This is a genomic window from Nesterenkonia sp. HG001 (assembly GCF_034438835.1).
Classification (GTDB): domain Bacteria; phylum Actinomycetota; class Actinomycetes; order Actinomycetales; family Micrococcaceae; genus Nesterenkonia; species Nesterenkonia xinjiangensis.
On the sequence record NZ_JAOSZD010000011.1, the window covers coordinates 1 to 56,430 of the forward strand.

Annotated in this window: 52 protein-coding genes and 1 pseudogene (1 of these 53 only partly in view); 32 read left to right on the forward strand and 21 right to left on the reverse strand. The window is 69.7% G+C overall.

Going from position 1 to position 56,430, the window contains the following annotated elements:
* Positions 1-350: 350 nt before the first annotated feature.
* Both menD and ODE13_RS15430 read right to left on the reverse strand, forming a co-directional pair.
* Positions 351-2,207: a 2-succinyl-5-enolpyruvyl-6-hydroxy-3-cyclohexene-1-carboxylic-acid synthase gene (gene menD / locus ODE13_RS15425; protein WP_322480057.1), complete on the reverse strand. Its 1,857-nt coding sequence runs from the start codon at positions 2,205-2,207 to the stop codon at positions 351-353.
* Between the two features lie 9 nt (positions 2,208-2,216).
* On the reverse strand, positions 2,217-3,254 hold the full coding sequence (locus ODE13_RS15430) for an o-succinylbenzoate synthase (protein ID WP_322480058.1): 1,038 nt from the start codon (positions 3,252-3,254) through the stop codon (positions 2,217-2,219).
* A 49-nt stretch (positions 3,255-3,303) separates the two neighbouring features.
* Here ODE13_RS15430 and ODE13_RS15435 point away from each other — a divergent pair, with 49 nt between their 5' ends.
* Positions 3,304-4,299 (forward strand): phosphatase PAP2 family protein, encoded by a 996-nt coding sequence (locus tag ODE13_RS15435; RefSeq protein WP_322480059.1) that lies wholly within the window; start codon positions 3,304-3,306, stop codon positions 4,297-4,299.
* A gap of 16 nt (positions 4,300-4,315) precedes the next feature.
* On the opposite strand, the gene ODE13_RS15440 is transcribed toward ODE13_RS15435, so the two are convergent.
* The 3 genes from ODE13_RS15440 to ODE13_RS15450 form a co-directional block, all read right to left on the reverse strand.
* Positions 4,316-4,459 (reverse strand): hypothetical protein, encoded by a 144-nt coding sequence (locus ODE13_RS15440; protein ID WP_179540970.1) that lies wholly within the window; start codon positions 4,457-4,459, stop codon positions 4,316-4,318.
* A 12-nt stretch (positions 4,460-4,471) separates the two neighbouring features.
* On the reverse strand, positions 4,472-5,227 hold the full coding sequence (locus ODE13_RS15445) for an MBL fold metallo-hydrolase (protein WP_322480060.1): 756 nt from the start codon (positions 5,225-5,227) through the stop codon (positions 4,472-4,474).
* A 94-nt stretch (positions 5,228-5,321) separates the two neighbouring features.
* Complete coding sequence (locus ODE13_RS15450) at positions 5,322-7,604, reverse strand: rhamnogalacturonan lyase (RefSeq protein WP_416210735.1); 2,283 nt, start codon at positions 7,602-7,604, stop codon at positions 5,322-5,324.
* 226 nt (positions 7,605-7,830) lie between these two features.
* Between ODE13_RS15450 and ODE13_RS15455 the strand changes: the two genes are divergently transcribed.
* A complete protein-coding gene (locus ODE13_RS15455) occupies positions 7,831-9,327 on the forward strand; it encodes an alanine/glycine:cation symporter family protein (RefSeq protein WP_322480061.1) in 1,497 nt (498 codons plus the stop codon).
* On the opposite strand, the gene ODE13_RS15460 is transcribed toward ODE13_RS15455, so the two are convergent.
* On the reverse strand, positions 9,275-9,967 hold the full coding sequence (locus ODE13_RS15460; RefSeq protein WP_322480062.1) for an alpha/beta hydrolase: 693 nt from the start codon (positions 9,965-9,967) through the stop codon (positions 9,275-9,277). The genes ODE13_RS15455 and ODE13_RS15460 overlap by 53 nt on opposite strands.
* A 129-nt stretch (positions 9,968-10,096) precedes the next feature.
* Here ODE13_RS15460 and ODE13_RS15465 point away from each other — a divergent pair, with 129 nt between their 5' ends.
* Positions 10,097-11,209: a fatty acid desaturase family protein gene (locus ODE13_RS15465; RefSeq protein WP_179540974.1), complete on the forward strand. Its 1,113-nt coding sequence runs from the start codon at positions 10,097-10,099 to the stop codon at positions 11,207-11,209.
* Positions 11,210-11,246: 37 nt separating this feature from the next.
* Here ODE13_RS15465 and ODE13_RS15470 read toward each other — a convergent pair whose 3' ends face one another.
* Positions 11,247-11,546 (reverse strand): VOC family protein, encoded by a 300-nt coding sequence (locus tag ODE13_RS15470; RefSeq protein ID WP_322480063.1) that lies wholly within the window; start codon positions 11,544-11,546, stop codon positions 11,247-11,249.
* 132 nt (positions 11,547-11,678) lie between these two features.
* Between ODE13_RS15470 and ODE13_RS15475 the strand changes: the two are divergent.
* A pseudogene (locus ODE13_RS15475) lies at positions 11,679-11,792 on the forward strand (HTH domain-containing protein); the annotation flags it as partial.
* A 382-nt stretch (positions 11,793-12,174) separates the two neighbouring features.
* Positions 12,175-12,534 (forward strand): WYL domain-containing protein, encoded by a 360-nt coding sequence (locus tag ODE13_RS15480; RefSeq protein WP_322480064.1) that lies wholly within the window; start codon positions 12,175-12,177, stop codon positions 12,532-12,534.
* Between the two features lie 7 nt (positions 12,535-12,541).
* On the opposite strand, the gene ODE13_RS15485 is transcribed toward ODE13_RS15480, so the two are convergent.
* Positions 12,542-14,386, reverse strand: coding sequence for a sensor histidine kinase (locus tag ODE13_RS15485; protein ID WP_179540976.1), 1,845 nt, complete (start codon positions 14,384-14,386; stop codon positions 12,542-12,544).
* Between the two features lie 87 nt (positions 14,387-14,473).
* On the opposite strand from ODE13_RS15485, the gene ODE13_RS15490 reads away from it, so the two are divergent.
* From ODE13_RS15490 to ODE13_RS15505, 4 genes are all read left to right on the forward strand, one after another.
* Entirely contained in the window at positions 14,474-15,151 is a 678-nt protein-coding gene (locus tag ODE13_RS15490) for a response regulator transcription factor (RefSeq protein ID WP_322480065.1), read from the forward strand.
* Positions 15,152-15,787: 636 nt separating this feature from the next.
* Complete coding sequence (locus ODE13_RS15495; RefSeq protein WP_416210738.1) at positions 15,788-18,037, forward strand: S9 family peptidase; 2,250 nt, start codon at positions 15,788-15,790, stop codon at positions 18,035-18,037.
* On the forward strand, positions 18,037-18,819 hold the full coding sequence (locus tag ODE13_RS15500; protein WP_322480067.1) for a class I SAM-dependent methyltransferase: 783 nt from the start codon (positions 18,037-18,039) through the stop codon (positions 18,817-18,819). The genes ODE13_RS15495 and ODE13_RS15500 overlap by 1 nt, the downstream gene beginning before the upstream one ends.
* A gap of 40 nt (positions 18,820-18,859) precedes the next feature.
* A complete protein-coding gene (locus ODE13_RS15505) occupies positions 18,860-19,189 on the forward strand; it encodes a LapA family protein (protein ID WP_322480068.1) in 330 nt (109 codons plus the stop codon).
* Here ODE13_RS15505 and ODE13_RS15510 read toward each other — a convergent pair.
* Positions 19,186-20,181, reverse strand: a complete 996-nt coding sequence (locus ODE13_RS15510; protein ID WP_322480069.1) for a DUF2332 domain-containing protein — start codon at positions 20,179-20,181, stop codon at positions 19,186-19,188. The two genes, ODE13_RS15505 and ODE13_RS15510, sit on opposite strands and share 4 nt — an antisense overlap.
* An 81-nt stretch (positions 20,182-20,262) precedes the next feature.
* Here ODE13_RS15510 and ODE13_RS15515 point away from each other — a divergent pair, with 81 nt between their 5' ends.
* A complete protein-coding gene (locus ODE13_RS15515) occupies positions 20,263-20,994 on the forward strand; it encodes a hypothetical protein (protein ID WP_322480070.1) in 732 nt (243 codons plus the stop codon).
* Here the strand turns inward: ODE13_RS15515 and ODE13_RS15520 are convergent.
* Entirely contained in the window at positions 20,958-21,683 is a 726-nt protein-coding gene (locus tag ODE13_RS15520) for a TIGR02206 family membrane protein (RefSeq protein ID WP_322480071.1), read from the reverse strand. The genes ODE13_RS15515 and ODE13_RS15520 overlap by 37 nt on opposite strands.
* A 391-nt stretch (positions 21,684-22,074) precedes the next feature.
* On the opposite strand from ODE13_RS15520, the gene ODE13_RS15525 reads away from it, so the two are divergent.
* The 10 genes from ODE13_RS15525 (at position 22,075) to ODE13_RS15570 (ending at position 31,853) form a co-directional block, all read left to right on the forward strand.
* A complete protein-coding gene (locus ODE13_RS15525) occupies positions 22,075-22,800 on the forward strand; it encodes a glycoside hydrolase family 11 protein (protein WP_322480072.1) in 726 nt (241 codons plus the stop codon).
* Positions 22,801-22,933: 133 nt separating this feature from the next.
* A complete protein-coding gene (locus ODE13_RS15530) occupies positions 22,934-23,467 on the forward strand; it encodes an N-acetyltransferase (protein WP_322480073.1) in 534 nt (177 codons plus the stop codon).
* Between the two features lie 45 nt (positions 23,468-23,512).
* Positions 23,513-24,676 (forward strand): PucR family transcriptional regulator, encoded by a 1,164-nt coding sequence (locus tag ODE13_RS15535; RefSeq protein WP_322480074.1) that lies wholly within the window; start codon positions 23,513-23,515, stop codon positions 24,674-24,676.
* Between the two features lie 126 nt (positions 24,677-24,802).
* Positions 24,803-26,215, forward strand: a complete 1,413-nt coding sequence (locus ODE13_RS15540) for a GntP family permease (protein ID WP_179540993.1) — start codon at positions 24,803-24,805, stop codon at positions 26,213-26,215.
* Positions 26,216-26,296: 81 nt separating this feature from the next.
* Complete coding sequence (locus ODE13_RS15545; RefSeq protein ID WP_322480075.1) at positions 26,297-27,094, forward strand: 3-hydroxybutyrate dehydrogenase; 798 nt, start codon at positions 26,297-26,299, stop codon at positions 27,092-27,094.
* A gap of 84 nt (positions 27,095-27,178) precedes the next feature.
* Positions 27,179-27,961: a CoA transferase subunit A gene (locus ODE13_RS15550; protein WP_322480076.1), complete on the forward strand. Its 783-nt coding sequence runs from the start codon at positions 27,179-27,181 to the stop codon at positions 27,959-27,961.
* A 7-nt stretch (positions 27,962-27,968) separates the two neighbouring features.
* Entirely contained in the window at positions 27,969-28,625 is a 657-nt protein-coding gene (locus ODE13_RS15555; RefSeq protein ID WP_322480077.1) for a CoA transferase subunit B, read from the forward strand.
* Between the two features lie 64 nt (positions 28,626-28,689).
* Positions 28,690-29,682 carry a 1,4-dihydroxy-2-naphthoyl-CoA synthase gene (locus ODE13_RS15560; RefSeq protein ID WP_322480078.1) on the forward strand — a complete coding sequence of 331 codons (993 nt, stop codon included), beginning with the start codon at positions 28,690-28,692 and terminating at the stop codon, positions 29,680-29,682.
* Between the two features lie 30 nt (positions 29,683-29,712).
* Entirely contained in the window at positions 29,713-30,903 is a 1,191-nt protein-coding gene (locus tag ODE13_RS15565) for an AMP-binding protein (protein WP_322480079.1), read from the forward strand.
* A 74-nt stretch (positions 30,904-30,977) separates the two neighbouring features.
* Positions 30,978-31,853: a 1,4-dihydroxy-2-naphthoate polyprenyltransferase gene (locus tag ODE13_RS15570; protein ID WP_322480080.1), complete on the forward strand. Its 876-nt coding sequence runs from the start codon at positions 30,978-30,980 to the stop codon at positions 31,851-31,853.
* 39 nt (positions 31,854-31,892) lie between these two features.
* On the opposite strand, the gene ODE13_RS15575 is transcribed toward ODE13_RS15570, so the two are convergent.
* The gene (locus ODE13_RS15575; protein ID WP_179541000.1) at positions 31,893-32,411 is read right to left on the reverse strand and encodes a PLD nuclease N-terminal domain-containing protein; all 519 of its coding nucleotides are present in this window, start codon (positions 32,409-32,411) and stop codon (positions 31,893-31,895) included.
* Between the two features lie 99 nt (positions 32,412-32,510).
* Between ODE13_RS15575 and ODE13_RS15580 the strand changes: the two genes are divergently transcribed.
* The gene (locus tag ODE13_RS15580; RefSeq protein ID WP_322480081.1) at positions 32,511-32,879 is read left to right on the forward strand and encodes a DUF4229 domain-containing protein; all 369 of its coding nucleotides are present in this window, start codon (positions 32,511-32,513) and stop codon (positions 32,877-32,879) included.
* A 105-nt stretch (positions 32,880-32,984) separates the two neighbouring features.
* On the opposite strand, the gene ODE13_RS15585 is transcribed toward ODE13_RS15580, so the two are convergent.
* From ODE13_RS15585 to ODE13_RS15610, 6 genes are all read right to left on the reverse strand, one after another.
* Positions 32,985-33,935, reverse strand: coding sequence for a hypothetical protein (locus ODE13_RS15585; RefSeq protein ID WP_322480082.1), 951 nt, complete (start codon positions 33,933-33,935; stop codon positions 32,985-32,987).
* Between the two features lie 214 nt (positions 33,936-34,149).
* Positions 34,150-35,265, reverse strand: a complete 1,116-nt coding sequence (ccsB, locus tag ODE13_RS15590; RefSeq protein WP_322480083.1) for a c-type cytochrome biogenesis protein CcsB — start codon at positions 35,263-35,265, stop codon at positions 34,150-34,152.
* Complete coding sequence (gene resB / locus ODE13_RS15595; RefSeq protein ID WP_322480084.1) at positions 35,265-36,989, reverse strand: cytochrome c biogenesis protein ResB; 1,725 nt, start codon at positions 36,987-36,989, stop codon at positions 35,265-35,267. The genes ccsB and resB overlap by 1 nt, the downstream gene beginning before the upstream one ends.
* Entirely contained in the window at positions 36,989-37,795 is an 807-nt protein-coding gene (locus tag ODE13_RS15600) for a cytochrome c biogenesis CcdA family protein (RefSeq protein WP_322480085.1), read from the reverse strand. The genes resB and ODE13_RS15600 overlap by 1 nt, the downstream gene beginning before the upstream one ends.
* Positions 37,792-38,442: a TlpA family protein disulfide reductase gene (locus tag ODE13_RS15605; RefSeq protein WP_416210741.1), complete on the reverse strand. Its 651-nt coding sequence runs from the start codon at positions 38,440-38,442 to the stop codon at positions 37,792-37,794. Before ODE13_RS15605 ends, ODE13_RS15600 begins: the two co-directional genes overlap by 4 nt.
* A gap of 216 nt (positions 38,443-38,658) precedes the next feature.
* On the reverse strand, positions 38,659-39,342 hold the full coding sequence (locus tag ODE13_RS15610; protein WP_322480086.1) for a histidine phosphatase family protein: 684 nt from the start codon (positions 39,340-39,342) through the stop codon (positions 38,659-38,661).
* 150 nt (positions 39,343-39,492) lie between these two features.
* Here ODE13_RS15610 and ODE13_RS15615 point away from each other — a divergent pair, with 150 nt between their 5' ends.
* Positions 39,493-40,383, forward strand: coding sequence for a hypothetical protein (locus ODE13_RS15615; RefSeq protein WP_322480087.1), 891 nt, complete (start codon positions 39,493-39,495; stop codon positions 40,381-40,383).
* A 106-nt stretch (positions 40,384-40,489) separates the two neighbouring features.
* On the opposite strand, the gene ODE13_RS15620 is transcribed toward ODE13_RS15615, so the two are convergent.
* Positions 40,490-40,978 carry a hypothetical protein gene (locus tag ODE13_RS15620; protein WP_322480088.1) on the reverse strand — a complete coding sequence of 163 codons (489 nt, stop codon included), beginning with the start codon at positions 40,976-40,978 and terminating at the stop codon, positions 40,490-40,492.
* A gap of 53 nt (positions 40,979-41,031) precedes the next feature.
* On the opposite strand from ODE13_RS15620, the gene purN reads away from it, so the two are divergent.
* Positions 41,032-41,616, forward strand: coding sequence for a phosphoribosylglycinamide formyltransferase (gene purN, locus ODE13_RS15625; protein WP_322480089.1), 585 nt, complete (start codon positions 41,032-41,034; stop codon positions 41,614-41,616).
* Positions 41,617-41,629: 13 nt separating this feature from the next.
* Positions 41,630-42,526, forward strand: a complete 897-nt coding sequence (locus tag ODE13_RS15630) for a DUF4031 domain-containing protein (protein ID WP_322480090.1) — start codon at positions 41,630-41,632, stop codon at positions 42,524-42,526.
* Between the two features lie 19 nt (positions 42,527-42,545).
* Here the strand turns inward: ODE13_RS15630 and ODE13_RS15635 are convergent, their stop codons facing one another.
* Together ODE13_RS15635 and ODE13_RS15640 are read right to left on the reverse strand one after the other, a co-directional pair.
* Positions 42,546-43,946, reverse strand: coding sequence for a DUF6350 family protein (locus tag ODE13_RS15635; RefSeq protein WP_322480091.1), 1,401 nt, complete (start codon positions 43,944-43,946; stop codon positions 42,546-42,548).
* Positions 43,947-44,016: 70 nt separating this feature from the next.
* Positions 44,017-44,772 (reverse strand): sulfite exporter TauE/SafE family protein, encoded by a 756-nt coding sequence (locus tag ODE13_RS15640; protein ID WP_246348722.1) that lies wholly within the window; start codon positions 44,770-44,772, stop codon positions 44,017-44,019.
* A 193-nt stretch (positions 44,773-44,965) separates the two neighbouring features.
* Here ODE13_RS15640 and ODE13_RS15645 point away from each other — a divergent pair, with 193 nt between their 5' ends.
* Both ODE13_RS15645 and ODE13_RS15650 read left to right on the forward strand, forming a co-directional pair.
* Positions 44,966-46,180 carry a glycosyltransferase family 1 protein gene (locus ODE13_RS15645; RefSeq protein ID WP_322480092.1) on the forward strand — a complete coding sequence of 405 codons (1,215 nt, stop codon included), beginning with the start codon at positions 44,966-44,968 and terminating at the stop codon, positions 46,178-46,180.
* A gap of 83 nt (positions 46,181-46,263) precedes the next feature.
* Positions 46,264-49,593 (forward strand): S41 family peptidase, encoded by a 3,330-nt coding sequence (locus ODE13_RS15650; protein WP_322480093.1) that lies wholly within the window; start codon positions 46,264-46,266, stop codon positions 49,591-49,593.
* 17 nt (positions 49,594-49,610) lie between these two features.
* On the opposite strand, the gene ODE13_RS15655 is transcribed toward ODE13_RS15650, so the two are convergent.
* Positions 49,611-50,597 carry an ABC transporter substrate-binding protein gene (locus tag ODE13_RS15655; RefSeq protein ID WP_322480094.1) on the reverse strand — a complete coding sequence of 329 codons (987 nt, stop codon included), beginning with the start codon at positions 50,595-50,597 and terminating at the stop codon, positions 49,611-49,613.
* A gap of 688 nt (positions 50,598-51,285) precedes the next feature.
* Here ODE13_RS15655 and ODE13_RS15660 point away from each other — a divergent pair.
* The 6 genes from ODE13_RS15660 to ODE13_RS15685 form a co-directional block, all read left to right on the forward strand.
* Entirely contained in the window at positions 51,286-51,669 is a 384-nt protein-coding gene (locus tag ODE13_RS15660; RefSeq protein ID WP_322480095.1) for a helix-turn-helix transcriptional regulator, read from the forward strand.
* Positions 51,670-51,856: 187 nt separating this feature from the next.
* Positions 51,857-52,840 (forward strand): ABC transporter substrate-binding protein, encoded by a 984-nt coding sequence (locus ODE13_RS15665; protein ID WP_322480096.1) that lies wholly within the window; start codon positions 51,857-51,859, stop codon positions 52,838-52,840.
* Positions 52,837-53,688 (forward strand): siderophore-interacting protein, encoded by an 852-nt coding sequence (locus tag ODE13_RS15670; RefSeq protein WP_322480097.1) that lies wholly within the window; start codon positions 52,837-52,839, stop codon positions 53,686-53,688. Before ODE13_RS15665 ends, ODE13_RS15670 begins: the two co-directional genes overlap by 4 nt.
* Before the next feature lie 2 nt (positions 53,689-53,690).
* Complete coding sequence (locus ODE13_RS15675) at positions 53,691-54,824, forward strand: iron chelate uptake ABC transporter family permease subunit (protein WP_322480098.1); 1,134 nt, start codon at positions 53,691-53,693, stop codon at positions 54,822-54,824.
* Positions 54,825-54,847: 23 nt separating this feature from the next.
* Positions 54,848-55,885 carry a FecCD family ABC transporter permease gene (locus ODE13_RS15680; protein ID WP_322480099.1) on the forward strand — a complete coding sequence of 346 codons (1,038 nt, stop codon included), beginning with the start codon at positions 54,848-54,850 and terminating at the stop codon, positions 55,883-55,885.
* Positions 55,882-56,430 carry the 5' portion of an ABC transporter ATP-binding protein gene (locus ODE13_RS15685; RefSeq protein WP_322480100.1) on the forward strand. The gene runs 291 nt beyond the window's last position, so only the first 549 of its 840 coding nucleotides appear in the window; it begins with the start codon at positions 55,882-55,884; its stop codon lies off the right edge, out of view. Before ODE13_RS15680 ends, ODE13_RS15685 begins: the two co-directional genes overlap by 4 nt.

Below are 56,430 nucleotides of genomic sequence, written 5' to 3' on the forward strand. Positions count from 1 at the left end.
GCGATCTGGATCATCGACTCCCCTACCCGACAGGCCCTACCACTGGGGGAAACCTCCAGGCACTGTGCCGACGACATCATCGACTCAAATCCCACGGCCACCTCGAGATACCCGCACGTCCGGCCCCGGATCCAACCTCACCAGAACCAGCCCCACCTCGAGAACCATGTCGCCACCGCGCGCCTGCAGTCCGACTCACGCCTGACGTCCGTCCATCGGAGCGCCCCGTCGGGCTTTCCGCCCTGCCGCGCCGACGTCGTCCTTCACCGGTCCGTGGTCCGGTGGACCTCCTCCACTGCCCCACCCCGGTCCAGCTGCTGTCCTGAGGGCCGGCTGTACCGTTGCGCCCGTCACAGACCGGCCACGCCCTCCTTCATCCTGGCGTGCAGCTCGCGCAGCCCCCGGCGATCGGTGCGGACCTCGATGATCCGCAGCCCGAGCCTGTCGTCCGGGTGAGCGAGCGCCTGCCCCAGCTCGCCCAAAGTCTCGACCCTCCGATGCTCCACCGCGAACCCGGCCGCCACGGAGGCGAGATCCACCGCCTGCGGGGTCCCGAACAGCCGCTCCACGGCATCTGCCTGCCCGGGACGTCGCCCCACCTCGCCGTGCTCCAGCTGGTCGAAGATCGCCCCGCCGCCGTCGTTGACCACCACCACGTCCACGCTGGGCGCCTGCTCCCCGGAGGGCAGCAGCAGCGCGTTGAGGTCGTGCAGGAACGTCAGGTCCCCCACCAGCGCCGTCACCCGATGCCCGCGGGACAACGAGACGCCCGAGGCTGCCGAGACGTTGCCGTCGATCCCGGAGAGGCCCCGCAGCGCGAACAGCCGCGCGGGCCCTGGCTCGCCCAGCCGAGCTGACAGGTCGACGTCACGGATCACCGAGGAGGACCCCAGAAGCAGCGGGGTCCGGACGGTCTCCGCCACCGCCTGCGCCACCTGCACCGAGCTCAGTCCGCCGGCCGACGCCTCCGCCAGCTCCCGGTCGACGACCTGCTGCGCCCCTCGGCCCAGGGCCAGCCACTCCTCCAACCATCCTTGCGGCGGGGCGCCGGCGAACTCCCGGATCCGCTGCGGGTCTGCCTGCACCGGACGAGGCAGGCGCTCATCATGCCAGCCGACCCCTGCGGGTCGATACTGGACGACGTCAACCCCCTCGGCGGCCAGCAGCCGCTGCACGGGGCGGGACAGCGTCGGCCGCCCGGCCACCACCACCCGCTGCACGGAGGCGGTCAGCCGTCCGGCTGCGCTCGTCTCGGGCGCCTGCAGCAGCAGCCGGTAGGCAGGCACTGCCGCATCGGCGTGCCGCGAGCCGCTCGTCGGCTCGGCCAGCAGGGGGTGGCCCAGTTCCAGGGCCAGCTGTGCCACCTCCGCCGGAGCGTCGTGTCCCAGCACGAACACGGTGCGCACGTCCGGCTCGATGTCCTGCACAGCTCGCAGGCTGCGCCGAATCTGCTCCCGGGCCGCTTCCCGTTCCTGCGCGTCGAGCCCGTCCAGCAAGGTGCTGCTTCGCCCCTGCTCGGCCGGCCGGGCCGGCGAGTCCGGGAGCACGGGGCGACGGGCCCACCGCTGGGGAGGCGGCGGGGCCTCGCCGTCGGGTGAGCGCGGAACCAGAGGATCCCGGAAGCCGATGTTCAGATGCACCGGGCCCGGCCCTCTCCCACGGGACTCGGCGGCCTGCCGCATCAGCAGCGACACCTGAGTCTCCGCGGAGAGCAGGTCATCCCGGGAGACCGGCTCCATTCGGACCTCCCCCTGCTCCAGATGGATCTCGTCGCGCACTCGTGCCGCGAACATCCCCTGCTGCCAGGTGGTCTGGTTCGCCCCAGTGCCGTGGAGCTCTTCGGGCCGATCGGCGGTGATCGCCACCAGCGGGACCCCGGCCATGTCGGCCTCCATCATCGCCGGCATCAGGTTCCCGACCGCCGTCCCGGAGGTGGTCACCACCCCGGCGGGCCGCCCGGAGTCCAGCGCGATGCCCAACGCCGTATAGGCCGCCGAGCGCTCGTCGATGCGCACATGCAGGCGGATGGCCCCCAGCTGCTCGGCCTCGGCCAGCGCGTAGGCCAGCGGTGCGGACCGCGAGCCGGGTGCGATCACCACATGTCGCATGCTCAGACTCAGGCCACGTACCACCCGACGGGCAAGACGCAGGGCCTCGGCGTCCTCGGAGTCATCGAATTCGCGAAAGGGACGCCTACTGGAATGCATGCCCCAATCCTAAGACGCCGCTTCCTCCAGCACCGCGTGGGCGGCCCGCAGCCGCTCCTCCCACCAGGCTCGGCGCTCCCCCTCCACACGATGCTCGGCCAGCAGCCGTTCCGCCGGCTCCGGAGCCACCACCACGCCGTCGCGCAGCGGCACCGGCAGCGCCCCTTCCCAGGGGATCAGCGGGTGATCGACGACGTCGGCGGCCAAGAGCGCCGCAGTGCCCAAGCCGCAGGCGAAGGGCAGCGAGTCCAACCGGGCGGCCAGCGCCAGCCCGGCCGCCAGACCGATGGAGGTGTCCAGGGCGGAAGAGACGACGGCGTCCAGTCCGGAGGCACGGACCACCTCCGCCGCTCGACCCACACCGCCCAGCGGCGGAACCTTGACCACGATGAGATCAGCCGCACCCAGCCGGGCCACACGCAGAGGATCCTCGGCCTTGCGCACGGCCTCGTCGGCGGCCAGGAGAATCGGCACCCCCCGGCGGTGCAGCTCTTCGCGCAGCACGGCCAGCGGCTCCACCCCGGCCACCGGCTGCTCCGCATACTCCAGCCGGTCGCCGACGACGGCGGAGATCGTCTCGATCGCGTGAAGCGCCTCCGCGTGGCTCCAGCCGCCATTGGCGTCCACGCGCAGCCCGGCATGCGGCACCAGGCGAGCGACCTCACGGATGCGGGCGAGGTCGTCTGCGAGGTTCTGCCCCGGTTCTGCCACCTTGATCTTCACCGCGGGGATGGTCTCCGGTCGCCCGTAGCGCTCCAGCACCGCGGGGACCTCTCCGGCCGTGACGGCCGGCATGGTCGCGTTGATCGGCACGTGGGTGCGCCGCGGAGCCCCCAGGCCGCGCCAGCCGGCTTCCACGGCGGCGTCCAGCCATGCCGCGGACTCGGCGGCCGCGTATTCGGGGAACGGCGCGAACTCCGCCCAGCCGGCGGGACCGCGCAGCAGCATCGCCTCGCGGACGATCTGCCCGCGAAATCGAGTGCGCATGGGCAGCCTGACGACGACGGCGTCGTCGAGCAGCTCCTCGGGGTCCGGCAGGCGTGTCATGGCCACAGTGTAGGCACCTTGACGATGCCGGCCTGCGATACTGGTGCACATGTCCGCTGCCTCGTCCCGCCCCCGTCCGCCGGCACGCCGCACCTGGCTCTGGGTGCTGGGCATGCTGGTGTGCGCATTCACCCTGGTGGCGGTGCACGAGTTCTTCATCCGCTCGTCCACGGGCCAGTGGCTGGAGCAGGCCACCCTGGAGTCCCGGTACTGGAACATCACCCAGGGCCCGCTGCAGAACGACACCCTCCGGGAGGTGCTGGGGGCGGCTCCGACGGTCACGGCGATCATCGCCGGGGTGATCTTCCTCGCCATCACTCTGCTCCGCCAGCGTTTCGTGGGTGCCGGCATCGCAGTGGCCGTGTTCCTGGGGGCGAACATCACCACCCAGGCACTGAAGGGCGTGTGGATCCACCGGGTGGACCCGGACGTGCCGATGTCAGACCCCAACATGCAGCTGTGGTGGTGGGACGTCGCGTCGTTCCCCTCAGGTCACGCCACACTGGCCGCGGCCGCCGCCGTCGCCGTGTTCCTGGTCAGCGCCCCGCACCAGCGCCCTTTCATCGGGCTGTTCACCGGGCTGCTCGCTGTCTTCTCCGGGGCGGCGATCTTCATGACCGGGCACTTCGCCTCCGACATCATCGCCGCCTATCTGGTGGTCGCGCTCTGGGGGCTCCTCGGCGGCTGGCTGGTGATGCGCACCGGCGAGCGCTGGAACACCGTGACCCTGGAGGATGACACCGCCGTCGGGGCGGGCGCCGGCCTCGCCTGGTTCCTGGGGGTCGTGTTCTGCGTGGCCGCCGGGCTTGCGCTACTCTTCGCCGGCGGCTGGGAGGCGATCCGCACGGCGGCTCAGGACCCCAGCGGCTGGCACTGGCTGGCCGGCACCCTGCTGCCGGTGGGACCGGGCTTCCTGCTCTGCGCTGCCGGGATCACCTTCTTCGACGCCGAGGCCGGTCGCCGGCACCACGGGCAGCCCGTGCATGCGCCGCAGCAGTCCGACCATCCGGTCCCCCCGCAGTTCACCCACCTCTACGAGGTCTGATCCAGGGGCCTCGGGCTCAGGAACGCCAGTCGATGCTCGCCCAGATCGCCAGGCCGAAGATGACCATGGCCGCGAGGATCACGAAGAGCCAGTTCAGCTTCACCTGGAAGTCCGGCTCCCCGTGTCCCTCCCCTGAGGGGCGGCGATTGTTGATCAGCATGGGCGGATCGGATCAGTGGCCCGCACGCAGCCGGGTGATGAGTTCCCTGGACTCTTCCGGGCCGTAGGGCAGGATCGGGATCGCCTTGGTGGCGTCGTTCACCGCGTCCCGCAGCGCCTGCTGGGATACCGAGTGCCCCTGCTGCATGCGCCGTCGCATGGAGGCGACGAAGTCGGCGTCGACCGGTCTGCCGTGGCCCGGGATGATCCGGGAGAAGCTCCCGGCCATGGACCAGATCCGGCCCAGGGTACGCACCCACTCCATGGGATGGGAGTCGCGGAAGCTCGGATCCGTGCCCTCGCGGACCAGATCGCCGCAGAACATGATGCCGTCGTGACCCTCCCGGCGGACCACGACGACGACGTCGCCGTCGGTGTGGCCACGGCCCAGGTGCTCGACGACGACGTCGATGCCGCCGATGTCCAGAGACACCGGGCCCTCCTGCACCAGCTGCGTGGAGGTGGCGACCTCGGCATCGCGGTGAGCCAGGATGATCTCCACCCCCTGTTCACGCAGGAAGGCGTTCGCCCCGATGTGGTCACCATGGCCATGGGTGTTCACCACGACCAGCTCCACGTCGGTGACATCTCGGACGGCGGCCAGCAGGGCGCGATGGTCGCCCTCGGCCGGCCCGGGATCGATCAGCACGGCCTGCCGTGTGCCGACCACCAGGCCGATGTTCAGGGGTGTGACTCCGCCGTCGACGGTGGTCATCCAGACGTCGTCGTCCACGCGGGTGAATGGGGCGAGGCCAGGGGTCGCGGCCATCGTGATCACCTTCTCTGCCAAGCGGGTGCCCGTAGTGCTTCATTCTGCACCACGGACACCCCCTTGGCGAGGAACGACTCCGTCAGCTCCGACCTCAGTCGGCTGCCGGGTAGTGACCGTCCGGGATCGGCACCTGCTTCCAGTCGATCTGGTGGCCCAAGTAGAAGTCCGGGTAGGTCGGCTGGTTGTAGGCGGTCTGCTGGAAGGCGACGCCGACCCGGTACTGCGGGTCATGCATCAGCGTGTACAGGCGGCGGTCGGTCACCTCGGTGGAGGTGTGGATCCGCAGGGCCTCGCTGTCCGTGGTGCGCAGCACGAGCTCCTCGCGCCAGTCGCCGAAGACGTCTGCCACCAGGGAGGGGTTCCCCTTGGTGTAGTTGTTCGTCAGCGTCCCCTCAGCCTCCAGCAGGGTGCCGTTCTGCCAGTCCTCGATCCGCGGGGTGGCCTCCCGGTCGCCGCTGATCAGCTGGGTGGTCATGTCCGCCGCCCACCTGATGCTCATGTTCGTGCCGGGGACGGCGCCGTCGACCTGCTCGCCGTCGGCGGTCCACAGTCCGGTGGCGCCGTCGTCCTCTCCCGGCGGGATGGAGGCCCAGGCGTGGTAGCCGGCGGTGTCCGGGTCGATGTCGCCGACCATCCCGCGGCCCACATCGGTGCCCGTGTAGCCGCCCCACAGGGTCTCTCCCGTGGCGGCGTCGCGCATCACGTAGCCATACGGCGCCCAGGGTCCGGCCTCATGGACGGAGAAGATCTCCTGGCCGGGACGTGCGGGGTCGAAGTGCCCCACGTGCAGCGCATCGCCATGTCCCAGCGGAGCCTCCTGCCCGGCGATCGGGCTGTCGGGATGCCCAGTGTCGGTGGAGGAGTACAGCAGGCTGCCGTCGTGGTCCAGGGTGGCGGAGCCGTAGATGATCTCCTGGTTGCCGTCGCCGTCGACGTCGGCCACGCTCAGCGAATGGAAGCCCTGGCCGGCGAAGTCCCCCAGCTCGGGATCGGTGCCGGGGCTGCCGTGCGGCCTGGCGTCGAAGGGGTTGTCCATCGGCACATGCCCGGAGTCGGCCACCCACCGCTCGGTGATCTGCTCGCCGTCGAAGTCGTACGCCGCGGCCGCTGAGCGGGTGTAGTACCCACGGGCGAAGACGGCCGACGGCGCCTGGCCGTCCAGGTAGGCCACACCGGCCAGGAAACGGTCCACCCGGTTGCCCGGCTCGATGCGGGACATCGCATAGTCGCCCCACATCAGCCCGTCGTCGCCACGCTCGGGCGTGTACTCCACCGTGTCCAGCTCAGCACCCGACTCACCGTCGAAGACCGTCAGGTACTCGGGGCCGTGGACGATGAAGCCCTCGAAATTGCGCAGGTCGTTGCGATCGCTGCGCTCGGGCGCGTAGTCGTCGATGAAGTGGTCGGCCAGCTCGCGGGCATCCGCGTCGCTGAGCGGATACTCGTGGGAGGGCTCCTCGCCGAAGGCCTCCTCCAGGGTCTCCGGCCACTGGCCGGAGACCACCTCCGGATGCTCGTGCCAGCCGCGGAACATCTCGACCACATGCTCGTAGTAGTCGTCGGCGCTGAGCCGGTAGTCATCCTCGTGGCTGTATCCCGCGTCGAGGTCGGCCTGCGGCATCGAGACGTGCTCGCCGTCGCCGGCCACGGTGCCCGGGGCGGTCTTCATCATGATCTCGGAGGTGCCGTCGCCGTCGAAGTCGTAGACCAGGAACTGCGTGTAATGGGCTCCGGCGCGGATGTTGGGGCCCAGCTCGATGCGGTTCAGCAGCTTACCGTCGAGGGTGTAGGTGTCCACGTAGACCTCCCCGGTGTAGCCCACCTGGGAGACGTCCTTGGAGTTGCTGGGGTCCCATTTCACGATGAACTCATAGCGTCCGTCACCGGTGACGTCCCCGACGGAGACGTCGTTCGCGTGGTACTCGTACTCCTCCCCTGCCGGAGTGACGCCGCCCTCAGGCTTGTCCAGCGGCAGATCGTAGTGGCCCTCGGCCCAGACCTCGGCCTCACCGTCGGGGCCGTTGTGCGGTGCGTTGCCGACCGGGGTGACGGTGTAGGTGGCGTCAGCGTCGCCGTGCGCGTCGTGGAAGTTGGTGGAGTCGTTGACGGTGGCGATCCGCTGCCCGTCACGCAGGACATGGAAGTTCGGCCCCTTCATCCCATGGCCGGTGTGGCCGCTCACCTCGTCACCCAGCAGTCGCCAGCTGAGGAAGACGCCGTCGTCGGTCCCGACGGCGACCAGGCCGCGGTCCAGGGCCTCCAGCTGGTGGCCCGGCTGCGGATCGGCGGACACGGATCCCGCCGTCAGCGTCAGCGCGGCGGCTCCCGCCAGGACAGCGGCGGCGGTACGTGCTGTTCGTCGTCGATAAGGCACAGGCTCAGCTCCTCGTTCAGCGCTCTCGGATCATCCAACGTTGTAACGTAGATCACCCTAGAGCGGCGCGGTTGCCCTCGACAACAGTGATGCTAAAAACGTTTCAACCCTGGTGATCACCGCGCCGGCACGGCATGATGACCTGCGCAGCACGCCAGGAAATCACCCCGGCGGCACGATTTCTCCCTGTTGCCCGCCTCACAGCGCGCGATAGGGTCAGCCCATCATGACTATGGATTCACTGCTCCAGATCATCGGAGACATCGAAGAGATCGCCTGGAACTGGCTCGGCATCTGGGTCATCATCGGCGTCGGCGCCTACATGACCATCCGCACCGGAGTGGTCCAGCTGCGGCACCTGCCGGCGATGTTCACCGCCATCGTGGAAAAGGCACGGCGCGACGACACCGGACGCACCAAGTCGCTTTCCGCCTTCCAGGCCTTCACGATCACCGCCTCCGCCCGCGTGGGCACCGGGAACATCGCCGGCGTGGCCGGGGCGATCGCCATGGGTGGCCCCGGAGCGATCTTCTGGATGTGGGTGATGGCCATCCTCAACTCCGCGGCCTCCTTCGTGGAGTCCACCCTGGCCCAGCTCTACAAGACCCGCCGCTTCGACACCTTCAAGGGTGGGCCCGCCTACTACATCCAGCGCGGACTAGGCTCGCGCAGCGGCGGCATCGTCTTCGCCGTGATCTTCATCTTCTGCTTCGCCCTGTCCTTCACCTCTCTGCAAGCCAACACCGTCGTCGACGCCGTCACCGGTGCCGCAGGCGCCACCGGAATGGCGGACACCACCACGCTGACCTGGATCCTCGCGGTGGTGCTGACCGTGCTGACCGGACTGATCGTCGTCGCCGGCCTGCGCAGCGTCGCCCGGGTCGCTCAGAACGTGGTGCCGCTGATGGCCTCGCTCTACATCATCCTCGGGCTCGTGGTGATCATCATGAACATCGAGGAGCTGCCGCGGGTGCTCACCCAGATCCTCGGCGACGCCTTCGACATGCGCTCCGCCGCCGGTGGTGCCTTCGGCATGGTGATCATGGCCGGGGTGCAGCGCGGCATGTTCTCCAACGAGGCCGGTATGGGTTCGGTGCCGAACGTCGCGGCCACCGCCGACGTCTCCCACCCCGCCAAACAGGGTCTGGTCCAGACCCTCGGCGTCTACCTCGACACGATCATCATCTGCTCGGTGACCGCGTTCATCATCCTCTTCACCTTCGAGGATCCCCTCGGCGCGGAGGCCAACCTCGGCGTCGAGCTCACCCAGGGCGCCCTGGAGGCGAATCTGGGCGCCTTCGGCGCCATCGCCTTGGCGGTGATCATCACCCTGGTGGCGTTCACCTCCATCCTGGGGAACTACTCCTACGGCGAGGCGAACATCCTGTTCATCTCGTCCTCGGAGACGGTCCGGAAGATCTTCGCTCTGGTGCTCACCGGAGTGGTGTTCCTGGGATCCATCATGAGCGTGGACCTCGCCTGGGCCATCGCCGGAGTCACCATGGTGATCATCGCGCTGTTCAACCTGGTGGTGATCTGTCTGCTCGGAGGCAAGGCCTTCCGACTGCTGAAGCACTTCGACTCCCAGCGCAAGCAGGGCCTGGACCCGGTCTTCGTGGCCGAGGACATGCCGGACCTGAAGAACGTGGAGTGCTGGGATCGCGAGGACGTCAGCGACTACCTGCAGCAGCGAGAAGCCGCGCCAGGTTCTCAGGGCAGGTGACCTGCGGCCAATGGCCGGAGTCCAGATCCACCAGCTCGACGTCGGATCCGGCCGCCAGCTCCGGCATGAAGCCAGCCGCCAACCACTCCCGGCAGTCCGCAGTGCTGAACTCCGGGCAGATCACCGTCACCGGGATGTCATGCCGCCGGGGGTCTCGGTAGGCCACCGGAGTCTCCAGCACCCCGGCCGGGCTGGGTCGCATCATCGCCTCCAGGCGGGCGCGGGCACCCTCGTCGAGGTCCCGGACGTCAGCGGGCTCGAAGCCCGCCCAACCGGGGAAGGGGACGTCCCTGCCGTCAGCGGGGAACCCCTCCAGGAACGGCCGCCCCTCAGTGGCCGGCATACCGCCGATCATCACCGTGCGGGTCACTGCCTCCGGCCGGGCGTCGGCAGCCAGGTGCGCGAGCGTGGCCGACGCCGAATGGCCGACGACGACGGCGCCCTCCGGGTGGGCGTCGACGGCGGCGAGCACCGAGTCCAGATGATCGTGGAGGGTCAAGCCGGAGCGGTCGGCCTCGGACGCCTCCAGCCCTGGAAGGGTGAGCGGCTGCACGGTGTGGCCGGCCTGCCGCAGCAGGTCGGTGACCGGTCCCCAGAAGTCGGCGGCGAGCCACAGCCCCGGGATGAGGATGAAACGCATGGAGGAAGCCTTCACCCGGGCAGGCGGCGGGTCAAGGCCTGAGGGCCCGGCACCCCCTACTCCGGTAGGGGGCAGAGATGGCTCCAGCGAGTGACGCCGACACGCTGGCCGGCTCTCTACGCTGAGCGCATGAGTATCACCAGCATCGACACCCCGAGCACCGAGCGGGGCAGCGGCGTGGACACCGCCACGCGCATCCCCCGCAATACCTTGACCAAGGACTTCGCGGCCCTGGCCGCGGAGGTCAAAGAGGCTGGGCTCATGGACCGCCGGGCCGACCGGTACATCCTGCGGCTGGTGATCCTGGGACTGGCCACCGCCGGCTCCCTGGCACTGATGCTGACCCTCGGACAGAGCCTGTGGCAGCTCGCACTGGCCGGAGTCTTCGGGATTCTGTTCACCCAGCTGGCCTTCCTCTCCCATGACAGCGCGCACCAGCAGGTCTTCGCCTCCGGGCACCGCAACGAGTGGTTCTCGCGCATCGTCGGCAACCTGGGTGTGGGCCTGAGCTACGCCTGGTGGTCCCGGAAGCACGGGCGCCACCACGCCAGCCCCAACACCATCGGGCGCGACGGAGACATCGCCACCGGCGCCCTCGTCTTCGTCCCCGGCGAGGAGAAGGACCGCACCGGGTTCATGGGCTGGATCACCCGTCACCAGGGCTGGCTGTTCTTCCCGCTGCTGACGCTCTTCGCCTTCGCCCTGCACTACAACGCGGTGCGGACGATCATCCTGGAGCCGAAGGTCAAGCACCGCGCCGTGGAGGCCGTGCTGATCACCGTGCGCCTGGTGGGCTTCCCCGCGCTCGTGCTGCTGACCCTGGGACTTCCTCTGGGTCTGGCGTTCCTCGCCATCCAGCTGGTGGTCTTCGGCGTGTACATGGGCGGCAGCTTCGCCCCGAACCACAAGGGCATGCCGCTGATCCCGAAGAACGAGCGTGTCGACTTCCTGCGCCGGCAGGTGCTGACCTCCCGCAACATCCGCGGCGGCGTGCTCATGGACTGGGCGATGGGCGGCCTGAACCTGCAGATCGAGCACCACCTGTTCCCGCGCATGCCCAGCATGAATCTGCGCAAGGTCCGCCCGATCGTTCAGCGCTTCTGCGCGGAACGGGACGTGCCCTACACCGAGGCCGGCATCATCGAGTCCTACGGCATCATCCTTCGCTACCTGAACCGGGTGGGGCTGGGATACGCCGACCCGATGGACTGCCCGCTCATCACCCAGTACCGCGGACGCTGAGACCAGCCGGGTGGGGCCGGGATCTGTTCCGGTTCCCTCAGTGCCGGCTCGCCCAGTGTGGGCTGTGCATGAGCCCCAGGACGAGGCCGAACGGATCACGCACCACGCCCGTGACGAATCCCGCCTCTCGGCGCACCAGGGGCTCCACTTCCGTGGCTCCCCGCGACACCAGGTCATCCATGGCCGAGGCGACATCCTCGTCGGGACCGATCCGGAACTCCGCGTAGGCCGGCTCCTGGGCTGATGGACGCAGGAAGTAGGGCTGGAGGTCGAGCAGGTCGCTGTACCAGGCGATCACCGCCGGCACGTCCTCGACGTAGTGGGTCTGGGTCGTCATTCCTCGCAGCATGGCGTTCTCCTCATCTGATGTGTGGGTCTGGGGCCGGCACCTGGGGCGTCCGTGATGCCAACTCCACTCTCCCAAGGAAAGTGCTCAGGGTATGAGCACTTTCCTTGCTACGCTCTCCCCATGCGCGCCCACCGCCTCATCGCGGTCCTCCTCATCCTCCAGACCAGGAAGCGGGCGACCGCACGGGAGATCGCCGACGAGCTGGACGTCTCCGTGGCCACGGCCCGCCGTGACCTCGAGGCCCTCAGCACGGCCGGTGTGCCCGTCTACTCAGAGGCCGGGCGTGGCGGGGGCTGGCGACTGGTCGGGGGTGCCCGCACCGATCTGACCGGACTGACGGCGTCGGAGGCTCATGCGCTCTTCGCCGCCCTGGGCTCCACCGCGACGACGGCCGGCCAGCAGACCATGCTGCGCAAGCTCCAGCGCGCGATCCCCGAATCCTTCCACCTCGAGGTCGCCGCCGCGATGAGTGCAGTGCGGACAGACGCCGCCCGGTGGGGACAGCAAGCACAGGACCATCCCGCAGAGGTGGATGCTCTCCAACAGGCGATCATCCGGGGCAGAAAGGTCAGCCTCGACTACACGAACCGGGCAGGACACCGTCAGGACGTTCCGTGTGGACAGGATCTCCACCCTGAGTGCCACCGGCGAGCCGGCCCGACCAGCCCCGATGGATCTCGACGAGGCGTGGCGGGCCGTCGTCGAGCGGTCCGAGCAGGAACGCTCCCGCATCGTCGCCTCTGTGTCCGTCCGCGAAACGGACTGGCCGGTGCTCCGGCACCATTTCGGACGTCACGCGCAGCACGTGGAGGACCGGCCAGAAGGCCGGATGCTGGTGCAGGTGGCCGCCCACACCGTCCGTGGGCTCGCCGAGCAGCTGGCCGGCTGGGGGCAGCACCTGGAGGTGCTGGAGCCCGCCGCTGTCCGCGCTGAACTGGCCAGGATCGGCGCTGAGCTCCTCGACGCCTACGGCTGAGCGCACCTCACGCCAGCGGCAAGCGCGCCTCCACACAGAACCCACCCTCCGGCGTCGGGCCCGTCTCCACCTCACCCCCGACTGCGCTCACCCGTTCCCGGATGCCCGCGAGGCCCAGGCCCGCACCGGGGGCCGGGACGAGATCACCTGTGGGTGGGACGGAGTTGACCACGCTCAGCCGCAACCGACCGTCGGCGACTCGAGCGGTGACCTCCACTGTCGACCCCGGCGCATGCCGCAGCGCGTTGCTCAGCGCTTCCTGCACCAGGCGGTAGGCCGCCAGGCCCACCGCGGAGGGGATCTCCGGCAGTGCCCCGAGTCCATGGGCACGGATCGTCGCCCCGGAGGCTCGGGTGGACTCGACCAGCTGACCGATGTCCTCCAGGCCTGGTGTGGGCCCGGTGGGCGCCTCGTCCTCGCCCCGCAGAATGCCCAGCAGCATCCGCATCTCCCCCAGAGCCTGCCGCGACGACCGGGCGATCTCGTCGAACTCCCGCTGGGCCGACTCCCCGATGCCCGGAGTGCGGTACTTCGCCGTGGCCGCCTGCACGCTGATCACCGACATGCTGTGAGCGACCACGTCGTGCAGCTCGCGGGCGATCCGATTGCGCTCCTCCAGCTCCCGGCGGCGCTGCGTCTGCTGGGCGCTGTCCTCCTCAGAGGCCTGCAGCCGCCCGGCGTTGAGGATCCACTGCCTGGTCAGACTTCCCAGGAGCACCACTCCGGCGCTCACTGAGGCGAAGACGATCGCCGTGCTCAGCGCGCCGCTGGGAACCTCCGGAGCGGCGGCCAGCACGGCGGCGGCGGTCAGCAGCGCGCTGGCCGCCCATCCGCTGGCCGCGCAGTACCACCGACGCCGCAGGGCGGCCACCAGCAGCACCCCACACTGGGTGAGCAGCACCGTCACCGGCCACGGCCACACTCCGACGCCGGACTCCGCCGTGGCTCCCATCAGGGCCGCCGCGGCGACCAGCGACAGCCCGACCCCGCTCCACTGATGACGCAGCGTCAGCACCAGCGCCCCGCAGTGGGCGATCGTGAGCACCATCGCCCCGGCCACGTTGACCTGATAGACCGCGGCCGTCACCGGCCACCCCACCGCGCACAGCACGACGGCGGCGAACACCGCTCCCATCCAGGACCAGGCCTGGGCACTGAAGGAGGCGCCGGTGGAGAGCGCCGAGGGCTCGATCGCCGGTGCCTCCTGAGTCGGCGAACCACCGTCGGGCAGCCGCCCACGACCGCCGGCGCCCAGCAGGCTCGTGGCAAGCACGGCGTCCAGCCACGCCAGGCCGTGCATGAGAGCCGGCAGGGTGACCAGGAAGATGACCCCGATGATGAGGAAGACCGCCGAATCCAGGAGGTAGCGGCTGACGTCGCCCGCAGGCAGAACGGCCGGCGCGATCAGTTCCAGGAGCTGGATGAGTCCGCGCTCCCCCGGGAGGAAGCGGGACCAGAAGAAGTAGGTGATCCCGGCCGGACCCATGGCGATCCACAGCACGGCGATGACGAAGGTCACCAAGCGCACCGGCAGCGCGATGACGGACTCGAAGACGAGGTCGAGCCAGCGCCGAGGGTCACTCAGCAGCTTGAGCATCCCCGCCATGCCAGGTCCGCGCGGCCGGTAGACCACCGGTTCGGGGATGGCACCCCACAGCCACAACCTGCGGCGGGAGAGCTCCGCGAAGCCGGAGGCGACGATCAGCGTCAGCGGCAGCAGCAGCGCCCCGAACCACAGCGGAGCGGTGACGATGGAGGCCGCGGTCAGCGAGATCAGCAGGCTGAACCCGAAGACCGCGATGGGCAGCCCGGGGAGCACATAGGCACAGTCGCGCAGCAGTCGACGGATCATGGCATCGATCCTGAGTCAGAGGTTCTGATGGTCACATCACACCATAGAGCGATGTCCCTGCGGTACCGGGGCGGTAGCGTGGTGACCATGCCCTCCGAGACCTCTGCCGCCGTCCGCGTGCTCATCGTGGATGACCAGTCCATGATCCGCGCCGGCTTCGCCGCTCTGCTGGACGCCCAGGAGGACCTCACCGTGGTGGGCACCGCGGAGGACGGCCAGGGGATCGTCGACGTGGTGCGGCAGACTCGGCCGGACGTGGTGCTCATGGACATCCGCATGCCCCTGGTCAACGGGCTGGAGGCCACCCGGCTGATCGCGCAGATGCCCGGGACTCCGCCCCGGATCCTCATGCTGACCACCTTCGACGCTGACGAGTACGTGTTCGACGCGCTGCGCGTCGGTGCCAGCGGATTCCTGCTCAAGGACGCCACCCCGGAGGAGCTGACCCACGCGGTCCGGGTGGTCGCCGCCGGCGAGGCGCTGCTCTCCCCCAAGGTCACCCGCACGCTGATCGCCGACTACGCCGCCAGACCGTCGTCGAAGCGCAAGACCCACCTGCTGGCGGACCTGACCGATCGGGAGCGCGAGGTCATGACGGCCGTTGCCCGCGGCCGGGCGAACAGCGAGATCGCGGGCGAGCTGCACCTGGCCGAGCAGACCGTGAAGACCCATGTGTCCCGGATCCTCACGAAGCTGGGCCTGCGCGACCGCACGCAGATCGTGGTGACCGCCTATGAGTCGGGACTGGTCCGCGCCGGGGAGTGACAGAGCCGGCAGAACGTTTCCGAAGAACCGCATCTGCCCTCGCGAGGTTGAGCAGCTGAAGAGCCACCGGATACAGGTGGAGGGGAACGGCTGGCGCGATGATCCAGAGCGCGGGCCACCACAGCCCGGAGACCGCAGCAGACACGGAGAAGGCCGCGTGGATGAGGAATCCGAGAGCATGGGCCACGGCAGAGGCACGCATGGACGACGCCACGTCCTCGAGGTCCGCCAGGGAGACGACCTGCTCGCCGGGCGGACGGATGAGTCTGTTCCACCCGATCACCGTGAGCAGCCGGTCGAAGAGCGTGACGCCCGCCCTCCGCAGGAACCTGGCGAGCCCTTCCGGCACGCAGAAGGCCCTGCGCGGGATGACTGACGCCAGAGGGCGGCCGACGAACACCACGGTGCCGAAGGTCCCCATCGCGACACACAGCGCGAAGGCCGGATGTGCAGGCCCTATCTCCGACCACAACCAGCCCAAGGCCGCCAGGAGTGCGGCCAACGATGCGAGCGACGTCACCATACCGACATCAGCCTACCAACGGCGGCCTGGCCCGAGGCGGGCGCTCCCCCTGCCTCGGATATCGTGCTGAATTCACGCCCACAGCCCTCAAGATCGCCTCGCGACCTGATTGAATGAGGACCATGTCTGAGATCCCCGCTCCCCCGCAGGCGAAGAAGGTCCCCACCACCCGCACCCACCACGGTGACACCATCACCGACTCCTACGAGTGGCTGCGGGACAAGGACTCCCCGGAGGTCCAGGACCACCTGCACGCGGAGAACACCTACACCGACGCCGTCTCCGCGGAGCAGAAGCCGCTGCGTGAGGCGATCTTCTCCGAGATCAAGCACCGCACTGTGGAGACCGACCTGACGGTGCCCTCTCGCCGCGGCGGGTTCTGGTACTTCACCCGCACCATCGAGGGTGAGCAGCACTCGATCTACTGCCGCGTGCCGGTCAGCGCCCCGGACACCGAGACCGCCGGTGCCCAGGCCCTGGAGTCCTGGACACCGCCGGAGGTGGAGCCCGGCGTCGCGCTCCCGGGTGAGGTGACCTACTTCGACACCAACGCCGAGGCGAAGGCACACTCCTTCTACCAGCTGGGCGGGATGAGCATCGACGAGTCCGGCCACCTGCTCGCCTACTGCGAGGACACCACGGGCGATGAGCGGCACACCTTGCGCTTTCGCGACCTCACCACCGGGGAGAACCTGCCCGAGACCGTCGAGGACGTCCACGGCGCCGCAGTCCTGGACCCCACCGGAGCCCGCGCCTACTACATGGTGGCCGATGAGACCTGGCGCCCGTGGCGGCTCTATGTCCACACCCTCGGCACCGACGCCGCACAGGACCGGCTGCTGCTGGAGATCAGCGACGAACAGCTGTGGACCGGATTCGGGCTCTCCTCAGACAAGCGGGAGCTGATCATCGTCTCCGGCAACTCGGAGTACGACGAGACCCGCCTGCTGGACCTCACCGACGCCGACGCCGAGCCGGTGCTGCTGATCTCTGCGGCCCGTCGTCTGCTGCACAGCGTGGACCCGATCGAGCTCGACGGCCAGCGCCTGCTTCTCGTCACCCACAACGCCTCCGGGCCGAACAACGGGCTGAGCCTGACCACAGCGGAGTCGCTGGCCGCCCAGGCCCTCGACGAGGAGCTGGATCTGGGCACCGAGGTCCTCACTCACGAGGACACCGTGAAGCTGGAGGGTGTGGCCGTCACGGCCGCCCAGGTGCTGGTCAGCGCCCGGCGGAACACCGTGGAATCGGTGCAGCTGCTCTCTCTGGACACGCTGCGGCAGGTGCGCGACGGCGGGTCGCCGGTGCCGACGTCGTCGCTGCCCGGCCCGGCCTTCGACGAGGAGCTGTTCACCTGCGCCGTGACCTCCGCCGAACATGAGGCCCCGCTGTTCCGGGTGCTCTACACCTCGTGGTTCACACCGCCACGGATCTACGACATCCCGCACGCTGCCACGTCCGACGACAGCGCCGCGCCGACGCCGATCCTGCGCCGCGAGACCCCGGTCAACGACGTCGACCTCACCGCCTACCGGGCGACCCAGACCTGGGCACCGGGCGAGGGCACCGCCCCCGACGGCAGCCCTGTCCGCGTCCCGATCACGGTGATGCACCATCGCGACGTCACCCCTGACGGCACCAACCCCACCCTGGTCTACGGCTACGGCTCCTATGAGATCAGCATGGACCCGTCCTTCGGGATCCCGCGGCTCTCCCTGTTGGACCGGGGCGTGGTCTTCGCGATCGCGCATGTGCGCGGCGGCGGGGAACTGGGCCGCTGGTGGTACGAGGACGGCAAGAAGCTGACCAAGGCCAACACCTTCACCGACTTCATCGCCGCCACCGACCAGCTGATCAGCGAGGGTTGGGCGGATCCGGCGCGGATCGCCGCCCTCGGCGGCTCCGCCGGCGGGCTGCTGATGGGCGCCATCGCGAACCTGGCCCCGGAGAAGTACACGGCGATCGTCGCGCAGGTGCCCTTCGTGGACAACCTCACCTCCATTCTGGACCCGGACCTGCCGCTCTCCGCCCTGGAATGGGAGGAGTGGGGCAACCCCATCGAGGACCCCGAGGTCTACGCGTACATGAAGTCCTACTCCCCCTATGAAAACGTCCGGGACACCCGGTATCCGGCGATCGCCGCAGTGACCAGCCTCCATGACACCCGGGTGCTGTACGTGGAGCCGGCCAAATGGGTGCAGGTGCTGCGCGAGCACCAGCAGGGCGAGGCCCCGGTGGTGCTGAAGATCGAGATGGACGGCGGCCACGGCGGCGCCTCCGGCCGCTATGAGTCTTGGAAGGAACGCTCCTGGGACTACGCGTTCCTGGCGCACCACCTGGGTGCCGTCGAGCGGCGGTTCTGATGGGTGAGGCCGTCGCGGTCGAAGGGCCCTGGACCGAGAACCCGGACATGGTGCAGGTCTACGACGTCGAGAACTCCGGGATGTGGGACCACGAGTTCTATGCCGCACTCATCGAGGAGAAGGGTGCCCGCCGGATCAGCGACATCGGCTGCGGCACCGGAGTGCTCGGCGTCGAGCTGGCCCGCCGGGGACTCCAAGTCACCGGGGTGGACCCCGCGGCGGCGATGATCGAAGCCGCGCGGTCCCGACCAGGCGGCGAGACCGTCACGTGGATCCAGGGCACCGCGGAGCGGCTGCGCACGGCAGTCGCAGACTTCGCGGTTATGGAAGGCCATGTGGCCCAGTACTTCCTGCCCCGCGGCGAATGGGACGAGGTGCTGCGCCAGGCTCACCGGAACCTGGTGCCCGGCGGGTGGCTGGCCTTCGAGACCCGCAATCCGCAGGGGCTGGAGCTTGACGCCTGGGATGCCGAGCACACCCGCGAGACCCAGCCGCACCCCGACGGCGGTGAGTTCACCTCCTGGGTGGAGCTCGCCGCCGTGGACGAGGCCTCAGCCGACGCTGAGGCCGACGGTCCGCTGATCACCCACCGAGGCCACACCGTGCTGCCCGACGGACGGCACCTGGTGGTCCACGAGACCCTGCGCTACAGGAGCCTGCCCACACTCATCGAAACGCTGGCCGAGGCCGGCTTCGCCGTGGCGGAGATCTGGGGCGACTGGGACCGCGAGGAGCTGCATCCGGACAGCCCGGAGATCATCATCCTGGCGCAGAAGCTGTAGGTCCTGGTCAGCGCCGCGCCTGGCGGATTAGCTTAGGGGCATGCCTTGGTTCGCGTGGATCGTGATCGCCGCCATCGTCGTCGGCGGCCTCATCGCTGTGGCCACCGTCTGGTCCGAACGTGGGATCGGTGCCCCGCCTGACCGAGACGAGCTTCAGCGGCTGAAGCGCCGGATCGCCGAGCTGGAGGAGCAGCAGCAGTCCGCGAAGCAGCTCGAGGGGCCGCATATCCCGACCCGCGCCGAGGAGAACCTCACCGCCGAGGACCGTTGGCGGCTCGACATGCTCGAGGCCCGGTTGGAGAGTCTGGAGTCCCGAGGCGAGGGCCCGGATACCGACGAGGACGGGAACAGCGACGAGGAGAAGCCTTAGAGCGCCCGGGCGTACTGACCGTGCGGTCCGGTGCGGGCGATCGGCTCCCCGTCGAGCGCCAGCACGAAGTCGGTGGCGTCGTCGTCGCCTCCGGGCAGCCGCTGGGCGATCTCCGGGAGCACGTTCACACCTTCGTTGGAGATCCAGCGGGCCTCGGAGGCACGGACCTGCCGAGCGAAGGACTCCCGATCCTCCAGCGGCAGGTAGGCCAGCACCGCGGAGTGGAAGACCACCGGTGTGGCCCCGTGGGGAACCTGGGAAAGCAGCTGCGGCAGCATCCCGTTGAGATCCCCGCGCACCAGCGAAGGCGGCTGTGCGGCGACCAACAGAGCTCCCGCGTGGATACGGTCCAGGCGGTATTCCATCCCTGGCCACACCAGGGTCTCCAGCCACTCACGGTCGTCGTCGCGGCGCAGGTCCAGCGGATTGAGGTCCACTCCGGCCCGCCAGGCCACCTCCGGGAGCGACGACGGCGGTTCGATCCCCTCCAGCGCGCAGTCCAGGTCCACCTCGGCACGCACCGGTCCGGTGGGCTCCAGGGTGATGGGGCCTTGCCCCGTACCGTAACGAATCTCCCAACAGTCCGGGTACAGCAGCAGTCCGGCGGAGGCACCCACCTCGATGAGCGCCACCGGGCCCTCGATGCGCGCGAGAGCGAGGTTCAGGACCGCACTGCGTCCCGGTTCGTTGGTCTGGGTGCGACGCTGCCGCATGGTGGCGGCGATGTCCTCCCAATGCGTGATGATCTGCGGGCGGGCATCCTCCCATGGTTTCAGCGGGGTACCGTGCAGCCGGGCTGCGGCGAAGAGCAGATTCGGCTGCCGCTTCTCCGCCGGCAGGGTCAGCAGTCGGTCGAGGATCTCGGTGTCCTCGGCGACGCCGAGGGCCCAGTCCTCGTACAGCACGGACACCGGAGCCGCTTCGACGTGCCCGAAGTGCCGGTAGAACTCGCGCAGGTGGTCCAGGTCGCCGTCATGTGTGATCTCCCGCATACCCTCACCCTACGGGTGCGACCGGGTTTCGGGAACTGACCTCGGAGAAAGGCCCGGTGGCACCTCGGGTACGGTGTCCGCATGGAGGAGAGGACGGAGTTCACGCCGGCGCGGCACGCCTTCCGCTTCCCCAACAGATTCCGCAACGTGATCTGGTCCGGGCGCCTGCCGCCGTGGACGGGCCGAACGAAGACCGTCACCAGCCGAGGACGCTGCGGCGGCATGGTCTTCTCCGCACTGGACCACTTCCATGCGGGGAGGCCCGTTCCGCCGTCGACGCCCCATGACTTCGACGGCGCGGAAGTGCCGCCCGACGGGCACCCGCTCGCCGACCACCTCCACTCCCGCCAGCTGCACAGCATGGTGACCAGCTGGTGCGGGGCGCTGAACGGGCTCCGGTTTCTGCTGTGGAGCCTGCTCCCCACCGCCGCCCTGACCACACGGACATCTCGTGAGCTGGAGAAGATCGTGGCCTCCATCGACGACGGCGTCCCGGTGGCGCTGGGCCTGGTGACCGCCTCATCCGTGCGGCCAGGGCACCTGGGACGGAACCACCAAGCCGTCTGCCACGGGTACCGTAAGAGCAGCTCCGGCGAGGTGGATCTGCTGATCTATGACCCGAATCATCCCTACGATCCCTCGTCCCCAGAACGCAGCGACATCGTGCTCCGCCGGGCCGACAGCGAGACCTCCGGCGCTGAGCCGCCGTCATTCCCCTACCGGTCGTCCTCCACCGCGGGACGCACCCGGTACTGGCGCGGCTTCTTCCTCGAGCGCTATCGGTTCCGGACTCCGCCGGCGCCCCTGCGCTGACGTGTCCACGGCCACGTCATCAATGCCCAGACCGCCGCGACGAGCACGATCTCCCAGAAGATGAAGATCGGCCAGGGCCCGAGAAGATCCAGGATCGAGGCTCCGGGCGGGTGGTCGTTGAGAAAGCCGTAGTTGGTCCCGATCAGCGCGTTGATCCCCATCACCAGCGCCGCCCAGAGCAGCACCGCGCCGAAGGCGAGGCGGAAATCTCGCCACTGCGGACGGTACCCCAAGCCCCAGATGAGCCCGATGGCAACCAGCAGCACGGTGATGTGCAGCCCCCAGTAGAACGGGAACTCCACCGGCGAGAGGCGGAGCTGGCTCGGATGCGGACTCAGCAACGCCTGAGTGTTCAGCGTCAGGCCCCAGTAGTAGGTGATCGCGACCGCCCAGCGGGCCCGCCAGATCAGCGCCACGGCGGCGATCAGCCGCAGCACGTCAGAGAAGTGCAGCGGCAGCGACCGGCCGATGTCCCAGTTCTCCGGCAGCATCCACCAGCCCATCCACGCCAGGGAGGCGACCAGCAGGACCCACCCGCCCGTCGTCGTCACCGGGCGTTCGGCGTCTCGGCCGCGCAGCCGGCGGGCGGCCACCACGACGACGACGGCGAGCGCGGCCGCCAGCCCCAGCAGGGCGAGGTGCCGGGCACCGAAGACCTCTGGGGCGGCTGCGGCGATCACAGGGGTCACATCTTCACTGTACGTGTGAGCGGAGCACCGACCCCACAGTCCGGATCGCCTCACGGCTTCGCACCTGGTGTGTGAGATCGCACCTCCGACGTTGGGGGTGCGATCTCACACACCAGGTGCGGACCAGCGAGCGCCGGCCGGAACAGCAGCACGGAGCAAGGGCCGCGCGCCTCACTCTGTCACGAAGACTCCCACGAGGGAGGTGAACACTTGCCATGAGATGTGACGTGCACTACATTTCCGTTCATCGGGAGAACAAAATGTGCTCACTCGCCGATCTCCCGCCGCACCCACCGTGCCGCGACCCGGCACAGCTCCGAACCGGACGCGGAAGCCTGATCACCTTCCCAGCCGGACCGTGAACATTCCCACGAAAGGTGATGACATTCCCATGACCACCGCTCAGACGCTGCCCACCCGGACGGCGACACGACCCCCGCTCCCCGGCCGCGTCCGCCGGCTTCTGCACCGCCGCGCCGTCGCCGTCGCCGCCGCGCTGGCCATGCTGTGCGGGGCCGTCCTGGCCACCCCGGCCTCGGCCCAGCCGGTCTACGAGGACACCCAGGGTTATCACGACGGCTACTTCTACACGTTCTGGACCGACGCTCCCGGGACCATCACCATGAACCTGGAGCCGGGAGGCAGCTACTCCACGCAGTGGGGAGACACCGGGAACTTCGTGGTCGGCAAGGGCTGGTCCACCGGCACGTCCCGGACCGTGGACTACTCCGCGACGTTCAACCCGTCGGGCAACGGCTACCTGGCCCTCTACGGATGGACCCGTGGTCCGCTCGTGGAGTACTACATCATCGAGGACTACGGCACCTACCGTCCCACCGGTGACTACAAGGGCACCTTCTGGTCGGACGGCAGCTACTACGACATCTACGAGACCACTCGGGTCGAGGAGCCGTCGATCGACGGCACCCAGACGTTCCAGCAGTACTGGAGCGTCCGGCATGACACGCGCACCAGCGGGTCGATCACCACGGCGAACCACTTCCACGCGTGGGAGCAGGCCGGCATGCCGCTGGGCAGCCACGACTACCAGGTCATGGCCACTGAGGGCTACCAGTCCTCCGGCAGCTCGTCCGTGACGGTCCACACCGCCCCGTGATGCGCAGGCCCTGACCCCAGCCCGAGACTCTGCACCCCGGAATCACGATCGCACCGCCATATCTGGTGAGGCAGACGTGATTCCGGGGTGCAGAACGGCCGGAACCCACGACGGCGGCGGTATCGTGAGCCGCATGACCATTCACGCGGCCCGAGCGTCCGGGTGGCGCACACGCCCCGAATCGCCAACGGATCCCGCCGATGCGGCCTCCGTGCGCCGCATCACGCGCGCCGCCTTCGAGACCAGCGCCGAGGCAGATCTGGTGGACGCTCTCCGGCAGGACCCTGCCTGGATCCCCGGGCTCTCCATGCTGGCGCTGACACCGGAGGGTGAGCCGGTGGGCCACGCCTTGCTGACCCGCTGCCACATCGGTGAGATGCCGGCCCTGGCCCTGGCTCCCTGCTCGGTCGTCCCGGTTCACCAACGCACCGGAGCGGGATCGGCCGCTACCCGCGCCGGGCTCGACGCCGCCCGGGACCTAGGCGAGGACGCCGTTGTGGTGCTGGGCCACCCTGAGTACTATCCCCGGTTCGGCTTCGAACGAGCCTCCTCCCACGGGATCAGGGTCGGCTTCGACGTCCCTGACGAGGCTCTGATGGCACTCAGCCTCACCGGTTGCCCACTGCCGACGGGGACGATCCGGTACCCCACACCGTTCGGCGTCTGAGACTGGTCCTCTGCACCCCGCGACGGCGGCGGTATCGTGACACCCATGACAGCGGATGAGCACTGGGAGCGGCTCCTCACCGCCCTGGAGCAGGACGACACCATCCTGGAGCAGACGATCCGTGACATCCGCGCCACCGTACCGGGCTACGACGACGTCCCGGACTCCGCCCTGGAGTCCTCCGTGCGGCGCAACATCGCCCTGAGCATCCGGACTGTGCGTGCCGGTTTCGAGCCCTCCCCGCAGGACGTCAGTGAGGCCGACGCGCTGGCCTCGGAGCGCTATGCCCAAGGCGTGCCCGTGGGCAGCGTGTTGGCGGGCTTCCGAGTGTGCATGTCCGTGATCCTGCACCGCCTGCTGGAGCACGCCCCGGCCCACCGCATCCCTGCCGACCAGGTGCTGGCCTCCTCCACCATCCTGTGGGCACTGGGAGACGCCTTCTCCTCCCGGGCGGTGCTCGTATACCAGGACAAGGACCTCGCCCGAGCTCTGGCCGACTCCACACGCCGGGCGGCATGGATCGGCGACGCCGTCGCCACGTGGATGGAGCCCGCGGAGCTGGCCCGGGGCGCGGCTCTCTACGACGTCCCCACCTCCGCGCCGCTGCGCGCCCTGGCCGCCGACTCCCACCCGGAGGCCGACGTCGACCGCCAGCGCGCCCTCGACGACTGGGCAGAGCGGGCCGGAGTGAGGATCCTGACTGCAGTCCGCGCCTCCTCGCTGGTGGGGATCGTCATCGGAGAACCCACTCCCGGAGTCCACCCGGCCCGGCTCACCGCGGCGCTGGGCCCCGCCGTCGCGCTGGACGAGCTGCCACGATCCTTCGAGTCCGCCTCTGCGGCCCTGCGTGCCGCCGAGGCGGTGGGCCGCACCGGACTGGTGGATCTGGAGAGCCTGTCCTGGCGGGCCGGGGTGCACGCCTCCCCGGAGGTCACCGCTCTGCTGAGGGAGCGCTACCTGGCGCCGCTGGAGGACACCGGCAGCTTCGGCGAGCATGTGCTCGAGGCCCTGGAGGCGTATCTGACCCACCGACTGAGCATCCCCCTGGCGGCCCGCAGCATCCCCGTGCACGTCAACACGCTGCGCTACCGGCTCCAGCGCTTCGGGGAGATCGCCGGGGCAGATCTGGGCGACCTGGACACCCTGATCGAGATCTCATGGGCGCTGGCGTCCCGGCGGTCCGGCCCACCCCGTGGCGGTGCTTCGTAGCTCGACACAAGATCCGCGTCCCAGCGTTGAACATGTCGATGTAGCCCAGATCACAGTCCGCGGAGCATGCTGGTCCACGGCGACGAGATCCCGTCGCCCGACCACCACCTCCGAAGAGGAGACCTCATGATCCTGGGCATCATCGGCATCATCGTGTCCCTGCTGCTGCTGATCACGCTCGCCTACCGGGGCGTGCCGGTCATCCTGGCCGCCCCCATCTCCGCCGTCGTCTGCCTGGTGTTCTCCGGGGCCCCGATCCTGGCCTCCTACACCGAGGTGTTCATGCCCGCGATGGCCGGCTTCGTGGGCAGCTGGTTCCCGATCTTCCTCGTCGGGGCCATCTTCGGGATCCTGATGACGGTCACCGGCTACGCCGAGTCCATCGCGCGCTCCGTGACCGGTTGGATCGGCAGCCGCAGCGCCATCGCCGCCACGGTGATCACCTCCGCGCTGATGACCTATGGCGGCATCAGCCTGTTCGTGGTCGCCTTCGTGATGTACCCGCTGGCCCGCGAACTGTTCCGGGTGGCCGACATTCCGCGCCGGCTGATCCCCGGCACCATCGCCTTGGGCATCTTCACCTTCACGATGACCGCCCTGCCGGGGTCCCCTCAGGTGCAGAACATCATCCCCGGCCAGTTCTTCGACACCGGTGCCTACGCCGGCCCGGGGGTCGGCATCCTCGGCGGCACGCTGATCTTCGGACTGGGCCTGCTGTGGCTGGAGCACCGCCGTCGCAGCCTGATCACCAAGGGCGAGCACTTCGAGTCCCCGGAGTCCAAGAAGGTCATCGGCGGCTCCGCCGACGACGGCTCCTCGGTCACCACCGCGCTCTCCCCGCCGAACCGCCTGGTCCCCTTCCTGCCGCTGCTGACCGTCTTCGTGGTGAACTTCGCCTGCACCCTGGTGATCTTCCCCGCCCTGGACTGGTCCTACCTGCAGGAGGACACCTTCGGCGGCATCACCTACGACTCCCGCGCCGGGCTGTGGGCCGTGATGGTGGCCATCCTGGTCGCCATCGCACTGATCGTCGCGATGAACTTCGGCCAGTGGAGCACCCTGAAGGTCGGCTTCAGCGACGGCGTCAAGCGCTCCATGCTCCCGATCTTCTCCACCGCCTCCGAGGTGGGCTACGGCGCCGTCGTCGCCTCGGTGGCGGCCTTCGCCGTAGTGCGTGACTCCGTGTTCGGCATGGGAGCGAACGCCCTGGTGACCTCAGTGGTCACCACCTCGATCACCGCCGGGTTGACCGGCTCCTCCTCCGGCGGGATGACCATCGCGCTGAACGCCCTGGGCGGGGACCTGCGCGCCATGGCTGAGGCGGAGGGGATGAGCCTGGAGATGATGCACCGGCTGACGGCCATGGCCGCCGGCGGACTCGACACCCTGCCGCACTCCGGCGCGGTGGTCACCCTGCTGATCGTGTGCGGGCTCACCCATCGCCAGTCATACAAGGACATCGGTATGGTGACGCTTGTCATCCCGGTGCTGGTCGTGGCCGCGCTGATCGCCCTGGTCTCCGCCGTCGGCGGCTTCTGATCCGCACCTGCCAGTCCCGAGACCTGCCCGCCCCGACAGCTGATCGCCCCAACCTCATCCCCGTTCCCCAGGAGGAGATCCATGGACCCCCAGCCCACCCGGACCCCGCCGATCCCTGCCGACGCGCTGGCCGGACGTCGCGCCGTCGTCACCGGAGGGGCCTCCGGCATCGGGGCGGCCTGCGTGCGGGCCTTCGCCGCCGCCGGTGCCACAGTGACGGTGTGCGACCTCGACGGCGACGCCGCCCGCACGCTGGCCGCGGAGGTCGGCGGCGCCGCCTGGGCGGTGGACCTCTCCGACACCGCCGCCCTGGAGGAGCTCGGCGAGGAGTCCGGGGTCCACGAGGCCGACATCCTGGTCAACAACGCCGGCATCCAGCGAGTCGCACCCCTGCACGAGTTCGATCCCGAGGCGTGGCGGCTCATGCACCGGCTGATGGTCGAGTCCCCGTTCCTGCTGATCCGGGCCGCACTGCCCGGCATGTACCAGCGTGGCTTCGGTCGGATCCTCAACATCTCCTCGGTGCACGGGCTGCGCGCCAGCCCCTTCAAGTCCGCCTATGTGGCCGCCAAGCACGCGCTGGAGGGCCTGTCCAAGGTCACAGCCCTGGAGGGCGCCGACCACGGCGTGACCTCCAACTGCCTCAACCCCGCCTATGTGCGCACCCCTCTGGTGGAGAAGCAGATCGCCGACCAGGCCCGCATCCACGGCATCGACGAGGACCAGGTGATCGAGCAGATCATGCTCACCGAGTCTGCGGTCAAGCGGCTGGTGGAGCCCGAAGAGGTGGCGTCGCTGGCCACCTGGCTGGCCTCCGACGCCGCCGGCATGGTGACCGGCACCTCCTACGCCATCGACGGCGGCTGGTCGGCGAGCTGACCGGCCGCAGACCCTCCCGCGACCACGCAGTCCTTCAGCCCCCGTCCCAGCCCCAGTCCAGCACCCAGTCCCTGAGGAGGACCCATGACCATCGACAAGACCGTGGCGACCGCCGCTGAGGCAGTCGCCGACATCCCTGACGGCGCCTCGCTCGCCGTAGGAGGCTTCGGCCTCTCCGGCAACCCGATCCAGCTCATCGAAGCGCTGTTGGATCAGGGCGCCTCCGGGCTCTCCGTGGCCTCCAACAACTGCGGAGTGGACGGCTGGGGCCTGGGCGTCCTGCTCGCCGCCCACCGGATCGCGAAGATGACCTCCTCCTATGTGGGGGAGAACAAAGAGTTCGCCCGGCAGTACCTGGAGGGCGAGCTCGAGCTGGAGCTGGTCCCGCAGGGCACGCTGGCCGAGAAGATGCGTGCCGGCGGGGCCGGGATCCCCGCGTTCTACACCCGCTCCGGGGTGGGCACCCAGGTCGCCGACGGCGGCATCCCGATGGCCTACGACGGGTCGGGCGGCGTGGCCAAGGAGTCTCCGCCCAAGGAGGTCCGCCCCTTCACCGTCCACGACGGCCGCCACCTGGAGTTCGTCCTCGAAGAGTCGATCGTCACCGACTTCTCCCTGGTGCACGCCGTGCGCGGCGACCGGCACGGCAACCTGGTCTTCAACAAGGCCGCACGGCAGTTCAGCCCCGACGCCGCCATGGCAGGCCGGGTCTGCATCGCCCAGGTGGAGGAGCTCGTCGAACCCGGGGAGATCGACCCCGATGCCGTCCACCTGCCCGGGGTCTTCGTACACCGGATCGTGGAGGTCGGCCCTGAGATCGAGAAGCCCATCGAGAAGCGCACCGTCCGCAGCGACGAGAAGGAGTGATCGCGCCATGACCACTGAGACCCGTGCGGGCTGGACCCGCGACCAGATGGCCGCCCGCGCCGCCGACGAGCTGCCCGACGGCGCCTATGTGAACCTGGGCATCGGGATGCCCACGCTGATCCCGAACCACATCCCGGCCGAGCGCACCGTGGTGCTGCAGTCCGAGAACGGCATCCTCGGAGTGGGCCCCTACCCCGCTGAGGACGCCGTGGATCCGGACCTGATCAACGCCGGCAAGGAGACCGTCACGGTGCTCCCCGGCGCGGCGTTCTTCGACTCCTCCACCAGCTTCGGCATGATCCGCGGCGGCAAGATCGACGTGGCCGTGCTGGGCGGGATGCAGGTGGCGGAGAACGGCGACCTCGCCAACTGGATGGTGCCCGGCAAGATGGTCAAGGGCATGGGCGGTGCCATGGACCTGGTCCACGGGGCGGAGCGGGTCATCTGCCTGATGGACCATGTGGCCAAGGACGGCTCCCCGAAGATCATCCCCCAGTGCACCCTCCCGCTGACCGGCAAGGCCGTGGTGGACCGCATCATCACCGACCTGGCGGTGATCGACGTCGTCGGCTCCGAGAACCAGCCGCGCCTGCAGCTGGTGGAGACCGCACCGGGCGTGAGCGAGGCACAGGTGCGCGAGGCCACCGGCGTGGAGCTGCACTGAGTCCTCCTGGGCTGCACCGGGACGGGCATCCGCCCTCGGACCGACTGGTCGGTAGACTCTGGACGTGACCGACGCACAGAACACCGACGCACCGCACAGGCCCGCGCCGCAGCCGACGCTCCCCACGAAGGTCTCCGACGTCTTCGACCCCTGGCAGTGGCGCCAGGTGGAGGGCTTCGAACTGGAGGACATCACCTACCACCGGCGGGTCGAGCGCGACCGCGACGGACAGGTCCTGCGCGACCTGCCGGCCGTCCGCATCGCCTTCGACCGGCCGGAGGTGCGCAACGCCTTCCGCCCGGGCACCGTGGACGAGCTCTACCGCACCCTGGACCATGCGCGCATGACCCCCGACGTCGGCGCCGTGCTGCTGACCGGCAACGGCCCCTCCCCGAAGGACGGCGGGCACAGTTTCTGCTCCGGCGGGGACCAGCGCATCCGCGGCCGTGACGGCTACCGCTATGCCGAGGGTGACACGGCCGAGACGATCGACCCGGCCCAGGCCGGACGGCTGCACATCCTGGAGGTGCAGCGACTGATCCGCACCATGCCGAAGGTCGTGGTCGCCGTGGTCAACGGCTGGGCCGCTGGCGGCGGGCACTCCCTGCACGTGGTGGCGGACCTGACGCTGGCCTCGCGGCAGCACGGGAGGTTCAAGCAGACCGACGCCACCGTGGGCTCCTTCGACGCCGGCTACGGATCCGCGCTGCTGGCCCGCCAGGTGGGGCAGAAGAAGGCCCGCGAGATCTTCTTCCTGGCCAGAGAGCACTCTGCCGACGACATGGTCGCCGCCGGGGCCGTCAACGAGGCGGTGGACCACTCCCGGCTGGAGGAGGTCGCGCTCGAGTGGTGCACCGACATCGCCGCCCAGTCCCCACAGGCGGTGCGGATGCTGAAGTTCGCCTTCAACGCCGCCGACGACGGGCTCGCCGGCCAACAGGTCTTCGCCGGGGAGGCTACTCGGATGGGATACATGACCGACGAGGCCGTGGAAGGCCGCGACGCGTTCCTGCAGAAGCGGGACCCGGACTGGTCCAGCTTCCCGTACTACTTCTGAGCCCCGAATCCACGTTGCCCAGGAGAACCCATGAACCCTCCTGCACCCTCCCCCGACTTCTGGATCGGCCCTGTGCTGGAGGCGCTCGACGCCGCTCTGCGCGGGGAGACTCCCCCGGTCGAGTTCCTGCCCTCCGACGACGACGGCGTCCCGCGCTGGGTCGGCCGCCCGGACGCAACGCTGGCTGAGGGGCCACGCCCCGCCGTCGTCGTGCGCACCTCCGGCTCCACCGGCACCGCCAAGCAGACGCTGCTGTCGGCCGAGGCGCTGCAGGCCTCCGCGGAGGCCACCGCACAGGTGCTGGGCGGCCACGGGCAGTGGCTGCTGCCCCTGCAGCCCAGCTACGTCGCCGGTCTGGCGGTGCTCTCCCGCAGCCTGGTGGCGGGCACCGTGCCGGTCCCGCTGCTGGCAGGCACCACTGATCCGGCGACCTTCGCCCAGGCCGCCGAGCAGATGACCGCGCAGCGACGCTTCGTCTCCCTGGTTCCCACTCAGCTGAGCCGGCTGCTGGAGGCCGGGGACGCCCGCACTGTGGAGGCGCTGCGCCGTTTCGACACAATCCTGCTCGGCGGCGGGGCCTCGCCCGCACCGCTGCTGCGCCGGGCAGAGGATCTCGGGCTGACCGTGGTGCGCACCTACGGGATGAGCGAGACCTGCGGCGGCTGCGTCTACGACGGCCGCCCGCTGCCGGGCGTCGGAGTGGACACCGACGAGACCGGGCGGGTCCGGCTCTCCGGGCGGATGGTCGCACTGGGCTACCTCGATGACGAGGAGCTGACCGCCGCACACTTCGACGTCGCGCCCGTCACCGGGCACCGGCGCTTCCGCACCGACGACCTCGGCGCCCTCACCTCCGGCGAGGACCACAGCGCCGGGCAGCCGAGGCTGAGCATCTCCGGACGCGTCGACGACGTCATCAACACCGGCGGGGTGAAGGTCTCCGCCGAGCAGGTCCGGGCCACGCTGCTGGAGCATCACGCCGTCCGTGACGCCTTCGTGGGGGCCGCTCCGGACCCGGACTGGGGCCAGCGGGTCTGCGCCGCCGTGGTGCTGGACGCCGTCTCCCGCAGCCAGAACACCCTGGACGGCCTGCGCGCGGCCGTCCGGGAGGCGCAGGGGCCGGCCGCGGTGCCCAAGCAGCTGCACGTGCTGCCGGCGCTGCCTCTGCTGGCTTCCGGGAAGCCGGATCGACGAGAATTGCTCAGGATGTTCGCCGGCTGACCAGCGAGACCTCAGCACCACCGGAACGTATCACCGCCCGCACGCAGCACCGCCCGCACCATCGAAGGAGATTTGTGGCCACCACCCAGGACTGGATCGCCGGAGCCCGCCCCCGCACGCTGCCCATGGCGGTGGCACCGGTGGTGATCGGTGCCGCCGCGGCCGCCGGACTGGGCTCCTTCGATCTGCTCATCGGAGCCCTGGCAATGATCGTCGCACTGGCTCTGCAGGTGGGCGTGAACTACGCCAACGACTACTCGGACGGGGTGCGCGGCACCGACGACGCCCGAGTGGGTCCGATGCGGCTCACCGCCAGCGGCACGGCCTCCCCGGCGGCGGTGAAGGCAGCGGCTTTCATGTCCTTCGGGGTCGCCGGGGTCGCCGGGCTGGTGATCGTGGCGCTCTCCGGGATGTGGTGGATGGTGGCTGTGGGGGCGCTCTGCGTGCTGGCCGCCTGGTGGTACACCGGGGGCTCGCGCCCCTACGGCTACCTGGGACTGGGCGAGGTGATGGTGTTCGTCTTCTTCGGGCTGGTCGCCACTCTGGGCACCACCTGGGTGATGGCCGCCCAGCTGAGCGCCGCGGCCGTGGTGGGTGCGGTGGGGGCCGGGCTGATCGCCTCAGCCCTGCTGATGGCCAACAACGTCCGGGACATCCCCACGGACACAGAGTCCGGGAAGCTGACGCTGGCCGTGCGCCTGGGCGAGCGGAAGGCGCGGACCAGCTACGTGGCGATGATCGGCGTCGCGGTGCTGCTGCCGCTCTCGCTGGCGACGACGAACCCCTGGTTCCTGCTGGTGGTGCTGGTGTGGCCGCTCTGCGCCGGGCCGGTGCGGATCATGCTCTCCTCCCGGCACACCGGGAGCGCGCTGATCACCGTCCTGCAGCTGACCGGCCAGGTGAGTCTGGCGTTCGCGGCGACGATGACGGCCGCGATCCTGCTCGGCTGAACGGGCCCGCGGCGCTGGGGTGATCAGACGCTGGGGTGATCAGTTGTTGCGCGGGTCCTCGACGTCTGTGTCCTCTGCCGCCTCCCCGGTGGCATCCTCCGGGTCCTTCGCGGGCCGCCCGTTGCCTGGGTGCTCCTCCGCGGCGCCGGCGGCCTGATCGGTGGTGCCAGTCTCAGGCTGCGGGGCGTCGTCGGGCTTCTCCTGCTGCTGGCCCTTCTGGATCTGGTCCTTCTGCTTGGCCCTGAGCTCGGCCTCCTTGCGGCGGAGCTCCTCCTCGCGCTGCTTCTGCCGACGCTGGATCTCGAGGTTCTGCAGGAAGTTGGGGTCGTCGTCGGGGGCAGAAGTGCGTTTGGGCGCGGCTCCCGGGGTCCCTGCCCTGGGGCGGCCGAGGCCCAGCCACAGCCCAGCGCCGAGGAACGGCACGAACACGATCACCGCGAGCCAGGCACTCTTGCCCAGGACCCTCACGCGGTGGCGCGGGGTCTGGATGCATTCGATCAGGCTGTAGATCATCAGCCCGACACCCACGATTCCCAGCGGGACGATCACCTTCAACATATCTTCCAGGGTAGTTCATCGGCCCTGCCTGTTCACGCCGAGACCGCCTGGTCAGCTCACCGCGGACACATTGTGCTCTACAGGACGTAGAATCGGGTGATGGCCGTTCTCAAGTACACCGTGCTCCGCCTGGCGACGTTCTTCATCCTCTTCGCCGCCTGCATCCTGCTGGAGCTGGGCATGATCTTCGCCCTGATCGTGGGTCTGCTGGGCTCCTGGGCCGTGGGTTACCTGTTCTTCAACCGGCTCCGCGTGGAGGCCGGGGAGGCTCTGGCCCGGCGCTTCGGCGGAGACCGGCGGCTGGGCGCCTCGGAGCAGCAGGACAACGCCGCCGAGGACGCCCTCGCCGAGGACTACCACGCGCAGCGCGAGCGGGAACGTGAGCAGGAGCGCCGCGAGGGGCGAGGAACGGGCCCCGGGCTCCCGGAGCAGGACGGACCCGGCGAGGACGACGCCTCCCCGCGCTGACCCCTCCCCCCTCTCCCTCGAGTGGCCACAATTCCCGGGATACCGCCTGTGACACGCCGCTGAGCGGAGCCAGACGCCGTGATTCGTGGCCACTCGATGTGCTCATCAGGGCCCGTCCCATCCTCGCGCGTACAGCGCCCGGCGGATCTTCAGCAACCCTGCACGCCAGAACCCGCGACTGTGGTCCTTCGTGATCCGCAGCTCCAGCCAGCCCATCGCCTCCGCCCGCTCCGCCCGGCGGACGTCCTTGAGTACCTGCTGCGGGTCGGAGTGCACCTCGACGCCGTCATACTGGATGGCGATCCGGTACTCGTCGATCGCCAGATCCGGCTGGAGGACGACCCGCCCGCGATCGTCGAAGATCTTCGGATTGACCCGCGGCTCCGGCAGCCCGTCGCGCCACATCGCCAGGCGCAGCCGGGTCTCCTGCGGCGAGTCCGCCCCCACCCGTGCCAACTCAGCGGCCTGCCGGACCGTCCTGATCCCCCGACTTCGTCGACGCAGCGCGACGGCGGCCCGCAGCTCCGACAGCTCCAGGATCGACTCGCCCTGCTCACCGAACTCCCTACGAGGTGAGCGCAGCATCTGATCGGCCAGGACCACGGCCTGCGTCTGAGACAGCCCGAGGGCCAGGTCCACCCAGGTGCGTTCCGGACTGGTGACGCTCACCCCGGCGACCACGGTCACCTGCTCAGCCGGCACCGTGGAGCGGTGCGGCACGACGCCCTCGCGACGCACGCGTCCGGCGGAGCGCGGAGAGGTCAGGTGCAGCGGGCGTTCCAGGATGAAGCCGGACACCCCATGAAGCGCCGCCGCCGTCGCGTGGCTGGCCACCTTGGTGCCGCCTGCGGTGAGCACCTGCAGCAGCGCCAGCTCCTCCCCCGCCAGCGGATCGCAGTAGACCCCCTGGCCCGGCTGAACCACCGCTCCATAGCCGATGGCGCGCCGCAGCCCGGCGTCAGTCCACCCGTCGCGCAGCAGCTGCCGGCGGGCCCACGCGCCGTTCGGGGGCCGCGGCGGGAGCCGCCGTCGTCGATCGGATAGAGGGAACTCCATGCGCCCAGCACACCCGCGGACCCAGCGGGTCTACCACCTGCGCGGCTGCTCTGTGGAGGCTCCGGCGAGTCGTCACGGGCCGCCGTCGTCCTGTGGAGGAGGGAACCCCGGCATCGAGTGGCCACGAATCGCGGCATCTCACCCCCAGATACGGCGTGTCACCGGCCAGACGCCGTGATTCGTGGCCACTCGACGAAGCCGGACGGGCGACTCGCTACTCCGGCAGTCCGGCGTAGGAGTGCAGGCCCGGGAAGTAGACGTTGACCACCGCGTAGTTGAAGATGATGCAGGCGAAGCCGATGATCGACAGCCAGGCGGCACGGTTCCCGGTCCAGCCGCGGGTGGCGCGGGCATGCAGGTAGCCGGCGTAGACCACCCAGATGACGAAGGTCCAGACCTCCTTGACGTCCCACCCCCAGTAGCGGCCCCAGGTCTCTTCGGCCCAGATGGCTCCGGTGATCAGCGGACCCAGAGTCCAAAAGACGAATGCGACGGCATTGATCCGGTAGGCCCAGTTCTCCAGGGACGTCGCCGAGGGCACCATGCGCATGAACTGCCAGCCCCCGGTGCCGTGGATCTGCCCGTCGGACACCTTCAGCTCGCGCCGCTGCTGGACCAGCTGCAGCACGCTCATAGCGAAGGTGAGGGTGAAGAGCCCCATCGCCAGCACCGCCAGAGTCACATGGACCGCGAGCCAGGGGCTCTGGAGCGCGGGCTGGACGTTGCCGATCGGGGTGGGGAAGCCTATGGTGGCGGCGGTCATCATCACGACCACCAGCCCAATGGCGACGGTCCCCAGGAACCGCAGGTCCTTCCGCACCAGGGCAACCAGGAAGACCAGCGTGACGACCAGGGCACCGGCGGTGAGGAACTCGTACATGTTGGCCAGCGGCATGCGGTTGGCCGCCACTCCGAGGGTCACGACGGCGAACAGGTGGGCGGCCGCGGCAAGGATGGTCAGTGCCACCGCCACATTGGCGAAGGGTCGCCGAGTGCCCACGTACGCCAGGTCGTCGTCGACGAGGTCCCCGGACTCAGCAGTGACGGACCCATCTTCGGCCCCGTGCCCCGGCTCGGAACTCTCGGCCCGCGCCCCGGACACCGGGGAGGAGCCGGCACTCGAACTCGCCTCGGCGCCCACGAGCGTCGATCTCGCCTCCCGGGCCTCCAGCTGCGCCTCGGCGGCCAGCTCAGCCTCCAGACGGCGGATCGTCACCGAGCTGCGCACCATGTCCACCGCGAACACGATGAACGCGCCGGTGTAGACCAGAGCGGCGATGAGCATGAACAGGTCGCTGTACTGCGCCAGCGCCTCATTGACGGGTTCCATCAGTCCTCCTTCTCAGGGGCTCGCACCGACCACCGCTTCTCCAGCTGGCCGCGCAGGGCGATGTTCTCCTCCCGCAGGCGGAAGTCCTCACCTCGGGAGAGCAGTCCGAAACGCACCAGGGTGCGCCCGGCCTCGTTGGTCTCCACAGTCACCCAGGCGCGTCGGCGGCGCAGGAACAGGGACAGGATCAGCCCGCCCAGCGCGGTGAGCGCGAAGACGAGCACCCCGCCCTGCGCAGGGTTGTAGTGGATGTCGATCGCGACGTAGTCCTGGACCTCCTCGAAGGTGATGGACCCCATCTCCTCCGGCAGCTCCTGGGTCTCGCCCGGCTCGAGGACGATGCCGCCGGCGTCGACCTCTCGGGAGTTGAGCGTCTGGAGGCTGTCGGTGTCCAGGACGTAGACGTTCTGCGGGATGCCCTCGTCCAGGCCGAGGTCCCCGGCGTAGGAGTTGAGCTGCAGCTGCGGGTTGTGGAGCTCCGGGTCCACCGAGATCGCCGGGCCGCCTTCCTCCGCCTCGTGCGCGGTGGGCAGGAACAGACCCACGAAGCCGAGCTGCTCCGGCTGGGCGTCCGGCGCCTTGATCACCGACATCGAGGTGTAGACCTGATCGTCCGGGCGGGAGATCACCGGCCCGGAGAAGGCCACCTCGCCCTCACCGTCGCGGACCGTCACCACCGGAGCATAGCCGTTGCCGACGAGGAACACCCGAGCCCCGCCGAGGGTCAAGGGGTGGTTGACCTTCAGCTCCTCGGTCTCGGGCTCGCCGTCGGTGCCCTCCTGGGTGGTCACCGTGGCGGTGAAGTCCAGGGCCTGGCCGTAGTGGGTGGTGGAGTCGCGGTCGAAGACGCGCTCGAACTCGTCCAGGCGCAGGGAGAACGGGTGCAGGTGGGACTCGTCGAACCAGGCGCCCGGATAGAAATTGTCATAGGCGACCAGCGCGTTGACGAAGCCCTCGTCCTCGATGATCACCTTCTGCCCGCGGTAGCTGATCATGGAGCCCACGGCCACGCAGATCAGCACACCCACCAGGGCGACGTGGAACACCAGGTTCCCGATCTCCTTGAGGTACCCCTTCTCCGCGCCGATCGACGCCGGTCGCGGCCGGCCCCGGGAGTCCTCTCCGGCGGCGCGCACGTCCACCCGGTAGCGCCGTCGCTTCAGCTCCTCGGCGGCCTCCTCGAGCGCCTGCTCGGGGGCGGGGCCGTCGTCGTCGAGCTCCAGCGCACCGTATTCGGGCAGCCGCTCCAGTCGGGCGGGGGTGCGCGGCGGCGGGGAGGTCATCTGCTGGAGGTGCTTCTTCGCCCGCGGGATGATGCAGCCGATCAGCGAGATGAACAGCAGCAGGTAGATGGAGGAGAACCACACCGAGGAGTAGACGTCGAAGAGCTGGAAGGCATCCAGGATCGGTCCGATGGTGGGGTTGTCATCGATCCAGGTCTGCACGGCGAAGGCGTCCTGGACCCGTTGGGGGAAGATCGACCCGGGCACCGCGGCCACGGCCAGCAGGAGGAGCAGCAGCAGCGCGGTACGCATGCTCGTCAGCTGGGTCCAGGCCCAGCGGAGCATGCCGACAGGGCCGAGCGCCGGGGTCACCACATCCTTCTTCGCGGATCTGGGCGTCCCGGAGCCGCCGGGCTCGGTCGTCGGTGCGGACGCCTGCGCGGTGGCCGCATTGAGCGCATCTTCGCGGGAGTTGTCGCGATGGGCGGAGGGCTGTGTCATCAGATAGGCATCCTGATTTCATTGGCGAACCAGTCCTGCAGGGCGTAGACCCACATGTTCCACACCCCGGAGAGCATCAGCAGACCGACGAGGATCAGCATGCCGCCGCCGAAGCGCATGATCGCCACGCGGTGCCGCTGGAAGAACCCGACCGCCGCCATCCCCCGTTGGAATCCCAGGCTGATGAGGATGAACGGCACCCCCAGGCCCAGGCAGTAGATGAACACCAGGAACGCGCCGCGCGCCGGGTCCCCGCCGACAGGTGCGGACAGGGCGAGCACCGCGGCCAGGGTGGGCCCCATGCAGGGTGCCCAGCCGATGCCGAAGGTGGCTCCGAGCAGCGGAGCTCCCAGCAGGCCGTCCGGCGGGCGACGCTCGATCCTGCGTTCCCGTTGGAAGATGCCGAACGCCCCCATGAACACCAGACCCATGAGCACCACGACGACGCCGAGCAGCTGGGTCAGCCAGCCACCCTCGACCCGCAGCCAGATGGTCGCCTGGGTGAACACGAACCCGATGGCCACGAAGATCACGGAGAAGCCGAGCACGAACAGGGAGGCCCCCAGCACCATGCGCGAGCGGCGACGCGAAGCCAGGTCCACTCCGGAGAGTCCGGTCACGTAGCCCAGATAGCCGGGCACCAGCGGCAGCACGCAGGGCGAGAGGAAGGAGACCAGTCCAGCCAGGAGCGCGACCGGGGCGGAGATCAGCAGGGAGCCGTCGAAGACGATCTCTGCGAACCGGTTGTTGGCCGTGCCGAGGGTGCCGGCGGCGCTGAGGGTCGCGAGCCCGAGGTCGGCGCTCATGCCTGAGAAGACTCCTCCAGCGCGGTGGTGATCAGGGCACGCAGGGTGCCCGGCTCGGCGATGCCGAGGATCCGCGCGGAGACCCGGCCGTCCCGGTCCAGCACCAGGGTGGTGGGGACGGCCGACGGCGGCACGTAGTCAGTCATGGCGAGCATCACCCGGCCGTCGCGGTCCTCCATGGAGGGGTACTCGATGCCGAAGCGGCGCTCGAAGGCCTCGGCGGTGGGCTGGGTGTCACGGGTGTTGACCCCGTAGAACTGGACGCCGTCGTCGGCGAACTCCTGATGCAGCTCCGCCAGGTCGGGGGCCTCCACACGGCAGGGGGCGCAGGCGGCGTACCAGAAGTTGATGACGACGACCTCGCCGGTCCAGCGGGCGGGGTCCACGGCGGAGCCGTCGAAGAGGGTGGACTCGAAGTGCACGGGTTCGCCACGCTCCTCGGGTGCGAACTCCTGGACGGAGCCGTCACCGGCGACGTAGTTGCTGCCGTCGTTGGCGGCCTGTTCGGCGAGACGGTCGTTCTCGGAGCTGCAGGCGCTCATCACGAGCAGCCCGACCATCAGCCCGGAGGCGCCGAGCAGGGCGCGACGACTCATCGCGGGACGGCGCGGGGCCGGCTCGTGCGCGGTGGCGTCGGGTGAGTTCATAGGGCGGTCCTTGCGTGGTGACGCGGGGCGGGGCGGCTGCTGTCGCGGCCGGGGTCCTGGCGTGCCGGTGCGCCGGCACGGACACCGGCTCAATTCTACAGCCTGTAGTAATCGTGGTCCTGGAGCTGCGTCGTCATATGACCACGCAGCTCCGGGGCCGGGCCAGAAGCTATCAGCCGAACCTGGGCGCCTGCTTGCCTCCCACTGATCAGCAGGTCAGGCGCCGGGCAGCGCGGTGGCGTCCTTGAGCAGCTCGTGGTTCGGCTCGGCGTAGCTGACCGACTCCACGCCGCGGGGGCCGATGTGCAGGCTGGTGATGGAGGTCAGGGAGCACTCGCGACGGCGTGGATCGTGCCACAGCGGGCGGTTCTCCGCCCAGAGGCGGGTCACCCAGATCGGCAGCTGGTGGGAGACGACGACGATCTCCGCGCCGTCTCCGTGCTCCGCGACGGCCTGCCCGGAGAGATCCTTGGCCGCCGCCAGCATCCGGCTGGCCTGCTGGGTGTAGGGCTCGCCCCAGGAGGGTCGGAACGGGTTGACCAGCAACGGCCACCAGCGCGGGCTCCGGAGCTGCTGCTTGACCCGGGAGAGCCCCTCGAAGGAGTTCTCCGCCTCGAGCACGCGCTCCTCCGTGATGACCGGCAGGCTCAGCCGCTCGGCCAGCGGCGCGACGGTCTCCTGGGCGCGCTGCAGCGGGGAGGCGGCAAGCAGATGGACGGGCTGCCCGGCGTCGGCCCGGGCGGCGAAATGCTCGGCGATGCCGGCGGCCATGCGATGGCCGAGCTCGGAGAGTCCGTAACCGGGCAGCCGCCCGTAGAGGACCTTCTCGGGGTTGTGGACCTCCCCGTGACGGACGAGGTGGACGGTGGCCGTCGTCGGACCGGTGATGCTGGATGCCATGGACACCAGTGTCGCAGAGTGTCGGCCGCCGAGGCGCGGAGACCCACTCTGCCTTTCCCCGGTTCAGAACGATAAAGTGCTGTTCAGGAGGGCTGAAGGACCCATCGGCGGTCTGGTCAGTGAGGACGCCAGCGAGAAGGATCGAGGATCATGAGCACCACCGGTGATGAGAACCAGGGGGGTCCCCAGGGCCCCTACGGACAGCAGCCTCAGTACGGGCAGCCCCAGCAGCCGGCGTCCGGGCAGCAGAGCCCCTACGGCCAGCCGAACCCTTACGGCCAGCAGAACCCCTATGGGCCGCCGGAGCCCGGCCAGCAGGACTATTCCCAGCAGCAGTTCCCGCAGCCCGCGCCGAACCAGCCTGGCGGTGCGGTGGACGCCTCTGGAAAGCCGAAGCGCCCCACCACCCTGCTGGTCTCGATGGTGCTGCAGCTGCTCACCGGCGTGGTGATGGCGGTGGCCGGCGTCATCTCGGGCGTGGGCATCATGAACGCCCACCCCACTCAGCTGCTGCCCGCTCAGGACTGGGAGGACTTCGCTGACGTCTCGATCAGCGAGGCGGAGGCGATCATGGGCATGCTCGGCGGCATGCTCATCGTCGGCGCGGTGCTCCTGGCGATCCCCTACTTCATCTTCGCCGTCGTCAGCACCCGCGGATCGAACGTCGGACGAATCCTGGCGACGATCTACCTGGCGCTGAGCATCTTCTCGGTGTTCTTCGGAGCCTGGAACCTGCTGCTGGTGTTCCTGCCCAGCATCGCCGCCCTGGTGCTGCTGTGGCTGCCGCCGAGCAGCGCCTATGTACGGCAGGTCCGCGCGGCCAAGCAGCCGGACGGCCCGGGCGGTCCGGGTGGCCCGGGTGGCCCGGGTGGTCCGGGTGGCTACGGCAGCGGCTACGGACAGGGCGGCTACGGACAGGGCGGCTACGGACAGGGCGGCTACGGCACCCAGCCCGGCCAGCAGCAGAATCCCTACGGGACCCCGCCGCAGGGCGGCTACGGCACCCAGCCCGGCCAGCAGGGCTCGCCCTACTCGTCCTGACCCCGCGCCGTGGCGGCCGGGCTCCTGTGCCTCCTGCTGGCGTGGCGCAGCACCTCGGGATCGCCGTTCGCCCGAGGCGTGGCCACAGCCGTGCGGCCGCTGAGCCTCAGCGGCTGCCGGACATCCCGGGGATCGTCGTGAGCATCTGGTCCTCATAGTCCAGGTAGCACTGGGTCATCGACCGCTCGGTGAGGGCGTTCGCGCGGCACTGGTCGAATTCGGCGGTCGCGCCCCAGAACACCACCTGCGCAGACGCGGTGGCCGCGAACATGCCGCAGCAGACGATCGCGGCCAGGGCGCTGACCAGGATGAGCGCCGGCAGGCGCCGCCGGATCGCCTGGACCAGCAGCACCACACCTCCGATGAGCCCGACGAACCCGGCGGCCACGGCCAGCAGCCGGTAGGGCAGGGGAGCCTGCAGCCCGATGTACGCGACGATCAGCGCCACGACCAGCCAGCCGGTGAAGCGGGCGTAGCGGCGGAAGGTCTCCTGATCCAGATCCACAGCTCGGCGACGGCCGGGCTTCTCCCCCTCGGGCCGGCTGTTCTCGGATGAGTTCCGGGGCTGCTCCTGCTGCGGTGGCGTGACGCTCATGGCACACCAGCCTACGCGGCGTGCGACCGGCTCGGGGAAGTAGGGTGGAGTCCATGCGCATCGTGGTTCTGGTCTCCGGCTCGGGGACCAATCTCCAGGCCGTCATCGACGCCGTCTCCGCCGGCTCCCTGCCCGTGGAGATCGCCGCGGTCGGCTCCGACGTCGTCGGCTGCGGCGGCCTGGACCGGGCCGAGCGGGCCGGCATCGACACCTTCTCCGTGCCGCTGGCCCGAGGAGGTGACCGCTCCGCCTGGAACACGAACCTCCGGGAGGAGGTCCGCCGCTTCCAGCCGGACCTGGTGGTCTCCAGCGGCTTCATGCGCATCCTGGGCGCGGAGTTCCTCGACGGCGTCGGCGCTCCCATCATCAACACGCATCCGGCTCTGCTCCCCAGCTTTCCCGGTGCGCATGCGGTGCGCGACGCCATCGACCATGGTGTGAAGATCACCGGCTGCACGGTCCACCAGGTGGATGCCGGCGTGGACACCGGACCGATCATCGCCCAGGAGGCGGTGCGGGTGCATCCCGAGGACGACGCCGACTCACTGCATGAGCGGATCAAGGTCGAGGAGCGGCGCCTGCTGGTGGAGACCATCGGCGGGATCGCCGAAGGCCGGATCAGCCTGCCGTCAGGATGATCCGGTCCTTCTGATGACGATCTACATCGACCCACCGGTGTGGCCCGCCCACGGGACCCTCTTCTCCCACCTGATCTCCGACGTCTCCCTGGAAGAGCTGCACGACTTCGCGGATCGCTCGGGCATCAGCCCCCGCGCCTTCGACGAGGACCACTACGACGTGCCCCAGCACCGTCACCGGGATCTCATCGCCCGCGGTGCGATCCCAGTGAGCGGGCTCGAGCTGGCCCGGATCCTGGCGGAGTGCGGGCTGCGGATCCGCAGCGTCGAACGTCCCACGAAGGTGCGGGCGCGGCTCTCCCGGGCGTGGGCGCGGCTGCTGCCCGCAGACGCCACGACCCTGGGCGAGGAGCTGCTGGAACGCTGGTCGGAGCCCCACCGTCACTACCACTCCCCCGCCCATCTGGCCGCTGTGCTGAACGCCGTCGGGGTGCTGCAGCGGGCCGGTGAACTTCCGGAGCACCTCCGCCGGACCGTGCTGCTGGCCGCCTGGTTTCATGACGCCGTCTACGCCGGCACCGCCGGCCAGGATGAGGAGGACAGCGCCCGGCTGGCGGAGGACCGCCTGCCCGGGCTGCTGCCGGACGGCGAGGTGGCCGAGGTGGCCCGGCTGGTGCGCCTGACCGCCACCCACGACCCGCACCCGGCCGACGTCGCCGGTGCCGTGCTGGTGGATGCGGACCTGGAGGTGCTGGGCCGCGCTCCGACGGCCTACCGGCGCTATGCCGACACAGTGCGCCGCGACTACGACCATGTGCCCGACCATCTGTTCCGACCAGGACGGGCGCAGGTGCTGGCGAGCCTGCTGGAGCGACCCCTCCTCTACCGCACCGCCGCCGGTCGCCGGCTGTGGGAGCACACAGCACGGGAGAACCTCAGCGCGGAGCTGGCGCGCCTGCGCGTCGAGTGACCGGGTGGAGGCAGCAGGCTCACGCCTCCGACACGTCATCCCCCGGCTCGTCGGCTTCCGGCTCGTCAGCTCCCTCCGCCCGACGGCGGCGCACCCTGTCGGCGGCTGGGGCGATGAGATAGCCGAGGATCGTCCCGAGGGTGACCCAGGCGCCCAGCAGCCCGGCGGCGAGCAGCGCATGCGGGCCCACATCGGTGAGCCGCCCGATCCCCAGTGAGATGTGGGAGAGCCACAGCGGCAGCACGACGACGGCCGCAGCCACCCCTCCGGTCAGCAGCCCCAACGTCAGGGTCGAGAGCGACCAGGAGATCGGGCGCCAGGAGATCCGCAGCGCGCACCAGTCGTCCAGATGGTTCTCCCCTTCGCGCATGAGCCACCAGCCGGCGATCATCCCGGCCGCCAGCGGCACAGCCAGCACCGCCAGCACTGCCTCCCCGGAAGAGGTCGGCAGCGCACCGAGCACGGGCAGGGCGGGCACCGGGCCCAGCTCCAGCGCATGCGGAGCCACAATGGTCCCCGAGCCCAGCGAGAACCCTGCGCCTGTGGTGTAGGCCAGCGTCCAGAGCACCAGATTCGGCAGCAGCCCCAGATGCAGCAGGGTCAGCCCCACCACGCCCCACATGCCCGGGTCCAGCTGCTGATAGGTGTTGGCGATCTCCATCCAGGAGAAGCCCACCTGCACACCCAACAGCAGCGCAGAGAGCCCGACGGCGGCCACGACGGCGATCAGCCCACCGCGGACCACGGCCCAGGCATAGTGCCCGGCCCACTTCAGCCGCTGGGAGAGCCGCTCCACACGCTCCTCGAGGTCCACTCCGATCAGTCGGGCCCAGGAGCGGGCCTCCACGTAGCTTCCGGCGAGCGCACCGACGGCCATGACCGCGGCGGCGCACAGCGCCGCCCAGTGAAGCTGCACCGTGAAGCCTTCGGCCTGTGCCAGATGTGCGAGACCGGCGGCGACGGCCGCGTAGCCGAGCACCAGGGCGAGCAGCCCCTGCCAGAGCTGATCAGAGTACGCACCCCGTGCCAGCCGGCCGCCGGCGCGCCAGCCGAGCGCCAGGGGCACCAGGGTGAGCCCCATAGGCAGCAGATGCAGCCAGCCCTCGGCGAGCGTCACTCCCTCGCCGAGCACGCCGCCGTCGATCGGCACTGCGACCTCCACCGGCGTGCCGTGGATGACCAGCCAGATCTGTGCGGAGAAGACCCCCACGAACTCCAGGTCCATCTGGGCGAATCCGCCGGCCAGCCCCATGGCGAGCACCGGCAGCGTCACCAGCAGGGCGGTGGCCAGCACCACCTGGACGGCCTCGAGCAGGCCCAGCAGCCACAGCGGCGGGGCCGGCAGCCGGAAGCGCCGTCGGGCGCGACCGGGGACGTCGGGGTCACCGGCGGTGCGAGAGTCGGTCTCTGAGCGCGTCATCGAGACCATCGTGCCAGTCGGGGGCACGGATCAGCGGAGCAACAGACCGGCGTCCACCGAACTCTCAGGTTCAGAGCAGCAGCCGGATGCCGGTCCCCATGGCCAGCAGGGAGCCCAGGATGGCGAGGAACACCACGAACCTGCGCACCGTGGAGTCGTCCACGCGGCGCTGGACCCATTCGCCGACCCAGATGCCCAGCACGATGGAGACCACAGAACCCACCCAGGCCCACCACGGCATGTCGGGCATCTGGCCGTCGTCGAAGGCCCACTTGATGCCGAAGGAGAAGGCGGAGATGAGGATCCACAGAGGCTGCAGGGTGGCGACCATGCGCATGATCGGCCAGCGGGAGAGCACCGCGTAGATGGTGATGGCCGGGCCGCCGACGCCGCCGAGCACCGTCCCTACCCCGGAGCCGATGCCGGTGATGATCTGCGCGGCACGGCCGTCTCCGTCGACGGCGGCGCTGATCCGGCTCAGCAGCATGGAGGTCAGCAGTCCGAAGAGCACCAGACCGGCGACCACCACGTAGAGGGGTCCGGGCGGCGAGACCACGGAGATCCAGGCGGCCGCAGGCATGATCAGCACTGCGGGGATGCCGAGCCAGAGGACCTTGCGCCACTCGATGTCGTCCCAGATGCGTGGCAGCACCAGGATGGGGGCGATGATGGACAGGAAGTTCACCAGCATCACGCCCTCGTGGGCTCCGATGAGCACCACCAGGAACGGTGCGAGGATCATACCGAAGCCGAGCCCGGCGATGCGCTGGATCGTGGCGGCGAGAAGGATGAACGCCACCACCGAGATGGCCATCGTGATGCCCAAGCTGCTCCCCCTCCTGCCGTGGTCAGCCATGAAGGCCCCCAGTGACTCTACGCCTGCGCCCGCAGCGACGCCGAATGCCGTGACGCAGGTCTCAGGGCCCCTCCGGACCGGCTCCCGCAGGGTTCTCCGCAGGTTCATCTGTCCTCCATGGCGATGACGTCACCAGGGCATCTTCAGCGCACATCCTGGCGTTGTGAAGGTCGTCGTGGTCGCAGAATCGTTCCTTCCGCACATGAACGGAGTCACGAACTCCGTGCTCCATGTGCTGGCCCACCTGCGTCGCCGTGGGGACGAGGTGACGGTCATCGCACCGGCCTCGGGTCTGTGGGACGCCGCCGGCGAGGCGCATGAGCACTGTGAGGGCTTCCCCGTGGTGCGGGTCCCGTCGTTGCCGTTCCCCGACTACCCCAAGGTCCGTGTGGCCGCAGGGTTCGTGCCACGGATCCTGCACCTGCTGGAGGAGCTGCGGCCCGACGTCGTCCACCTCGCCTCCCCGTTCGTGCTGGGCTGGCGGGCCATCCAGGCCGCCCGGACGCTGGGCATCCCGACGGTCTCGGTCTACCAGACGGAGGTCCCCACCTACGCCGCCCGGTATCGGCTGCCGTGGGCTGAGGAGCTGCTCTGGCAGCACGTGGACCGGATGCACACCAGCTCCACGCTGACCCTGGTCCCTTCGCGCTTCTGCAAGGACCAGCTGCGCCGCCGGGGCATCCGGCGGCTGAAGACGTGGCGGCGCGGCGTCGACCTCCGGCGCTTCTCCCCTGGGCGCCGGGACGAGGCGCTGCGCCGCAGCCTGGCGCCGCAGGGCGAGCGGCTGATCGGCTTCGTGGGGCGGCTGGCCGCAGAGAAGCAGGTGGAGGACCTCGCCGCGCTGAACGACCTTCCGGACAGCCGGCTGGTCATCATCGGCACCGGGCCCGCCGAGGAGCAGCTGCGCCGTCGACTGCCGGGGGCCCATTTCGCCGGCTTCCGCAGCGGGGACGATCTGGGCCGCCATGTGGCCAGCCTGGACGCCTTCGTCCACCCTGGGGAGGCGGAGACCTTCTGTCAGACCATCCAGGAGGCGATGGCCGCCGGGGTGCCGGTGGTCGCCGTCGGGCGAGGAGGGCCGCTGGACCTGGTGGACGAGGGCCGCACCGGGTGGCTCTACCAGCCCGGGGATCTGGGTCGGATGCGCTCCGCGGTGGAGCACCTGGTCACCGACGACGGCGCCCGCCGCCGTTTCGGGCAGGCTGGGGCCCAGGCGGTGCAGGGGCGCACCTGGGAGGTGATCTGCAACCAGCTGATCGGCCATTATGCGCGCGCGATCGACGTCAACGAACGGATCCTGCGCATGCAGGCCAAGGACTTCATCCGCCAGCAGGGCCGGCTGGCCGGGATGGTGACCGACCCCTTCGACCTCGCGTGAGGCCGGCGGCCGCGCCCAGGCACCGGGGCGGTCTCAGCACCGGAGGTGATGCTTGCCTCGGGCAACCTCCGTAGAGTGGGGACATGACGCAGATCACGCCTTATCTCCGGAACCCGCATCTGGCGGGCGACCTGATCACCTTCACCGCCGCCGACGACGTCTGGCTGGCCCCCGATGCGGGAGGTCGCGCGTGGCGGCTGACCCGAGACGGGGCACCGGTGCGCACCCCGCGCCTCTCCCCGGACCGCTCCCAGGTGGCCTTCATCTCCAGTCGGGACGGTCATCCGGAGGTCTTCTCCGCCACGGTCGACACCGGTGAGATCCGCCGGTTGACATGGTGGGGCGCCGCCAAGGCGGCCATCCTGGGCTGGGCGCCCGACGGCCGGCTGCTGGTGGCCACCCATGCGGTGGAGTCGGTCATCCGCGAGCAGGTGGTCCACGCGGTGTCCCTCGACGGCGGCACGGAGCGGCTGCGTTACGGCTCAGCCGGGGGGCTGGCGATCAGCGAGTCCGGCATCGTGGCGCTGGCCACCCCGCCGACCCGGCCCGCCGGGCACTGGAAGCGGTACCGCGGCGGCGTGGCCGGACAGCTGTGGCTGGGCGTGGACGGCGTCGACGGCCCCGGCACCGCGGGACGCTGGCAGCGGCTGCTGCCTGAGGAGCCCGCAGGTCTGCTGGACCCCCTGTGGGTGGACGGGAAGCTGGTGATCTCCTCCGACATGGCGGCGACCTTCCCGGAGCGGACCCGTGAGCAGGCGAACCTGTGGGTCCTCGACGGCGCCGGAGCCGAGGGCGCCTCCGAGGCCGACGTCGAACCTCGCCAGCTGACCTTCCAGGGAGAGGAGACCGGATACGTCCGCGACGCAACCACCGACGGTCGCCGCATCACGTGGCATTCCCGGGGCGAGATCTTCATCCTGGACTCCCTGGACGCCCGACCGCGCCGTCTGGAGGTCACCCTCCCCGGGTCCGCCCCGGCGCCGCTGCGGCTGAAGCCCACGAAGAACCTCGACGTGCTGGCCCCGGACTGGACCGGCGACGCCTCTGCGGTGTCCTGGCGCGGCACGACCTGGTGGCTGACCCACCGGGAGGGGCCTGCCCGGACTCTCGCCGCCGACTCCGGGGTCCGCACCCGCGAGCCCGTGGTGCTGGGGCGGAGCGGACGGGTCGCCGTCGCCACCGACGCCGAGGGTGAGGACGCCCTGGAGATCCATCTCCTCGACGGGTCCGCCCCGGCGCAGCGGGTGCTGAGCGGAGAGCTCGGGCGGGTCCTGCACATGGTCTCCGACCCGGCCGGCACACGTCTGGCGGTGATCTCCCATGACGGCAGGCTGCGGCTCATCGACCTGCGCGAGTCGGAGGGCCGACTGCAGGCCTCGGTCCGAGAGATCCGGCGCTCCGAGCACGGGGAGATGCTCGACGCCTCCTTCTCCCCGGACGGCCGCTACCTGCTCTGGTCCGCGCCGACCATGAGCGAGTCGCAGATGCATCAGCTGATGATCGCCGACACCGCCAGCGACCCGATCACGCCGGTGGCACTGACCGGCGGCACCTTCCATGACAGCTCGCCGGCCTTCACCCCGGACGGGAAGCACATCGCCTTCCTCTCCACCCGCACCTTGGACCCGCACTACGACGATCACGAGTTCAACCTGTCCTTCGCCGGGTCCGTCCGCCCGTGGCTGCTGCCGCTCTCCGCGGCGGAGCCGGCCCCCTTCGGGCCCAGCGCCGAGGGCTGGCGGATCTCCGTCGGCGAGGAAGCGGGAGCGCGGGGGGACTCCGGCGCAGACTCCGCGGCGGACTCCGCGCCGGTGAGCCCGAACCTGGACGATGAGCACGCCGAGGAGCGGATCGTGGCCTTCCCGGTCGCCTCCGCCCGGTACCGCGACCTGCGAGCGGCGAAGGGCGGGCTGCTGTGGATCCGCCAGGCGGAGGAGACCGGGGAGCTGGGCACCCGCCGCTCCGGAGTCGACGGCGAGAAGCCTGCCGATCAGCTCATCCGCTGGGACTTCACCGCACGGAAGGCCACCACGCTGGTGGAGAAGCTCGACTCCTATGCGGTCAGCGGCGACGGGGCCCGGCTGGTGGTCCGCTCGGGCGAGGAGGTGACCGCGGTGCCGGCCACGCGGAAGACGGAGAAGGACGACGCCGAACGCGTCACCGTGGACCTCTCCCGGCTGCGTCTCAGCGTGGACAGGCCCGCCGAATGGGCGCAGATGTTCGAGGAGACCTGCCGGCTGATGCGTCAGCAGTTCTGGCGCGAGGACATGGACGGAATCGACTGGGACGCTGTGGTGGAGCGCTGGCGGCCGGTCGTCGCCCGGGCACGCACCCACGATGACCTGGTCGACATCCTCTGGGAGACGGTCGGGGAGCTCAACACCTCCCACGCCTACGTGATGCCGGCCGAGGAGGACGCCGACACCGACCGCCGGATCGGCCTGCTGGGTGCAGACCTGGAGCCCGCGGGGCTGGAGACCGGCGAGCCCGGCTGGCGGATCAACCGCATCCTTCCCGCCGAGTCCAGCGAGCCGGAGGCCCGGTCGCCGCTGCGCGCCGCCGGGGTGGACACCCGCGAGGGAGACGTGATCATCGCCGTCGACGGACGCACCGTGGACCCCGTCGCCGGGCCCCACGTCCAGCTCGCCGGTGCGGCAGGCAAACCGGTGGAGCTGAGTCTGCGCCGGCCGGGACCGGCCGGCGGGGAGACGCGCCGCGTCGTCGTCGTGCCGCTGTCCGGGGAGGAGGAGCTGCGCTATCAGGACTGGGTGCGCTCGCGCCGGGAGTACGTGAAGCGCGCCTCCGCAGGTCGCCTCGGCTACGTGCATGTGCCGGACATGACCTCCACCGGCTGGGCCCAGCTGCACCGCGACCTGCGACTGGCCGCCGGCTGTGAGGGGATCATCGCCGATGTCCGATACAACCGCGGCGGCCACACCTCCCAGATGGTGATCCAGCGGCTCTCCAAGCAGCTCGTCGCCTGGGCGACCGCACGGGGAGAGTCATCGGTGGAGACCTACCCCCTGGCCGCGCCCCGCGGTCCGGTGGTGCTGGTGGCCAACCGGTGGTCCGGCTCCGACGGAGACATCGTCAACGCCGCCGCCCAGGCCATGGCTCTGGGCCCGGTGGTCGGCGAGCGCACCTGGGGCGGAGTGATCGGCATCGACGGGCGGTACTCCCTGGTGGACGGGACGGTGGTCACTCAGCCGAAGTACTCGTTCTGGATCCAGGGGTACGGCTGGGGCGTGGAGAACCACGGAGTGGATCCCGACGTCGAGGTCGTCCATGATCCGGGCGTCTGGTTCGCGGAGGAGGATCCGCAGCTGGACCGGGCGATCGCCGAAGCCTTCGACCGGCTGGAGCAGACGCCTGCGTCAGTGCCGCCGTCTCTGGATCCTCCGAAGAACCGCTGAGGCGGCCGCGTGGCCGGTCAGGAGGAGACGACCCGGGCATCCCCCAGGACGTCGATGAGGTCGTCCAGCCACTCGACGTAGCTCGCGTAGGTGAAGGGACGCTTGTCATCCCACTCGACGACCTGCCCGGCCTGAACCGCCGGCAGCCGATCGAAGGCGGGGACGTCCTTCACCTGGTCGGCCGTGCCGGCGTAGCTCAGCACGACGTCGGCCGGGTAGTCCCCGACGCTCTCCCAGCTCAGTGAGGCCCACGCCGAGTCTGCGTCCGGGCCGGTCAGGGTGAAGCCGAGCTCTTCGAGCAGAGCGAGCTGCCCCAGCGTCGACTGACCCACGTAGAGCTCGTCATAGCCGTTCAGCGCGATGAGCGTCAGATCCGGGGAGTCGGAAGCGATGTCCCGCAGCACCTGCAGCCGCTCCTCGAAGTCCTGCGTGGCCTGTTCGGCCTCGGTCGAGTCGGTGTCGCCGCCGAGCGCCTCCGCCAACGACACGTAGTCCTCGATCACCTCTTGTACGGGGCGCCCTCCGAAGTCCACCCCCAGGAACGGCGCCACCCGAGTGGCCTCGGACTGGACCTGCTCATCCCACCAGGTCCAGCCCGTGCCGTCGTCGTCGCCGAACCCGACGATCAGATCCGGCTCCAGCGCGCCCAGCTGTTCGAGATCGAACTCACCCTCCCTGCCGACCACCGTCATCTGCGAGACGTCGGCTGCTCCGATGGCCACGGAGTCCTCCTCCGTGATGCCGTATCCGAAGACCCCGGCGGGGCGGATGCCGTACTCCCACAGCGCCGCGGCGGAGTAGCCGTCGACCACGAGCGACTCGGGTCGCTCGTCCAGGGTGATGGTGTTGCCGTACCCGGTGTCGGTGAAGCTCCAGGAGTCCGGTGCGTCCTGATCGGATGCGGAGTCAGTGGCCGAGACCGGGTCGCCGCAGGAGGTCAGGGCGAGGAGTGCCGCGGTGGAGGCGAGGAGCGGCATCGTGCGACCCCGAAGTGTGGTGTTCATCTGCGTTCCTTAGGAGTGAGTTCCAGGCAGGTCGATCGAGCCGGCCAGGTGATGGGCAGCCCACTAGTAGGCATTTTTCATCATATATATGATCTCTAATCAGATGAGGCTACCCTTTGTCGCTGGGAGGCTATCACGGCGAAGACTCGTCCACGCCGACGCCCGCACCTCCGTCCACACCGAGAAGGGACGACAGATGGCGCCGAATGGTGAACAGGCACACTCAGCCACCGGGATCCTGCTGGCCCGAGCGGACTCCGCCCCGAGGGCAACCCGGCACCCCCGGCAGAGGGAGTCCCGACAGCTCGTGCAGGATCCCCACCTTCTCGGCAGCGTGATGTTCGAAACTGCCTCAGAGACCCTCTGGAGCCTTCACAGCCACCCCTGCGAACACGAACTGCTGTGGCCCCTGACCGGAGCCCTCACCGTCACCGCCGCGGGACGCACCTCAACCGTACTTCCGGGGCAGGGTGCGTGGCTGCGAGCCGGAGAGGGGCACGAGGTGTCTGCTCGGAGGCCGACCCGCTTCGGCGTCACCTTTGTGCGGACCGATGCCCCCGGAATCGACTCCCCGGCGACCGGCACCTCTGCTGTGACGCCGGCTCTGCGGGAGCTGCTCATTCACATGAACCGGGAGCAGCTCGATCTCGAGGCGCACCTTCGGCTCCAACGTGCCTGTCTCGACCTCATGACGCCAGCCCGAATGCCCCGCCCCTCGGTCCCGGTCCCACAGGACCCCCGCCTCACCCCTCTGGTGCGCGGACTGCTGGAGGACTGTGGTGACCCTCGATCACTCCATGAATGGGCCGAAGAGCTTCACCTCAGCACCCGCACGATCTCTAGGGCGCTGCACGCCGCGACAGGAATGCCCTTCAGCCGATGGCGGCGACAGCTGCGCATCCAGCAGGCCCAGACCCTCCTCGCCGACGGCGAGACTGTGACCAGCACCGCCTGGCAGGTCGGCTACCTCTCCACGAGTGCGTTCGTGGCCGCTTTCAGGACAGTGACCGGAGTCACTCCGGCGACTCTCATTCCGCCCGACGTCGACCAGACGCCTCTCGCCGACCGCTGACCGGATCGCGACACATTCTGTCCGTAATACGACACGTATGGAATCCCTTAATCACATAAGGTTAACCTGCCCTTGATGTGTCACGGCCCGAGTGGGGAGCCCTCCGTGCGTGGTTACGGACGACGGGTTCGACCCCCGGGCGGAGGGCTCTCCGAGGCTCCTGATGCCCCTGATGAGAAAGGCCGCCATGACCTGTTCGACAACCTCCGCCTCGCCCGCACGACGGCGTCTTCCGACCCTGTTCGCGGTGATGCCGCTCCTCGCTCTGACCGCCTGCGGCGAACACGGAACCGCCGCGGAGGGCGCTGGGGAGGAGCCGACCGCCGAGACGATCACCTTCGACTATGCGGAGTTCACCGGAGAGATTCCTGCCGAGCCCGAACGAGTCGTCGTCATCGAAGGTCGGGCAGATCTCGAGTTCGCCCTGACGGTGGGGTACCCCGTGGTCGCTTCAGGGTTCTTCTTCGGCCGTGAGGGCGCCCTGTTCGACGAGCTGGACGAGCTCATCACCGATGACCTGGAGACCTTCGAGTTCGCCGACAGCCACGAACCCGACTACGAGGTCATCGCCTCTGTGGAGCCCGATCTCATCGTGATGAGGCAGAACGCCTACACGGGGGACTTCTACGGGCTGGATCGCCTCGAGGAGATCGCTCCGATCCTCGCCGTCGAGACCGGCATCGCCGACTGGCAGGAGGTCCTTCGCGACCAGTCGGCCGCGCTCGGCCGGGAGGACGCCGCCGAGGAGGAGATCCGGAAGTACGACGACCTGGTCGAGGAGATCACCGACAGGTCGGGCGAGATCTTGGCCGAGACGACCCTCGCCTGGGGGACAGCCCTCGATGACGCCGGGATGTACGTGATCACCAACTCGCTGGGCAACGCCGTCGCCGAGGATCTCGGGATGGCCGTGCCCCACTACGACCCGGAGGACGAGGACGGCCACTACGAGGTCTCCGAGGAGAACCTCGACGTCGTCGCCGATGTGGACGCACTGGCCATCTTCGCCTTCGACGAGCGCCCCGCCCTGGGCGATTCAGCCGCGTTCGGCCGGCTGCCCGCGGCCCAGGAGGACCGTGTGCAGTCCGTCGATCTGACCGTGAACCAGGGCCTCGCCCGTGCTGCACGCGCCATCGCGCTCGAACTCGAAGGAATGGTGAACGACTCATGAGCAGACTCGCACGGCTTCTCCCTGCCCCTCAGCGGGCTGCTCCCCCTCCGCGCCGCGAGACCTACCGAGCCTTCGCGACCACTGTCCACGCGGTCCAGGACCTCTCCCCGCGGATGCGCCGAGTGACCCTCACCTCCCCGCAGTTCACCGACTACCTCACCAGCCGGGCCGACGACTTCTTCGCCCTTCTCATCCCCGGCGCCGACGGGCTGGCGCTTCCGCCCGAAGGACTGGTCGGCACGACCCCCCGCGGCCTCGTGACCGCCATTCCGGAGGCGCAGCGCCCGGAACTGCGGTGGTACACGATCCGCGACCATCGGCCCGACGCCGGGGAGATCGACGTCGACATCGTCCTGCACGGGTCCGACCCGGAGAGCGGACCCGGCAGCCGCTGGGCCTCCCGTGCGGAGCCGGGAGACACGGTGGGCTTCGCCGAGGGCAACGGCATCTACAATCCACCCGCGGCTGCGCACCACCAGCTGTTCTTCGCCGACATCACCGCGGTCCCCGCGCTGGCCGCGATCCTGGGAGCCCCGGAACCCAGCCCGGGCCAGCCGAGGCCCGGCCGCACCGCGATGGCGCACGTGGAGGTCCCCGAGGCCGAGGACATCATCGAGATCGACACCGACGTCGCCGTGCACTGGCACGTGCGGGGGAGCCGGAACCCCGGGTTCTCCATCCCGCAGATCCTCGACGGCGTCCCCCGCGGGCAGATCGACTACGCGTGGGTGTGTGCGGAGGCGGACCTGGTCAAGCAGACGCGTCGGCTCCTGGTCCGCGAGGGCGGAGTGTCCAAGGACATGATCACGTTCAGCGGCTATTGGCGCCGCGGGGCGGCCAGAAACTGACCATGTCCACGACCCGCACCTCGACGATCCCCCACACCTCACCCTCACCGTCACCCTCAGCTCGCCGAGGAGCTGAGGCCTCCCCGAGCCTCTCTCCCCCGCAGTCTCCAGCGGCCCCCACACCCACGACCGCGTTCTCCGCCGTGCGACGCTCCGCTGCGCTGGTCGCCCTGGTCATCGCCCTGGCGGTCGCCGTCCTACTGAGCATCGCCGTCGGGTCGAAGGAGATCCCGCTGGGCACAGTGCTGGAGTCCTTCTGGTCCTTCGACCCCACCGTGGACGAGCACTTCATCATCCGCGAGATGCGTCTTCCCCGAGCCGCCGCGGGAATCGCGGTCGGGGCCGCACTCGCCGTGGCCGGCGCCCTGATCCAGGCCCTGACGCGAAACCCGCTGGCCGATCCCGGAATCCTCGGGGTCAGCTCCGGAGCAGCCTTCTTCGTGGCCCTGAGCGTGGGGGTCTTCGGCGTCACCGCGGTGCTGGGCTATGTGTGGTTCGCGTTCGCCGGGGCGCTCGTCGTGACGGTGGCCGTCTACCTGATCGGCTCGGCGGGCGGAGGGACGCCGGACCCTCTGCGCCTCACGCTCGCCGGCGTCGCCCTGGGTGCCGTGCTGGCGGGCATCACCACCGGCATGGTGCTGCTGAACCCCGTCGCGTTCGACCAGATGCGTCAGTGGAACGCCGGCACGATCGCCGGGCGCGGATACGACACCCTGCTGCCGGTGCTCCCGTTCCTGCTGATCGGGCTGCTGCTGGCCCTCTCCGTAGCCGCCCCGTTGAACTCAATCGCCCTGGGCGAAGATCTCGCCGTATCCCTCGGCACCCGCATCGGACTGGTCCGGGTGGCCGTCATCGCCGCCGTCACCCTGCTCGCCGGAGGTGCCACCGCCATCGCCGGTCCGATCCTCTTCGTGGGACTCATGGTCCCGCACATCGCCAGATGGATCACCGGCCCCGAACAGCGCTGGATCCTGGCATTCAGCATCGTGCTGGGGCCTCTGCTGCTCGTCGTCGCCGACACACTGGGGCGAGTCGTGATGCGACCCGGTGAGCTGCCGGTCGGCATCGTGACCGCGTTCGTCGGCGCGCCGCTGCTGATCCTTCTGGCACGACGACGAAAGGCCAGCCGCCTGTGACGGCCGCTCCTGACACACGCACAGTGGACTTCGGTCGATCCCAGCACGTCCTGCGCTGGGGCGGCATCTCGCTGCGCATCAGTTCACGGGCGGCTGTGGTCTGCGCGGTGCTGGTCGTGCTCTGCGCGATCGGGGCCGTGGCGGCCCTGGCCCTGGGCAGCTATGCGGTGAGCCTCCCCCAGCTGGTCGACGTCCTCCGGGGAGCCGACGACTCCTTCGCCCGCACGGTCGTCACCGAATGGCGCGCTCCACGAGCTCTGGCTGCGATCGTGTTCGGTGCGGCGCTGGGCATGTCGGGCGCGGTGTTCCAGGGACTGACGAACAACCCCCTGGCCAGCCCCGATGTCATCGGCTTCGCCGCGGGATCCTACACCGGTGCCCTGATCGTGATCATCGTCCTCGGCGGAGGGTACGCCTCCGTGGCCTCCGGGGCGCTGCTGGGCGGCCTCGCCACCGCGACGATGGTGTACCTGCTGGCCTACCGCGGCGGCATCACCGGATTCCGACTCATCATCGTCGGCATCGGAGTCGCCGCGATGCTCGGCTCGGTCAACACGTGGTTGCTGCTGCGTGCCGATCTGGAGGTCGCGATGAGCGCCGCCACCTGGGGTGCGGGGTCCCTCAACGGCATCACCTGGGAGCAGACTGGCGTCGCCACCGGATTCATCCTGGTGCTGTTCGTCGGAACCTGCGCGCTGGGCTCCTCACTGCGGCAGATGCAGCTCGGCGATGACGCTGCCCGCGCGCTCGGGGTGCGTCTCGAGCCTTCTCGGCTCGGGCTCGTGCTGACCGGGGTGGCGCTGACTGCTGCGGTGACCGCGGCTGCGGGCCCCATCGCCTTCGTAGCCCTCGCCGCCCCGCAGATCGCTCGTCGCATCGCCCGCACGCCGGGCATCACTTTGGTTCCGGCGGCGTGCACCGGCGCCGCCCTGCTGCTGGCAGCCGACGCGGTCGCCCAGCATGCGCTGCCCAGCCCACTGCCGGTCGGAGTCGTCACCGTCGTCATCGGGGGCGGGTACCTGATCTGGTTGCTGATCCACGAGATGAGGAGACACGCATGAACGAGTCGCGGCTGCGCGCGGAGGCTGTGTCCATCGGATACGACGAGAGGACGATCTCTGAGGAACTGAGCGTCGAGATCCCACCGGACTCCTTCACCGTCATCATCGGGCCCAATGCCTGTGGGAAGTCCACCCTGCTGAGGGCGCTCTCACGGCTGCTGAAGACATCGGCCGGAGATGTCCTCCTCGATGGGAAGGACATCTCCGCGTACCGGACCAAAGAGGTCAGCAGGAGACTCGGGCTGCTTCCGCAGTCCTCACTGGCTCCAGATGGGATCAGTGTCGCCGACCTGGTGGCCCGTGGCCGGTCACCTCACCAGGGAATGCTGCGGCAGTGGTCCGCTCAGGACGAACGGGCCGTGGCAGACGCGCTGGCCGCCACGGGCACCACTGAGCTCTCGCCACGTCTGGTGGACGAGCTGTCCGGGGGTCAGCGGCAACGAGTCTGGGTGGCGCTCGCCCTGGCTCAGGAGACGCCCCTGCTGCTGCTCGACGAACCCACCACCTTCCTCGACATCGCGCATCAGATCGAGCTGATGGAGCTG

Coding starts and splice junctions, on each gene's coding strand:
- menD (WP_322480057.1), bottom strand. CDS start 2,207: ATGCATTCCAGTAGGCGTCCCTTTCGCGAATTCGATGACTCCGAGGAC.
- ODE13_RS15430 (WP_322480058.1), bottom strand. CDS start 3,254: ATGACACGCCTGCCGGACCCCGAGGAGCTGCTCGACGACGCCGTCGTC.
- ODE13_RS15435 (WP_322480059.1), top strand. CDS start 3,304: ATGTCCGCTGCCTCGTCCCGCCCCCGTCCGCCGGCACGCCGCACCTGG.
- ODE13_RS15440 (WP_179540970.1), bottom strand. CDS start 4,459: ATGCTGATCAACAATCGCCGCCCCTCAGGGGAGGGACACGGGGAGCCG.
- ODE13_RS15445 (WP_322480060.1), bottom strand. CDS start 5,227: ATGGCCGCGACCCCTGGCCTCGCCCCATTCACCCGCGTGGACGACGAC.
- ODE13_RS15455 (WP_322480061.1), top strand. CDS start 7,831: ATGACTATGGATTCACTGCTCCAGATCATCGGAGACATCGAAGAGATC.
- ODE13_RS15460 (WP_322480062.1), bottom strand. CDS start 9,967: ATGCGTTTCATCCTCATCCCGGGGCTGTGGCTCGCCGCCGACTTCTGG.
- ODE13_RS15465 (WP_179540974.1), top strand. CDS start 10,097: ATGAGTATCACCAGCATCGACACCCCGAGCACCGAGCGGGGCAGCGGC.
- ODE13_RS15470 (WP_322480063.1), bottom strand. CDS start 11,546: ATGACGACCCAGACCCACTACGTCGAGGACGTGCCGGCGGTGATCGCC.
- ODE13_RS15485 (WP_179540976.1), bottom strand. CDS start 14,386: ATGATCCGTCGACTGCTGCGCGACTGTGCCTATGTGCTCCCCGGGCTG.
- ODE13_RS15490 (WP_322480065.1), top strand. CDS start 14,474: ATGCCCTCCGAGACCTCTGCCGCCGTCCGCGTGCTCATCGTGGATGAC.
- ODE13_RS15495 (WP_416210738.1), top strand. CDS start 15,788: ATGAGGACCATGTCTGAGATCCCCGCTCCCCCGCAGGCGAAGAAGGTC.
- ODE13_RS15500 (WP_322480067.1), top strand. CDS start 18,037: ATGGGTGAGGCCGTCGCGGTCGAAGGGCCCTGGACCGAGAACCCGGAC.
- ODE13_RS15505 (WP_322480068.1), top strand. CDS start 18,860: ATGCCTTGGTTCGCGTGGATCGTGATCGCCGCCATCGTCGTCGGCGGC.
- ODE13_RS15510 (WP_322480069.1), bottom strand. CDS start 20,181: ATGCGGGAGATCACACATGACGGCGACCTGGACCACCTGCGCGAGTTC.
- ODE13_RS15515 (WP_322480070.1), top strand. CDS start 20,263: ATGGAGGAGAGGACGGAGTTCACGCCGGCGCGGCACGCCTTCCGCTTC.
- ODE13_RS15525 (WP_322480072.1), top strand. CDS start 22,075: ATGACCACCGCTCAGACGCTGCCCACCCGGACGGCGACACGACCCCCG.
- ODE13_RS15530 (WP_322480073.1), top strand. CDS start 22,934: ATGACCATTCACGCGGCCCGAGCGTCCGGGTGGCGCACACGCCCCGAA.
- ODE13_RS15535 (WP_322480074.1), top strand. CDS start 23,513: ATGACAGCGGATGAGCACTGGGAGCGGCTCCTCACCGCCCTGGAGCAG.
- ODE13_RS15540 (WP_179540993.1), top strand. CDS start 24,803: ATGATCCTGGGCATCATCGGCATCATCGTGTCCCTGCTGCTGCTGATC.
- ODE13_RS15545 (WP_322480075.1), top strand. CDS start 26,297: ATGGACCCCCAGCCCACCCGGACCCCGCCGATCCCTGCCGACGCGCTG.
- ODE13_RS15550 (WP_322480076.1), top strand. CDS start 27,179: ATGACCATCGACAAGACCGTGGCGACCGCCGCTGAGGCAGTCGCCGAC.
- ODE13_RS15555 (WP_322480077.1), top strand. CDS start 27,969: ATGACCACTGAGACCCGTGCGGGCTGGACCCGCGACCAGATGGCCGCC.
- ODE13_RS15565 (WP_322480079.1), top strand. CDS start 29,713: ATGAACCCTCCTGCACCCTCCCCCGACTTCTGGATCGGCCCTGTGCTG.
- ODE13_RS15575 (WP_179541000.1), bottom strand. CDS start 32,411: ATGTTGAAGGTGATCGTCCCGCTGGGAATCGTGGGTGTCGGGCTGATG.
- ODE13_RS15580 (WP_322480081.1), top strand. CDS start 32,511: ATGGCCGTTCTCAAGTACACCGTGCTCCGCCTGGCGACGTTCTTCATC.
- ODE13_RS15585 (WP_322480082.1), bottom strand. CDS start 33,935: ATGGAGTTCCCTCTATCCGATCGACGACGGCGGCTCCCGCCGCGGCCC.
- ccsB (WP_322480083.1), bottom strand. CDS start 35,265: ATGGAACCCGTCAATGAGGCGCTGGCGCAGTACAGCGACCTGTTCATG.
- resB (WP_322480084.1), bottom strand. CDS start 36,989: ATGACACAGCCCTCCGCCCATCGCGACAACTCCCGCGAAGATGCGCTC.
- ODE13_RS15600 (WP_322480085.1), bottom strand. CDS start 37,795: ATGAGCGCCGACCTCGGGCTCGCGACCCTCAGCGCCGCCGGCACCCTC.
- ODE13_RS15605 (WP_416210741.1), bottom strand. CDS start 38,442: ATGAACTCACCCGACGCCACCGCGCACGAGCCGGCCCCGCGCCGTCCC.
- ODE13_RS15610 (WP_322480086.1), bottom strand. CDS start 39,342: ATGGCATCCAGCATCACCGGTCCGACGACGGCCACCGTCCACCTCGTC.
- ODE13_RS15615 (WP_322480087.1), top strand. CDS start 39,493: ATGAGCACCACCGGTGATGAGAACCAGGGGGGTCCCCAGGGCCCCTAC.
- ODE13_RS15620 (WP_322480088.1), bottom strand. CDS start 40,978: ATGAGCGTCACGCCACCGCAGCAGGAGCAGCCCCGGAACTCATCCGAG.
- purN (WP_322480089.1), top strand. CDS start 41,032: ATGCGCATCGTGGTTCTGGTCTCCGGCTCGGGGACCAATCTCCAGGCC.
- ODE13_RS15630 (WP_322480090.1), top strand. CDS start 41,630: ATGACGATCTACATCGACCCACCGGTGTGGCCCGCCCACGGGACCCTC.
- ODE13_RS15635 (WP_322480091.1), bottom strand. CDS start 43,946: ATGACGCGCTCAGAGACCGACTCTCGCACCGCCGGTGACCCCGACGTC.
- ODE13_RS15650 (WP_322480093.1), top strand. CDS start 46,264: ATGACGCAGATCACGCCTTATCTCCGGAACCCGCATCTGGCGGGCGAC.
- ODE13_RS15655 (WP_322480094.1), bottom strand. CDS start 50,597: ATGAACACCACACTTCGGGGTCGCACGATGCCGCTCCTCGCCTCCACC.
- ODE13_RS15660 (WP_322480095.1), top strand. CDS start 51,286: ATGACGCCAGCCCGAATGCCCCGCCCCTCGGTCCCGGTCCCACAGGAC.
- ODE13_RS15665 (WP_322480096.1), top strand. CDS start 51,857: ATGACCTGTTCGACAACCTCCGCCTCGCCCGCACGACGGCGTCTTCCG.
- ODE13_RS15670 (WP_322480097.1), top strand. CDS start 52,837: ATGAGCAGACTCGCACGGCTTCTCCCTGCCCCTCAGCGGGCTGCTCCC.
- ODE13_RS15675 (WP_322480098.1), top strand. CDS start 53,691: ATGTCCACGACCCGCACCTCGACGATCCCCCACACCTCACCCTCACCG.